We start from the raw sequence: 42,065 nt of genomic DNA, 5'->3' as shown, positions 1-42,065 counted from the left end.
GGCGGACCACCTGGTCGGCGAAATGCAGATGCCACTCCGCGGACCCGGTCGAGATCCGCATCACCCCCGCCACCTCACCCGCAACCACCGAATCGAACAGATCCAGCTCGTCATACCCCTCCGGCGGCCGGGCAGCGGCAAGCTCCGCCTGAACCCGGATCACCGCCGCCTGCGCCGCAGCGACCCCCGCCACCGCCACCCCCAACCGATCCAACCGATCGCTCAACCACCCCTCGAACACCCGATGCTCGACCGGAACCCCCTCCTGCCCGCCGTCCAGAGCGGGCACGCAGGACAGATTGGTCGGGTTGGTCGGGCTGGTGACGGTGCTGGGAGTCATGGCACTTCACCTCCGGACTGGAAGCACACACCACGCGATCGAACGGGCGTTCGATCGCAAGGGCGATGCTAAACCGAAAAACGACCGGCAAGACCGGGCCGGAGAACGGAGGACACAACGAGTTCACCCACCACCCAGACCGCCTTGACAACCTGCCACCCAGGCAGGCAACCTCGAATTCTCAGAGAGAGCAGCCAGAAGAGCGACCCTCACCCCCACACGGCCCATACTGCGTGCCCTTGTGGTCGCCATAACCACATCGCAATCTCCCTGCCGCGCACAGGGCACGAACTATCGACCAGGTCGATTTAGTCAGCATAAAAGGTCGCAAAACCGCCGCACCTCACCGTAGCGACAATGTCGAACCCGGCCATCAGAGGCGAGCCCGACAGCCGGAGAGGGCTGCGATTAGTAGCAAAGCGAAAGGCGGGCGATGTCCATAGAGGCCCGCACCGAAATCTGACGCGACAGGTCGGGTGCCGAAAACCCAGGTCGAGTCAGATCATTCACCCGATCAGCAGGCAGGAGCCATGGCCGCGCGGAATCGAAACACCCAGAGGAGGCCCACGCCTCCACCGGGTGGCTACTCCACCACCGGTCGACTATTCCTTTACCCGGTGAAGACGAGCCGAGAGATGGGACTGGAGCGGCTTGCCGCTGGCCTCCATGTCGATCGCGTACGCCAGATCGCCACCCTCGACGAGGCCGTACAGCCGCACCGAGCGGGTGACCTCACGGGCGGTGGTGGTTCTGATCAGAACGTTCGAGTCGAGGTCCACCCTGGTTCCGGCGATGGTCCCGACGTAGATCTCGGCGATGCCGAACGGATGGGCCAGCATCACCTCGACGACCGGGTTGCGGTTCACCTTGCCGTCGGGGCCGGGCTCGGTGGCGGGTGGCTGCACCCGCCAGAATCCCGTCTCGGTGGCCAGGGGGCTGCCCGGCTCCCGGCCGTCCCGAGGCTCGTCGGCCCACCAGGTGTGCGACACATAGCCGAGCGCGGGGCGCCCGTCGGCGGCGAAGGTGATCTCCTGGCCGTAGTGGAAGGACTCCATGCCCTCATAGCCCCCGACGCCCTCGCCGCGCCAGGTGCCGACGAGGAACGCCAACGGCAGCAGACTCGGATGAAGTTCTGGCGAGGGCGAGGACGCCCCCTTGCCCGTCCGCACGTCGCCGGTCGTGTCGGTACCCATCGGCTTCCCGCTCCCCCCATGCCCTTCTGCCATCGGCGCGCTCACCTGCGCGTTCCTGCCCTGCCTGCGCGCCGGCCCGCTCAGCGCCGGCCCCCGTACAGCTTGTAGACGGCGTACCCGGAGAACCAGGCGATGAGCATCGCCATGGCCACCAGCAGACCGCTCGCGAAGTAGTGCAGCACGGAGCACAGCCTAGGCTTCCCTCCTGCACGCTCCGCAGCCGTGTGCCAGGCAGGGCACACTGGGCAGGTGACCCGCTCGCTTGTCATCAAGGTGACCGCCGGTGCCGACGCCCCGGAACGCTGTTCTCAGGCCTTCACCGTGGCCTCGGTGGCCGTGGCCTCCGGTGTGGATGTCTCGCTGTGGCTGACGGGCGAATCAGCCTGGTTCGCTCTTCCCGGGCGTGCCGCGGAGTTCAGCCTGCCGGAGTCTGCACCGCTCACCGACCTGATGGACGCGGTTCTGACCGGCGGCCGGGTCACCGTCTGTACCCAGTGTGCGGCACGGCGTTCCTTCGGGCCCGAGGACGTGATTCCAGGGATCCGCATCGCCGGCGCCGCGGTGTTCCTCAGCGAGGCCCTCGCCGAAGACGTCCAGGCCCTTGTGTACTAGCCGTGTGCTGGGCCAGATGCCTGCTGAGAGGCGCACACCGCCTCCCGCATGTGCTCGTCGCACGTGCGGGAGGCGGGCGACGTCCTTCTGCACGCGCAGCGCAGACCACTGATGGCACACGACACGTCACGTTCACCGCGCGATTGCAATGCGCTTTCATGATCGCATGATGCCGGAGTCCGAGATGCTCTTCGCCGTGGTGCAGTTCGAGGAGGCGAGCCGACATACGGTCCGTCGGGTGGTCGCACCGTTCCCGGATCGCAGCGCCGCGGCGACCTTCGCCACCGATAACGACCTGCGCCACTTCACCGTGGGCCCGATGGCCTTCGCGGTCCCCACCAGCATCCCGTTCGATGGTCCGCCGCGGACTACCGCGCACCCTCGCGACCTGCCCGCCCCTCGGGACGCGCCGACCTAGCCGACGCGCCGACCTAGCTGACACGCCGAGCCGGCCGACAACGCCGAGCCAGCCCCCGACAACGCCGAGCCGACTGACATGCCGAGCTGACCGGATATGCCGAGCTGACCGGACATGCCGAGCTGACCGGACATGCCGAGCTGACCGGACATGCCGAGCTGACCGGACATGCCGAGCTAGTCGATCGACGCGCCAGGCTCGGGCTAGTGGCCGGGCCGGGGCTTCGGGTCCGCGGCTGTCGGCGGGGGCGACGTCCGCAGGGAGTGGCCGTAACGGCCGAGGGCCAGAACCGGCCAGATCAGGCGATACCCGTTGTAGTTGAGGTAGAAGTCCCCCGGAAAGCCGGTTCCTGTGAACTGGTCCTCATCCCAGTTCCCGTCCGGACGCTGCTGGTCGGCAAGCCAGTCCGCGGCCCGTGCGAGCGCCACCGCCACGTCGGGCCCTTGCTCTCCCGCCAGCAGCCCGAGCATCCCCCAGGCCGTCTGCGACGCTGTGGACACGCCCCGGCCGATCCACCGCGGATCGCTGTAGGAACGCAGGTCCTCACCCCACCCACCGTCGGAGTTCTGGCGGGACAGCAGCCAGGCGACGCCACCGCCGATGGCCGGGTGGCTCGGCGCCAGCCCTGCGGCGGCCAGCGCAGGCAGGACGGATCCGGTGCCGTAGACATGGTTGACGCCCCATCGGCCGAACCACGAACCGTCCGACTCCTGATGGTCCAGCAGCCAGGACACCCCGCGCTGCGTCCGGGGATCCTCGGTCAGCCCGGCGTCGACGAGAGCCTCGACAACGTGGGCGGTGACGTCCGCAGACGGCGGATCGGTGAGGGCGCCGAAGTCACCGAACGGAATCTTGTAGACAAGCGTGCTGGTGTTGTCCGAATCGTAGGCGCCCCATCCACCGTCCCTGGACTGCAGGCCGAGCAGCCAGGTCACGGTCCGATCGGTCGCGGATTCGATCTTCTCCGGCGCGGGATGACGGACGTGCCGCAGAGCGAGGAGCACCTCGGCGGTGTCGTCGGTGTCGGGATAGGTGTCGTTCTCGAACTCGAACGCCCAGCCGCCGCCGGGCAGGCCCGGGTGGTTCACCTGCCAGTCGCCGCTGCGATCACGGATCTCCTGGCCGAGCAGCCAGTCGGCAGCCCGCAGCAGCGCCGGGTCGTCCGGCTCGATGCCGATGACGTCGCCCGCCTCGACGATCGCGTTCACCGCGAGCGCCGTGTCCCAGACGGGTGACTGCGAGGCCTCGATCATCCGCGCCCCGTCGGGGAGGGTCACCGAGTAGTCGTCGAGAGCTTCCAGCGCCGCCTTCAGCACCGGATGCGCAAGGTCGTAGCCGAGCAGCCGCAGCGCGATGATCGAGTACACGGCCGGCGGCTGGATCCCGCCGAAGCAGCCGTCGGCCTCCTGCCGCGCGATGATCCAGCGTTCCGCCGTACGCATCGCATGCCGCCGCAGCGGTCCGATCGGGTGATGGTGATAGCGGTGCAGCCCGGCATCGACCCATCGGAAGAACTGCTTCCACCCGAGCGGCACCCGGCCGCGCAGCCGAGCGATGCCCCCGGACGTCGTGGAACCGGCGTCATCCGGATCGTCGACCGACAGCTCGTCCAGGCCGAAAGGTGCCGGACGGACCGGACGGAGCGCGAAGACGATGGTGAGGGGAACAATGGTCTGCCGAGCCCAGGATCCGAACGAGTAGATGCTCAGCGGGGCCTGATCAGGCAGCAGCATGATCTCGGGTGGCAGAACGGGCAGATCCTCCCAGCGCCACCAGCCGAAAAGAGCCATCCAGATTCTGGTGAACACCCGGGTGGCGGGAACTCCGCCGTTCCGCCGGATCCAGGCCGCAGCACGTTCCATATGTGGGGCCGACAGTTCGTCACCGGCCAGCCGAAGCGCTATGTAGGACTCGACTGTGATGGACAGTTCACCAGGCCCACCGAAGTACTGCGGCCAGGAGCCGTCCGCCAGCTGACGGGAACGAATGAACTTGGCGGAGGCCGCGGTGACGGATTCGGTACGAATTCCGAGGAAATCGCGCAGCAGCAGGTCCTCGGCATCCATGGTGGTGTTGCTTTCCAGGTCGAACTTCCACCAACCGGTGCTGTCCTGCAGGGACAGCAGGTGCCGGGTGGCCCGGCGCAGCGTGCCGGCCAGCCGGTCCGCGCCGCCGCGAACATCGCGAACATCGCGTTCGGCCTGGTCACGCACCGCGGCGGAAGCATCGACAACCTGCTCGGGAATATGGTGCCCGATGGCCTCGGAAACCCGGGAGACAGACATGATTGATCCTTGCGTCTTCTGGATGAACGCAACCGCGTCGCCAGCACTGGTCCGACCTTGAAGTACTCGCTGGCGTGCCTGAATTTCGTGCTTCCACCGGCCTGCCGGGCCGGCGGATGGTTTTCTGGTGCTGGCCGGTCGCGGCCAGCACGGGCGGTTCAGGTTCTGAGGCAGATCCGATCGAGACACTTCTCCACCACGGCGAGAAGCTCCACCAGGTCAGTACTGCCCGATCGGCACCAGGCGCGGATTGCCACCTGAATGGCACCGAGAAAGCTGACGACAATCATCTGGGCGTCCAGTTCGGTGACCGTCGAAAGGCTCGCCTGGGTTGGCACCGTGCCGGCAACCGACCCGTCGAGGCCGGCGCCGCCCCCGGTTCCACCCTCGATCAGGAGCACCTCGTTGTCGACAAGTTCCATGGCGAGACGGTCACCGATGACGATCAGCCGGCTCAGCACCGCGCCGGCCAGTGGGGTGGTCTCGTCACTGGGCAGCAGCTGATCAGCGTAACGCCGCAACGAGCCTCCGTCCGGCGACATCAGCGCCCAGGCACTGAGGGCCGCGCATCGCAGGGCAGTCAGCGGCGGCTCGTCGGCGGGCCGGCGGCGCAGTGCCGCAACAGTCAGATCGCCCATCTCGTCCAACGGTGCGAGCGCGATCGCCTCTTTGCCGGTGAAGTACCGGAACAAGGTGCGCACCGACACGTCCGCGCCCGCGGCGATCTCCTCGAGTGTCGCGCTGTCGAAGCCCTTCTCCTGAAACAGCTCGTGCGCGACCTCGATGATCGTCTGACGGGTGCGCCGCTTCTTCCGTTCGCGCAGGCCCTCCGCCTCAGCCACCGCCCACCCCCCTTGCTACCGCCGCCCGATGCCGCACGCCCCATCCGCGACAACCTCGATCCCCCCCGGATCGTGGTGTCATGGACGAACATACGCCACTATCGGACAACTGTCAGCTCATGACACTTATATTTTTACCCCTGGCGACGGGACCACGGCAAGTCGACCCGGCCCGCGATCGCCCACTCAGGCACCCACGCCCACACGCACACACCCACGCACCCACGCACGCACGCACGAAAAAGCGGCCGGGCTTCCGGGGAGCGTGCTCCCGGAACCCGGCCGCTGCCGAATCTGCGATCTACCGGCCGCGCGGGCCGTGGCACCAAGCCACGACCGGCCTCAGACCACGACCAGCCTCAGACCGTGACGTCAACCTGGGTGTCGACCGGCTCACCCTGGCGGGCGACGACCTTGCGCTCGCCGGTCGCGCCCGGAACCAGGGCGCGGACCGTCCACTCGCCGGGACGCGCGAAGAAGCGAAACTGGCCGGTCGCCGAAAGTGGCACCTCGGCGGTGAAGTCGCCACCGGAGTCGAGCAGGCGGGCGTAACCAGTCGAAACCGGCTCACCGCCGGAGACCACGACTCCCTGGATCACGGTTTCCTTGGCCACGTCAATTCCTTCCACCGATGGTCCACCACTGGTCGCACCGCACATGATCAGGCGCCCTTCTCGATCGGCACGCCCACGAGCGAGCCGTACTCGGTCCACGAGCCGTCGTAGTTCTTCACGTTCGCGAGACCCAGCAGCTCGTGCAGGGCGAACCAGGTGTGCGCGGAACGCTCACCGATCCGGCAGTAGGCGATGGTGTCGTTGGTCAGGTCGACACCGGCCTCGGCGTAGAGCGCCGTCAGCTCGTCGTTCGACCGGAAGGTGCCGTCCTCGTTCGCGGTCCTCGCCCACGGGACGTTCTTGGCCGTCGGCACGTGCCCAGCCCGCTGCGACTGCTCCTGCGGCAGGTGCGCCGGAGCGAGCAGGCGGCCGGAGAACTCGTCGGGCGAGCGGACGTCCACCAGGTTCTTCGAGCCGATCGCGGAGATGACCTCGTCGCGGAAGGCCCGGATGTCGGTGCGCGCCTCGGAGGCGGTGTAGCTGGTGGCCGGACGCGGCGTGACCTCGGCGGTCAACTCGCGGCCGTCGAGCTCCCACTTCTTGCGGCCACCGTCGAGCAGACGCACGTCAGCGTGGCCGTACAGGACGAAGTACCAGTAGGCGTAGGCGGCGAACCAGTTGTTGTTGCCGCCGTACAGCACCACGGTGTCGTCGTTCGCGATGCCCTTCTCGGACAGGAGCTTCTCGAACTGCTCCTTGTTCACGAAGTCACGGATGATCGGGTCCTGCAGCTCGGACTTCCAGTCGAGCCGGACGGCGCCGCGAATGTGCCCCTTGTCGTAGGCCGAGACGTCCTCGTCGACCTCCACGAGCACGACCTTGGGGTCGCTGGCGTGCTCTTCTGCCCAGGTCGCGTTGACCAGCGCGTTCTCGCGGCTCATGCGCGCGTTCCTTTCGCGGTTGCGGAACAGGGGACGAGACAGGTATGCATCCGGGACGGTGCCCGGAGGTGGCGTTGCGGCATGCCGCGCCCGAGGCGAAGCAGGGGACGGAGACGGAGCGGAGCAGGCGGAGGTACGAGGTCGAGGCTCGCTCGGTATCCCCAAGGAACCCGGGCGCGGACTAGGTCAACGCGCTGTCAGGAACCGCAACACAAGCAGCTGCCCACGCGGCACAGGTCGACCGCGCGGCGCTTCACAAGCAGGACGCTGCACATGGTTCGTGTCACGGTAGCAGCGAATGTCACTTCTGTGTTAACCCTTACCCCAAAGATCTACCGGGGCACCATCTGAGCCCGGCTCCCGATCTCCGGGTGCGACCTCGACCAACGACGCCAGGGTCGCGATCACCGCCGCCTTCGTCGGCGGGGCACCGGTCACCCGACGCACCTCGGTGCCCGATCCGTCGAGGATCACCACCGTCGGGGTGCTGCGCACGCCCAGACGCCGCACCAGCTCCAGGTGGGACTCCGCGTCGATCTCCACATGCCGCACGCCGGGCACGAGCGCCGCGACGTCCGCCAGCTGGCGCCGAGCGGCCCGGCAGGGCGCGCAGAAGGCCGTCGAGAACTGCAGCAGCGTCGCGACCTCACCGGGCACCTGGCCGAGCGCGCCGAGCTCCGCGACCAGATCCACGGCGGGGTCCGGGTCGGGGTCCATGGCGCGGGCCCTCCGCCTCAGAGACCCGAGGAGCCGGCCGGCACCCCGGTCTGCGCCAGGTCGGCATCGAGCAGCACGTTCTCGCCGCCCGCTGTGAACGTGAGCCGATCGGCACCCACCACCACGGACCGCAGCCCCATGTTGAAGGGCAGCCCGGTGACCGGCACCTGAACGGTGAGTAGTTCCCGCAGCGGTTCCAGCAGCTGGGTCGGGATCACCGCACCGAGACCTGCCGTGAGGTCACGGGGAGTGAAGGTGACCGAGTCCGCAGCGACGCCGATGTCGGCGACGCCCGAGACCGGGTACTGCGAGCCCAGCACCTCGACCGTCCCGCTGATCTCGAGGCCCTGCCCGGCCGGGGCGACTCTGGCGGGCGGGTCCTGCGTCGCGAGGTAGGCGTTCAGGTCGTCGAAGGTGAGGTCGACCTGTGCCTTCACCTGGTCGACCGGTACCCGCTGGACATCCTTGTTCAGGACGTCCGAGAGCGGCAGGTGGACGCCGGCCAGTTCCGCGCGGAGCCGGTCGACCCGGACGCCGTCCCGCTCATAACCGCGGATCTCGATGTTCACGTGACGGTACTTGCCCGCGGTGACCTGGGTGAGGAACGGAAAGCCGCCGAGCGACACCGTCGGCCGCTCGGCGAGGTTCTGCGAGGTCTGCGCCCTGGTGGCGATCTGATCCGCGACGACCCGGGCCGCGACCCGGTCGAGCACGCCGAGAATGACCAGCGCCACGATGATCGTGACGCTGAAGGCGATCAGGCCTCGCCGCGCGGTGCGGCTCATCCGGGAAGCTGACGACCGAGGAGGTACACGACGGGTGCTGCCAACGCCAGCGGGAGCACCACGTCGAGCAGCATCCCGGCCGCGGGGCCGAGGCGGGGTGCGGAGAGCGCCCCGCCGAATCCGGCCGACGCGACACAGGCGGCGGCCACACCGCCGGCCGCGGCGAGGACGGTGGCGGTGGCGATGCCGAGGCCCGTGAACTCGCCGAAGATCACCCCCGCCACGGTGCCCGCGGCGGCCGCGGACACCGCCCCGACGACCGCGGACACCCGCGCCCGACCGAGGCCCGGAACGGCATCCGAATCCGGTACGGCATCCGGCGGCGGTACGGCATCCGGCGGCGGTACGGCATCCGGATCCGCGGCGGTGCCCAGGACGGCGCCCGCGCCGCGCGCGAAGGTGGCTGCGAGCAGTGCCGTCACCAGCCGGCCGACGAGCACCGCGGCACCGGCACCGAGCAGGCCCGCGATGACCATCTCGTCGGCGGGGTGCTCGGCACCCGCCTCGGCGCGCAACACCAGGAACCCTGTGAGGAAGGCGGCGATGCCGACCCCGCCGAGCGCGGCGGTCATGTCGCCGCTCACCCTGTCGGCAGCCCGCTGGGCACGATCAGCCGCGACGGCGCCGGCCGCTGCCGCACCGGTTGTCCCGGCCGCCGACACACCCGCCGCCGACACACCCGCCGCCGGCGTAGCGCCGCCGCGCAGGCGGCGGGCCAGCTGGTAGAGAACCGTGACACCGAGGGACACGCCCACGACGCCCGCGACCGTTCCGATGCCGTTGTCGTCGTAGCCGTGCGCATTGTCTCCACCGAGCGGCCAGAGCACAGCGAGATCGCAGGCGAGCGCGCTGCCCGCCACCAGCACCATCGTTCCCGCGGAGGCGCGCAGGGCCCCTGTCCAGGCCCAGGCCAGCGCTATCTGTGCCACGAGGAGCACACCCGCGAGCGCCCATGGGCCGGCGATCGCCGCGAACGCGGCGCCGGTGACCAGCACCGCGATGCCCGCGCCGACCGCGCCCGCACCCGCGAGAGCGGCGGCGAGCCCGGCCTCACCCGGCAACGCGGCCACGCCGGCTGGCCGGACCACGTCCGAAGATCCGGACAGTCCGGACGAGCCAGGCTCGGGAACAGGCACCGCACCATGCTGCCACGGGCGAGCGAACCGGAATCCACTGCCCTGGGTGGACGTACGTGTCCTTCCGTCGTGTTCACCCCCCGGCGAACGGGGGCAGCACCTCCACCACCGACCCTTCTCGCAGGTCGACCTCCTGCGGGTCGCGTCGACCGACCGGCACCTCGTCGAGCAGGAAGGCACAGCGGGCCAACACCGTGGCGAGGGCCGTACCGCGGAGGCGCGCGACGTCATCCAGCGCCACGGCGAGCGTCGGCGCGTCCACCTCGTCCTGCTCGACACCGGCCGCCTCCCGGGCCGCCGCCCAGTACCTGACCACGATGCGTGCCACTGCGCATCCCTCGCTTCGCCGTAATCGTCGCCGTGTCGTCGCCGTAGTCGCCCGGCTGGCCGACTGGCTGGTCGCCCGGGTAGCCGCCTGGGTGCTCACACCTGGCCGGCGGTCACCGGGTCGGCGCGGGACCGGTCTCCCGCGCCATCCGTCGCGCGCACTGCGCCCACTCCGGGCGACCTGCGAGCAGATCGGGCAGGTGTGCCCCGATCCGATCGACCAGCCCCGGGACGACGCCGGCCTCGGCGTGACCGAAACCGGGCACGAGCCACAGCTGCCCGGTGTCACCGGCGGCGGCCGCGAGCGCACGTGGATGTTCCACAGTGAAGTACGCATCGCGGTCACCGTGCACGATGAGGACAGGGGTTGGCGCGATCCGCCCGATCACCTCGACGGGCGAGGCGGGCACGGCCGGCCAGGGGTCCGTCGCGATCCGCACTCCGAGCCCGACCCGGGCGGCGATCCGCCCGGGCACCGTCTCGGCGAACCAGTGGACGCGCCTCATGGGCGCCGTGTCGCGGACGAACCACCGGCTCGCCGCACTGACCGAGACGACTGCATCAGGCCGGTGCCGAAGCCGGTGCCCGTGTGTGACCTCCCCGGAGATCGCGAGGCCGGCGTGCCGCAGAACGGCGGCGCCACCCATGGACCACCCCATCGTGACCACCTTCTGGTAGCCCATGCGACGTGCCTCACCCACGGCCGCGTCGACATCCAGGACCTCGCGGTCCCCGAAGGTGCAGGTGCCCGTCGACCTGCCGTGACCTCGAAGGTCCATGGACAGCACACTCACGTGCCGGCGCAGTTCCTCTGTTACAGCACGCAGCGCGGGCCGCCCGATCGATCCGGAGAAGCCATGGGCGACGACCACGCAGACGGCGTCATGCCCTGTCACCGCAGGGTCACGATGAAGCAGCTCCGTGGCCAGGATCTCAGCGTCTGCGGTGGGAAGAAGTCGATAGACCGTAGGAGCGGAGTAGGGCACTCCGCTATCCTCCCCTGCAGACCGGTACTCGTTTCATGCCCATGACGGTCGTGGAACGTAGGACACCGGAGACAAGGATCGCCTGGGTCGACGCTGCCCCAACACACATCGCACCTGGAGGAGCCGTCTTGAGCGTCGTCCTGTTGCTCACCAACGCCCCCGGTCCGTCGGCCGAGTCCTTCCCGTCCCTTGGCCTCCTCACCCACACCGTCCGTGTGGCGCCGTTGGAGGCAAGCGCACTGCTCGACGCACCTCCAGTCGATGTGATCGTCGTTGACGGCCGCCGCGAGCTCGTCATCGCGCGGGGCCTGTGCCGGCTGCTGCGCACGACCGGGCTCACCACTCCGCTGCTGGCGCTGGTCACCGAGGGTGGCCTCGCTGCGGTCTCGGCGGACTGGGGCGTCGACGATGTGGTGCTCGACACGGCCGGGCCGGCCGAGGTGGAGGCTCGTCTGCGGCTTGCCATCGGGCGGGTCGCGGCCGCGGGCGGCACGGCAGAGGCCGGAGTGATCCGGTCCGGTGACCTCTCCGTCGACGAGACCACCTACTCCGCCAAGCTGCGGGGCCGTCCGCTCGAGCTCACGTTCAAGGAGTTCGAGCTGCTGAAGTACCTCGCGCAGCACCCGGGGCGGGTCTTCACCCGCGCACAGCTCCTGCAGGAGGTCTGGGGCTACGACTACTACGGCGGCACCCGGACGGTGGACGTGCACGTCCGCCGGCTGCGCGCGAAGCTCGGCCCCGAGCACGAGGCGATGATCGGCACCGTGCGTCACGTCGGGTACAAGTTCGTCGCCCCGCCGATCTCGCCGCTGCCCGACACCGCCAACCGCCTGGATCGGGACGACATCCGCACTCCCGAGCGCGTCTGACCGCTCCGCCACCTCGACGCACCACCAGTACCACCGCACCGCTGGCGCCCGCTCAACCACCGGTGCCGGCGCAGCATCACCAGCTCCACCGCACAGGCAGCGAACCGCGCTGAGAACCGCGCGCACCGGGAAGGGCCCGGTGGCCGTCCAGAGAACGGCTACCGGGCCCTTCCGGCGTGTTCGGGGTCCGAGGCCTTTACCCGGCAGCCCTTCGCCCGGCCACGACGCTCCCCGGCGCCCGACCTCCTGCTCCGGCCGTACACGCGCTCCGGCTGTGCACGCGCCGGCTGATCGGCGGGCCCCACCCGCCGCGCTGGCGACATGCATCAGGACGACCCAGGTAACCTGCCGGTTACCTGATGACATCGACGCCTTCGCGCCCCGGCGGCTCCGCTCGCGCGCCCCAGCCGGCCCCCACCGACACTGCTCACTTTGACAGTGCATATTTCGACAGCTCACTTTGACAGTGCATGTTTCGACAGCGCACTGGCTAGCGTTGAAACATGACCTCGCTGAGCTGGCTCGACCCCCTCGACGCGACTGACGTGGCGGCCATCACCGAACTGCTGACGAGCGCGGAGCAGGTCGACGGCAACGGCGGGATCTCCGAAGATGTGCGCCTCACGCTGCGGCCGGGCGGGAGCCCCGGTGGTGTGGCCCACCTGGTCGCGCGGGACGGATCGACGCTCGTGGGCTTCGCCGCGATGGGCGGGGACCCCGCGGAGCGGCAGGCCGAGCTGGTCGTCCACCCCGATCATCGCCGCGCCGGCGTCGGCAGCGCGCTGGTGCGGGAACTGTCCGCGGCGGTAGCCGGGTCGTCGCAGCTCAACATCTGGGCCCACGGCGACGCACCGGCAGCCGCGGCGCTGGCAGGCAGTGCCGGCTTCGAACGGGCGCGGGTACTTCTCCAACTGCGCCGGCCCCTGATCGCGGCCGACAGCGCGACGACCGGCAGCGCAGCGGCCGCGGCGGACGACGACCTGCCGAGCCCGACCGTCCCCCCGGGTTTCACCCTCCGGACCTTCGAGGTGGGCAGGGACGAGGAGGCCTGGCTCGCGATCAACGCGGCGGCGTTCGCCACGCACCCCGAGCAGGGCCGCTGGACGATGGACGACCTGCGCGCCCGCGAGGCGGAACCATGGTTCGACCCGGCCGGCTTCTTCCTCGTCGAACGGAACGGACAGCTGGTGGGCTTCCACTGGACGAAGGTTCACCCCATCGACCCGATGCCCGCCGGTGACCCGCAGGCGGCGCCCGGACCGATCGGTGAGGTCTACGTGGTGGGCGTCGCGCCCGAGGCGGGCGGCGCGGGCCTAGGCCGGATTCTCACCATCGCCGGCCTGCGACATCTGCGGGATCTCGGCCTCGCCACGGTGATGCTCTATGTGGACGAGGACAACGATCGCGCTGTCCGGCTCTACACCCGCCTCGGTTTCCATCGCCATACCGCCGACGTCTCCTACCAGCGGGTCGCCCCGGGGCGTGATCGAGGCTGACCGGCGAGAGTCGGCTGCCCGGTGCGAGCCGGCTGACCCTGGGCCGGCGCCACCGGCGAGTGGGCCGACGCCACCTGCGAGCCGTGGTCTACATCGATCACGGTGGTCAGATTCGTCACGGAGAGCAGCCGGTAGGCGTTCTCGTTGAGATTGCGCAGAATCAGGCGCCCACCGGCCGACCTCTGCCGCTGGTGGGCGTAAAGGATCACGGCCAGCCCCTGCGAGTCCAGGAACGTGACCTCACGAAGATCGACGACAATCTCGCGGACACCGGCGATCCGCGCGTCTAGCAGTGCCTGCCGTAGCGGTTCCAGCGACGAGTAGTCGATCTCGCCTTCCGGGTGCACCACGACGGCATCTCGGCCGGTCACTTCCACACGCACGCTGGGGACCATGGCTCCGGTCGGCCGGACGATGGTGCGAGGCGGGAAGCCCGGCCGAGCTGGCCTCCCGCGGCGCGACGCGCTCCGGACAAGCGCGATCGCCCAGCACCTACCCCGGGGGTATCGGCCTCACACCAGGTTCAGGGGTGGGTTTTCCCGGCATCTGCTCTTTACGTATCACCGACCCGGGTTCACCAGCTCTGTTCGCCGCCCGTTCGCGCCGCCGGCCGTTCCCTGTTCGCCTGCTGTTCCCTGTTCGCCTGCTGTTCGCCGTTCGCCTACTGTTCGCCGTTCAACGACCGGTGGCCCTTCGTGTTCGCCGGCCGGCGCGGTGGACACCTGATGCGGAAGGTAACCGTTCCAGCTGGTCGCGGCGCAATGGCACCGTTGCTTCACCTGACGCGGTCCGGCTTACCCGACCCGCTCGTCCGACGCGGACGAACAGCGAAGCCCACCGCACCGACGCGCCTTCACCGCGTGCTTTCACCCTGTCCGCTCGCCCTACCCACAGGTCGCCCGACGAGCCCCGGACCCGAAACCTGCGATATCTACCTCATCGACACATTGGCACCATCAGGCTGGCCAGAAACTCCCCGTCTCGCGGGGTGTTATGACCAGAAACACCGTGAGAGCGTCCTCGGTGAACGGCTATTCCGCGAATTCCTGCGACGCGAGGAGAAGGCGCGATGTCACGACCAGGGACACCAGCACAACCAGGCTCACCCGGTACGTCACGGGATGTCGGCAGCGATCTCGGCGGGCGAGATCTGACGACCGAACCGCGCGAGATCACGGTCTTCGTCGGCCGCGTGGACGGTGCCGCGATCACCGTGGCCGCGACGGCCCGCTCGCCCGATCAGGACCCGGCCCAGGTCCAGGCCGCAGAGGAGCATGGGGCGCGACCGGCCGAGGAGGAGAACCAGCTGCTGGTCCGGCTCCGCATCGCCGCGGCCGACCCCGGCCCCACGACGTCCGCCGATCTCGAGTCGGACGAGGTCCGCCGCATCGTCGACCATCTGCTGGCGCTCGACTCCGCATGGAAACCGATGGCCGGTGAGAGCAACACAACCGGACCCGCCGAGCCGGCGCGTTCGCCTCTGCCTGTCAGCGGGAGCGCCGAGGGCTTCGAAGGCGGCACACGGATCACCATCGTGGCCGCCGAGGGCACGACGGCAGGTGGTCTGCGCCATGCGCTGGCCAGCGTGCCTGCCAGCGCGCGGCTGCGGGACTTCAGCACCGACGCCGAAGTCGTTCTCGTCTTCGACGACGCCCCCCGTCAAGGCGTCGACCCCGCAGCGACACCGGCCATCACCGGCCCGGCCTAGGCAAGCCCGCACGGCAGGCCTGGCACGGCGACTGGTCCGGCCACCCTGGCCGTGGTCCTGCCACCCAGCCCGCCCCGCCCCGGCTGCCGGGCGGCGGCGAGGCAGGCTGGCTGGCCGGCCGGCCGGCCGGCCGCGCAAGTATCGGTGCCGGTGCCGGTGCCGGTGCGGATCAGCCTCTGGCAACGCTGGCGCGCCGCGCCTCCAGCTCGGCGCGGTCGGCGACCCAGTATGGGCCCTCGTCCTCCACCATGTCCGCCATGATCACATGATGGTGGCCTTGATGACCGGAGGGCAGCAGACAGGTCATCCCGTCGACTCGGCAACCGGGGGCGGTGATCGTTCTGGGGGCGGACCAGGACAGCCAGACCTCCTCACTTCCCCACCCCTGCAAAACGGCCATGTGGTTGTCAGGGTGGCCCTCCTGCAGCGCGCAGGTCACCTCACTGGGCACCTCGTAGGCCGCTCCCGGCACATCATCAAGCCGTACGACTATGTCCTCGGGCACACGCTGCCAGGCTCCGCAGCCACCCTCCTCTGTGATCATTTCCTCGTCGTCCCCTCCGCTCTCCATCGGCAATACCCGGCGCCACACGCTAAATCAGACACCTAAGACACACTTCGTGTCCACATAGCCACAAGCGCGCTCGACGCACCGATATAAGCACGCACCGTCGGGAGGCCTCCCAGCAGGGCTAATTCGCCCTTTTTCTGTACTGTCGCGCCATTGAGCCGCTCCAAATTCTGCCCCCCGCCACCCAACGCCAACCCACCGACACCAGTGCTCGCGAGCCCCACCAACTTTTCGGGCCTTAAGGATCACCAGGAAACGTTCAGACCACGGATATTCCGAGTGCAGCAGCCATCGGCCCGGTAAGGGTCAGCAGGCTGTCGGCGTCCACCTCCGCGTTGGTGAGGCCGGCCACGCCTGCGGCACCGTCGAAGCGACAGCCGCGGAAGGACGCCGCCCTGATCGTGACATCGGTGAAGACGGCCTCCGTGAGGTCGCACTCCTCGAACCGCACATGATCAAGCCGGGATCCGGTCAGATCCAGACGCGACAGGTCGCACCGGCTGAAGCGGGCCCGGCCCAGGGTGCACGACCGGAGCGTGACGTCGTCCGCCCGCACACCGTCCAGGACGACGTCGTGGAACTCGCCGCGGATCCACACCGCCCCGGAGATCCTGCCGCCGGTGATCTCGACCCTCGTGCCGCCGCCCCCGTCGATCACGATACCGGCGAGAACCGCCTGGTCGACCAGGATGTCGCGCAGGTGCAGGCCAGCCAGCTCGCCCCCGAGAACACGGGTGGACGCCAGCACCGCGGACTCGATCCGGACGCCGCCCAGAACGTCGGCCTCCGGGTCGTCGGCGACCGCCGCCCCCAGGTTCTCGATGGTTCCACGGATTACCCGCGGCTGCCCCGGGCCGCGGGTCGACCCGGCGGCCGGCAGGGGCACTCCGGCCACGGATGGCCGCACGGGTTGCCAGGGATCGGACCTGCCTCGTCCCGCCCGGGTTCGCTGAGTCATGGCCCGATTCTGATGGTGGCCCCGATGCCGGCTCCGCAGGGTGTGAAGCCGGCGCGGATGTTGGGCGCCGGCCGGCTCTGCCGGCCTTGGATCACGTCGTCAGCCTCGGATCGCGTCGATCAGCGAGATCACCGCCAGCACGGCGAAGGCGGTGGCAGCCACCCGGGTGATCAGACGCACCGACAGGACACGGAGAAGGCTACGGCCGCCCGCGATGGCCAGGGCTGCCACCGTCCACAACGCGAGGACCGCGCCGATCCACACGGCCACCGGCGCGGAGTAGCGGGCGGCGAGGTTCGCGGTCGAGAACTGGGTGAGATCGCCGAGCTCCGCGACGAACACGACCACAAAGGACGTCGCCGCGACCCGCAGGAAACCGGACTTGCCGGCGGTGTCGGCTTCGGCGACGGCTTCGGCGGCGGCGACGTCACCGGCCGGTCCGCCTTCGGCCTCGTCGTCGGGGCCCTCCCGCCCCTCCCTGAGGACGAGCACCGCGCCCAGGGCGAACAGCAGCGCCGCCACGATGTCGACCGCGCGGCCTGGCAGCAACGAGATCGCGCTGCCGGCGGCGACGGCCAGCGTGACCTGCACGACGAAGGCCGCGGCGACTCCGACCCAGACGTACAGGGGACGGAAGCGGCTCCCCAGGACGAGGCTCGCCACCATCGTCTTGTCCGGAAGTTCGGCCAGAAAGATCACGCCGAAGGTCACGAACGCGGCGGTGAGATTCACGGGCCCGGTGGTCCTCTCCTCGAGGCCGGGCCGGGACGGGAGCCGCCTTCGACCCGGCATGACAGCCAGATCGAAGGTCTCGCCCACCTGACGAAGATCAGGCCCGGCGGCCGGGCTCGGAAACCGAGCCAGTATGTCGACACGCCGGACCGTGCTCAACCCAGGGCGCCGACGTCAGCACGGCCGGCGACCAGCCGCCAGACGGCGGCGCGGGCCGGACCGGGGCTGGAAGTCGGGCTACCAGGTCACCACGGCGGGGCTACTCCCCTTCGGGAGGAGACATTACCGCCTGATGAGCCGTGGTGAAGGTTTGAACCAGGTCAGACGAGACGACAGCAAGGCCACACGTAGGCGGTCCTCTGCGGAGTGCCGCCCATTCTTCACAGATCCGCCCCCTTAGCATCACTCAAGGTGATCGTCGAATCTGGTCGACCGTCCGTCGAGCCGACACGCTTCCTCACCATGCCCACCAGGCCGGGTGCCAGCGACGGTCACCCGATCGGCGCGAGCCAGGGTGCCGGCCACGCAGCCAGCCAGCCGACAGGCCACTCCCCCGGGCAGCCAGCCGGCCACACGTCCAGCCAGCCGATCGGCTATCTGGACGACGCCGAGCCGAGACCGGCGGTGGTGGCCCCAGCCCGGCTGCCCGGGCACCTCCGCCCGGTGATCAACGCCACCGGCATCCTGCTGCACGACGGACTCGGCCGGGCGCCACTCTCCCCCGAGGCCCGCACCGCGATCGACGCCGCCGCCGCGACCTGCGACGTCGAGCTCGATCTCGCGTCCGGGCGGCGTGGCCGGCGCGGCAACGCCGCGCTGACCGCCCTGGCGGCCGCCGTCCCGGCGGCCCGCGCCGTGCATGTGGTCAACAACAACGCCGGCGCCGTCATGCTCGCCGCCATGGCGTTGGCGCCGGACCGGGAGATCGTCATCAGCCGCGGCGAGCTGGTCGAGACCGCGGACGGTTTCCGGCTACCGGAACTGCTGGCCGCGACCGGTGCCCGGCTACGGGAAGTGGGCACGACGAACCGAACCACCCTGGGTGACTATGCCGACGCCATCGGCCCGCGAACCGGCTTCGTGCTCCGGATGCACCCGCCCAGCTTCCGCGTGGTCGGGCTGACGGCGAGACCGGCGCTTGGTGATCTCGCGGAGCTGTGCGCCCGACGCGGAGTCCCGCTGGTCGGCGATCCCGGATCCGGTCTGTTGACACCCGACGAGATGCTGCCCGACGAACCCGACGCATCCACCTGGCTACGCTGCGGCGCCAGTCTGGTCATCACCTGCGGCGACAAGCTCCTCGGTGGTCCACAGTGCGGCCTCGTTCTCGGCCGCGGCGATCTGGTCGACCGGATGCGCCGGCATCCGCTCGCCCGCGCGCTGCGGGTCGGCAAACTGACGCTGGCCGCACTCGAAGCCACCCTGCGGGGCGAGGACAACCCCGTCCGCCGCTCGCTGCGCGCGGATCCAGCCGAGCTCCGGACCCGCGCCGAGCGCCTGGCCGCGTGGCTGCGCAGGTCCGGCGTCCCGGCGTCCGCGGTGAGCAGCCGGGCGGTGGTCAGCTCGGATGGAATCGACGAGACAGGCGGACCTGGCCCGTCACCGCGGCGGGGCGGGGCCGGCACGAAGGACATCCGGGATACGGACGTGGATCCCGGTGGACCAGCACCGATCGGCACCGGCACGCCAGGCGGCTCCGGCGGCCACCATGGCCACGGCGGCGGCCACAGCGGCCACAGCGGCCACAGCGGGCATCTTGGGCACGGCAGCCACGACACGCACAACGGCCACGACACGCAGGGCGGCCACGGCGGTTCGCCGGAATACGGGGCGGACGGGTGGAAGGACGGGTTGCCGAGCGCCGCCGTCGCCCTCGACGCGAGCCTCGCCGCGCTGCTGCGCCAGGGTCGGCCGGCCGTCCTCGGGCGGGTGGAGCAGGGCTGCTGCCTGCTCGATCTACGGTCGGTGCCGGCGGATCTGGATCCGGTCCTGGCCGCGACGGTCCTCGCCGCGGCCACCGGATCCGGGCCGGGAGCGGGGATCAACGAGGCCCCGACCTCGCCGCCGGGCCGCTCCGGCTCCGTGGTGACGGCCCCGCACGCCCGGATTCGTGCCGGCGCCGGCGCCGGCATCGACACCGGCGGATGGGCACGGGTGCCGGACTGGGCGCGACGCACAGAACGTTCGCCCGGTGCGAGCTGGCTACCCCTGGTGGACGCCGGACCGGACACCGACGACGAGGTGACCCTCCATTGACGTCCTCCTCCGCGTGAACGCGGAGGATTCCAACTACACGAAAACTGCTTCGCGTTGTTGAGGTTCGCGGTTCACCGGCACCGGCAACCCGACCCCTCCCCGCGCAGTCACCGCGCGCCCCGCGGCGATGTTCACAGCAGCGTTCACGTCCGCGTTGCCCCGATGCCCGCAGGCCACACACCGGAACCGCGCTTGGCTCTCACGCGACCCCGACGCCACCTGTTCCACACAAAACGGGCATACCCGCAGTGCTCGTCCAGCGCGACCGCCTGCTCGGCAGCCGGATAAAGCCGGAAACGGGACACACACAAACCCTACGAAGGGATGTCCACATGGCTGCCAGGAAACCGGTGTCTTCCCGTGTCCAGACAGTTCCGCCACCGGGTACGCCGTCCGCAACGCCGATCCCGCCGAATCGGCGGTCCCCGCCCCGCTGGGCGGGAAACCGGATTCCTCCCGGGCCTGAAGGCCGAGGCATCCTCCGGGGACTTCGGTGAGCCGGGGGCTGCGTTGGGCGGCCGGGTTCGTCCTCATGACGCACGGTCTGGTGCATCTGCTGGTCTGGCCGGGCGCCCCGCTCGGGGCACCCGGCAGCGACGCCCGGCTTCGCTGGAACGGCACATCGTGGTCCTGGGAGCCGAGCTGGCTTCCTCCCGTGGCGATCGCGACCGTCGGTGGGGTGCTGCTCGCGGCAGCGGTCCTCGGCTTCCTGACTGCCGGGCTGGCTCTGCTCGGTCTGCCCGGGGCACGCCGGTTCCCGCTGCTGACCAGCGGGACCGGCGCGGTCTGTTCCCTGCTGATGTTCGGGCTGAGCTGGCCGGGCCTCGAACCGGACCCGTCCGAGTTCACCATCGGACCGTGCCTGAGCACGGCGGCACTGGGCGGCGTCGGCCTCGCCCTCCTGCTCAGGAAATGGCCAGGCCTTTGGCCAGGCCCGCTGCGCGGCTGGCCCCGCCGGCCGGCGGCGGGGAACCTTCCCGGCGCCCCGCCACCGACCAACCGCACCGCCTGACAGCGCAACCACACCGCCTGACAGGCCGGCCGCACCGCCTGACAGCGCAACCACACCGCCTGACAGGCCGGCCGCACCGCCTGACAGCGCAACCACACCGCCTGACAGGCCGGCCGCACCGCCTGACAGCGCAACCACACCGCCTGACGGACAACCGCTCCGCCCGCCGAGACAGCCGTCGGGTGCGCGCGGCTCAGCCGCGGGCCACGTACTCGCCGGTCGGCTCGCCGACTGGCGGCTCCCCGCCGGCAGGCGCACCGCCGTCGGCAGCGGACAGGGCGTCGGGGTGGACCACCGCCGCGCCTCGGACAAGAAGGTCGTAGTCGGCGACGCTGGCTCCTCCACGTGTCTGGGTGGGGCCCGCCGGGCCCGCGTTACGAGGGAAAGCTCTTAAATGTTCCTATAGATGGAACGATGTTTCACGCTTTCCATCTAGGGGTGGATCCTTCCCCCTCCCGCACCGCCAGGCCAGCCCCGGTCCGCGTGACTGTCGCTACCCCGGCCAGGCCCCACCTCCCGTGAGAGCATGACTTCGGAACAGCGTCACACAGAGCGGAACATTTCCGTATGTCGATCAGAAGCTGGCTGTACGTACCGGGCAGCGATGCGACGAAGCTGGCGAAGGCGCTCGACCGCGGCGCCGACGCGCTCATCGTCGATCTTGAGGACGCCGTCCCGCCCAGTGGCAAGGACGCCGCCCGCACGCTCGTCCGCGACTGGCTGCATACCCTGCCGGACCCGCCCGCCGGCGCCACGGCAGCCGGCACCACAGCAGCCGGCACCACAGCTCCCGGCGGCACGGCGGCGGCAGCAGCCCGGCGGCCCGACCGCCCGCGGATCTGGGTGCGGGTGAACCCCGGCAGCCTGCGCGCCCGCGATGTCGCCGCGCTCGCCGACGCCCCGAACCTCGACGGGCTCTGCCTCGCCAAGACCGACCACGCCGAAGAGGTCGCGGCCGTCGATGCCGAGCTCACCCGGGCCGGTTCCACGGCGGCGGTCGCGCCGCTGCTGGAGACACCGGCCGCGATCACCCGCGCGGCGCAGATCGCGGCGGCGCCCCGGGTGCGCCACCTGCAGATCGGCGAGGCCGACCTGCGCGCCTGCCTCGGCGTCGAGCTCGGCCCGGACGAGTCGGAGCTGCTCGGGGTGCGCAGTCAGATCGTCCTCGCGAGCGCCGTGGCGGGAATCATGCCGCCCGTCGCGCCGGTCTCGGTCGTCTACAACGACCCCGACGGCCTGCGGACGTCCACCGACCGGCTGCGCCGGCTCGGATTCCTGGGGCGGGCCTGCATTCATCCGGCCCAGATCCCGGTCGTGAACGAGGTCTTCACGCCGGGCGCCGAGCAGGTGCGGCGCGCGCGTGTGCTCATCGAACGGTTCGAGGCGGCCGGCGGTGCGGCGGCGGCCGGCGACGGCAGCATGGTCGACGAGGCGGTCATCCGCGGCGCGCGCCGCGTCCTCGCCACCCACCTCGCCCTGACCGACCCCGGCAGCCGCCCCGGCATGGAACAGTCCTGACCGACGCGACGCCGTTCGGGCGAATTGTTCCCGCCGAAAGAGCCGGCCCCCCGACAGGCGCGAAAGCCTCCCACGGGCGCGAAGATCTGAGGATTCTGGTCGTTCCAACAACCACGATCCTCAGATCTTGCCCGGCAGCAGCGGCAAGCCGGAGCCGGAGCTTCAGATCTTGCCCGGCAGCAGCCGGCCGACCTTCGGGGTCGCCGGCAGGGCACGCACCGCCGCGGTCACCGCGAGCGCCCGCCGCCGCCGACCAGCGCCGCGGCGACGGTGTAGGGCCGGAGAACTTCGCGTGGTGGGCGGAGCGGGGCGCGCCTTCTCCTCGCGGGGCTCGCCGATGGTGCGCAGCGGCGCCGCGGCCACCCCGAGCTCGGCGGATTCGACGTCCTCGGCACGCAGTCCCTGCTGGCGCAACGCCAGCGCGCAGTCGATGCCCGGGTGGGTGAAATGGTTGGACGGAGCGGCAGAGGGCGCCGGGAGCGGGGCGTCCCCGGTCAGCACGCTCGCCTCGCCGTGCCCGCCCCAGCGGGCGGCGAGCCGGGCGACCGCCGCGTACGGCTCGCCCGGGCCGGTGTTCTCCTGCGCGGCGAGCGCGTTGCCGACGACGTCGAGGATGCGGCCGACCGCGTCCCGCTCGACCTCCGCGGGCAGCGCACCCGCCGCCGGCTGGCCAGTCGCCTGCTGGCCGCCGCGCATGCCGGCGACGAACTCGGCGAGCTGGTACGCGTGGGTCGTCGAGGTCATCAGGGTTGTCACGGCAGCAGCGCCAGCGGACGGACCGGGGAGCCGGTGGCGCCCATGATCGGCAGCGGGTTGAGGATCAGCCCGAACTCGGTGATGCCGCGGTCGAGCAGTTCGACCAGCCGCATCGTCTCGATGATGTTGATGCCGTTGTCGACCAGCATGGTGCGGTGGACCGGCAGGGTGGCGTGCCCCTTGCCTGCGGGAATGTACTCGAAGGCGATCGTCTCGGCGCCGACGGCGCGCGGCCGCAACGCCGCCAGCCACTCCCCGGCCACCCGCCCGGGCCCGGGCACACCGTCGCGCAGCCCGATGAACTCCTCGCGTTCGGACCACCGCCGCGACCAGCCGGTCCCGACCAGCAGGACGTCGCCAGGCCGCGGTGTCGCACCGCCTGCGGCCAGGGCGCTCTCCAGGTCCTCGACGGTGATCTCGTAGCCGGCGGGAAGCACGTCCACGCCGTGCACGCGGGTGACGTCCAGCAGCAGGCCCCGGCCGACGAAGGGCTCGAACGTGTCGATACCCAGCGTCGAGAAGCCCTGGTCGGACTGCAGGGAGGCCGCCTCGAGGCCGCCGTACACCTGCCCGTCCTGGGAGACGTGGGCGAGCGCGTCGACATGGGTGCCGACATGGCCGCCGGTGACGATGATCTCGTTGGCGGCGGACCCGCCGTCGGCGCGGATCCGGTCGCCGTGGCGGCGCTCCAGGTTCATCCGGAACGGCGGATGGTTCGGCGACTGCGGCATCCCCGTCCGCATCGGCTGGGCCAGGTCGATGACCGTCGCCGAGGCGAGATCGACCACGCTCACAGAACACCCTCTTCCCGCAGTTTGGCGATCTCGTCGGCGGACATGCCCAGCCGTTCGGCCAGCACGTCCGCGGTGTCGGCTCCGACCGCCCGGCCGGTCCAGCGGATCTCGCCGGGGGTGCTGGAGAGCCGGAACAACAGGTTCTGCATCTTCAGCGGACCGAGATCCGGGTCGTCGACCGTCGTGATGGTGTCGAGTGCCTGGTACTGCGGGTCCGCGAGCACGTCGGTGACGTCGTAGATCGGGGCGACGGCTGCCTGCGCCTCGGCGAAGGCAGCGCTCACCTCGTCGAGGCTGCGCTGGGCGATCCAGCCGCCGACGGCCGCGTCGAGCTCCTCGGCGTGCTGCGCCCGCCCCGCCCCGGTCGCGAACCAGGGCTCGTCGATCACCTCGGGGCACCCGACCAGCCGCATCACCCGCTCGGCGATGGTCTGCGCCGAGGTCGACACGGCCACCCAGCGGCCGTCGGCGGTGCGGTAGGTGTTGCGCGGCGCGTTGTTGACGGACCGGTTGCCGGTCCGCTCGTGGATCAGGCCAAGCTGGTCGTAGACGGTCGGCTGCGGGCCGAGCAGGGTGACCAGCGGCTCGATGATCGCGAGGTCGATGACCTGGCCGACGCCGGTGGCCGCCCGGCTGTGCAACGCGGTGAGGATCGCGCCGTAGCAGGTCAGGGCGGCGATCCCGTCGGCGAGGCCGAAGGGGGGCAGGGTGGGCGGCCCGTCCGGCTCACCTGTCATCGCGGCGAAGCCGCTCATCGACTCGGCGAGCGTGCCGAAGCCGGGCCGGCGGGAGTACGGGCCGAACTGGCCGAAGCCGGTGACCCGGGCGATCACGAGCCGCGGGTTGATCTCGTGCAGAACGTCCGGCCCCAGCCCCCAGCGTTCCAGGGTGCCGGGACGGAAGTTCTCGATCAGCACGTCGGCGGTGGCCACCAGGCCGCGGAGGATCTCCGCGCCTTCAGGGCGGCCCAGGTTCAGCGTGACCGCGCGCTTGTTGCGCCCGAGCATCTTCCACCACAGGCCCACACCGTTCTTCGAGTGCCCGTGGGTACGGCTCGGGTCACCCTTCTCGGGATGCTCGATCTTGATGACCTCGGCGCCGAAGTCGCCAAGCACCGTCGCCGCGAGCGGACCGGCGAACAGTGTCGAGCAGTCCAGAACGGTCAGGTCCGAGAGCGGCCCCATTGCGACTCCGTTCCATCAGTCGAAATTGCGTTCCAAACATGTAACAGCCGGATTCGTCGCCGGAAAGGCGCCGGACAGCAGCACCCGATGTGTCAGTGCCCACGCCCGAAGCGCGCGACAACACCCCCGCGGCAACAGCAGCGACTCCTGCGGCGACACCGCCGCGGCACGACCACGGGCAGGCGGAAATCCCGGTTCGGGCCACCCCGAACCGGATCGAGCTCCGGTCAGATCAGTGCCCGGGGAGATACCCCATCCGGTAGGACATGCGGCCCGTCGCGGCGAGCAGGGCCGCCCGGCACCGGTCGGCCTCCGCCTCGAACCGGTCCGCCGGGCCGCAGACGCTCACCACCGCCACCGCCTGCCCCAGATGGTTGAACACCGGCGCCGCCACCGACGCCGCACCCGACTGGCGCTCCCCGGCGGACTGTGCCCAGCCCTGCTCGCGGATCGCGTGCAGCTCACGGCGAAGGCGATCGGTGTCGGTGACGGTCACGCTGGTCAGAGCCGGCAGCGACCGGGCCAGATAGCGCTCGATGGCGGCCTCGCCGGCGAAGGCGAGGAAGACCTTCGACGAGCTTCCGGCGTGCAGCGGGCAGGGCACGCCGACGGCCACCGACATGATGACCTCGCGCGGTGGCGTCACCTGGTCGATGTAGACGCGCTGGTCACCGGCGAGGACGGACAGCGTCGCGGTCTCCCCGGTCTCCTCGGACAGCTGCGCGAGCTCCGCGCTCGCGATCTCGCGGACGTCCAGCCGGCCCAGGCAGGTCAGACCGAGTACCAGGGCCATCGGCCCGAGCGAGTAGCGGCGGGCCTTCTCGTCGAACGCGATGAGATCCCGGGAGCGCAGCGACGCGAGCACCCGGTGCACCGCCGCCTTGGACAGCCCCATCTCGGAGGCGATGTCGGTGATGCCCAGGCTCGCGGACCGGGCCCTGGTGAAGTGCAGCAGGATGTCGGCGGCCCGCTCGACCGCCGCCACGGTCTGGCTGCCCTTCGCCTCGGGCACGCCGTCGGAGATCCCGTCGGACGCCCGGTCGGACGGGACGGACAGCTCGTCGGGCGCGACCGGCTCGACGGACCCAAGCCCGTTCCGGACAGCCATCTGTGTACTCCTCATATCCGCATATCCGCGCGCTGCGATGTCGGTGGCCCCGTGGCCCCGTGGCCGGGCACCGGCATGTCCCACGTCAGGGCAATTGTCTCTTCCCGCGACCACGGCACGCGCGAAGCCCGGCACCGCCACGGCTTCTGCAGGACGTAGTCCGTCTGGGTCTCGATCGGGGATCCGTACCAGTAGTACGGGTTGACCCGGTCGGCCTGCGCGAGCCCGCTCGGCTCGCCCAGGTGCACCGGACTGAGGTAGTCGCCCACCCAGTCGACCGGGATCTCGCCGCTCGACGTCATCGAGGCCGACAACCTCCGCCACGCCATCCCGCTCATGACCACGGACGTCCTGGCCGAGGCGGAGGCCATCCAGAGCCGGATGCGCCGCGCCCGCCCGGAGCGGGCGGATCCTGCTCAACCGGGACTTCCACCTGGTGCTGGGGCCCCGTCGCGGCGTCCGCGCGCGCTGACGATGCCGCACAGCCTGCTCAACCTCTCCGCGCTGCGCATCCGGGGCGAGATCGAGCACATGGCGGGACGTCGGCAGGAGGCCCTCGACGAGCACGCGGAACTGCTCGCGGCCTGCCGGGCGCGGGACGCCGACCGCGGCTGCGGCCGCGGCCGCGGCGATCGTGCGCCGTCACACCGCCGCGCCGCTGGCAAGCCTGCGCGACACTGTGCGCTCGTAGCCGCAACCACCACCGCTCGCGGTCACCCGGCGATCACGCCCACCGGCGCCCAGCGCCCAATGCCCGGCGCCTCAGGTAAGGGACAGCGCCGAAAGCTCACGGTTGAGATTGGCCCGGGCGGCCGGTTCCCAGTGCCGGCGGGCCCAGGCCGTCGCGTAGATCGGCCCGTCCAGCAGGTGCCGCAGCACGGCGCCACGGCCGGCGGACCAGGCGTCGCCGCCGGCCCAGGAGTACTCCAGCCGCACCCGGCGGACATAGTGGTCGTAGGACTGCGCGGGGCGGGCCAGCACCCGCAGGTCGGCGTCGTTCACGAACGCCTCGTCGACCGAACGCGAACCGTGGCCCGCAGTGGCCTCCACCAGCCGTCGCACGTCGGCGATCACCCCGGCCGGGCAGCCGAGGTCACCGAGGACCTCAGCGGCCAGATCGGCTGACAGCCGCTCGTTGTCCCGGGCGCGCGAGTCGTACACGGCATCGTGGAAGTGCACCGCGAGCAGGCAGACCGCCGGATCGACCCCGGTGGCCTCCGCGCGATCGGCGGCGATCAGCAGGTGGAAGGCCGCGGTGGTCTCCGCCACGTGACGCAGCGTGTGGTAGTGGCGGCCGGGTTCCCGGTAGCGCCGGACGAGATCGACGAAGGCCGCCACCCGCTCTCCCGCCTCGGCACTGGCCCCGACGGTCAGTAACGCTCCGTCGAAGGCTCTCGCCAGGGGCGAGCGCGGAGCGCGGCCTGGTTCGCCCGGATCAGCCCACCCGGCCATCGCCGTGCCGACACCGAACTCGGCTTCCATCCGTGCCTCCCGGTGCCTGGTGTCCCGGTCGGGCCACTGCCTTTCCCATCTCGATCGTGAACGCCGAGTGCCGATTTCGCAGCCGATTGCGTGGATCCGCCGATCACACCTTTGGCTCATCGTTTGCTTCATGACACGTTGCCGTAGTCGAACGCGTGTGCGAAGGTGGGCGCGTGGCAGTTCAGATAACGATTGACGACCAGACCTACACTCTGCGTGACGAGGTCGACCCCGAGGAACTCCGGCGGCGCGTCGCGCAGGCCGTGTTCCGCTGCGAAGTCGAGCAGCTACACCTCGTCGGCGGGCAGCGGGTGCTCGTCAACTGGCGCTCCGTCCGCTTCGTCCAGGTCAGTGTCGTCACTTCCGGTGACGACATGGCCGCCACCGCCACAGGCACCGCCGCCGTCGTCGGTATCACCAGCGACACCACCGGCAGCACCGTCACCTGACGACGGCGGGCCCCATCCACCGCCACCAGGAGTACGGAGAGTGACCACCGCGCCAGCTGGAAGCTGCCGGCTCGCCTTGGGCGGGAGCGAAACCCCGTCGACGTCGTTGTGGCCGACCGCGCCCGGTTCCCCGCCGGCGATCCCACCCGGCGCATGCCGCCGTCGATCACTCAGCACCGACAGCGTCGCCGGCTCCAGGACCCGCACCGAGCGCACGAGCCCCGCACCCCCGGCGTGCCTGCCACGCCCACCGGTTCCGTCGGCCAGCTCGTAACGCTCCACCCGTAGCGGGTACTCCAGTTCGAGCGCCTCGATCGGAGTGTTAAGGGTGTTCGTCATCCCCACGTGCACTCCGGACGGCCCCGGCCCCCGGGCGGACGCACCCTGGCCGCCACCCAGGGTCTCGTAGTAGGTCCAGGTGGCTCCGCCGATCACCAGGTTGTTCATCGTCCCCTGCCCGGGGGCCGGCAGCACGGCGGCCTTGGAGATCTCGACGGTCTCGGCGGGCAGTGCCTCCGACACCCCGGCCGCCTCCGACGCCCCGGCCGAACCTGCGTCCGCGCCTGTCGCCAGTCGCAGGGCCGCGAGTACGGTGTCGGCAATGCGCTGCGACGTCTCGACGTTGCCGGCGACGACGGCGGACGGCCGCCGCGCGTCCACCAGCGAGCCGGGCTCGGTCACCACGGTCAGCGGGGCGTAGGTGCCGTCGCCGGTCGGGACGTCCTCGGGCAGCAGCACGCGCAGCGCGAAGCAGCAGGCCGAGCGGGTGACGGCACGCGGGCAGTTGACGTTGCCGCGAACCGCCGGGGAGGTCCCGCCGAAGTCCACCGTCATGCTGTCGCCCGCGATGACGACCGCGACCCGCAGCGCGATGTCCCGGTCGTCGACTCCGTCGCCCTCCAGCTCGCTCTCCACCCGGTACACGCCGTCGGGCAGACTCGCGATCACCGCCCGGCTGCGCCGCTCGCCGTAGCGGAGCACCTCGGCGAACGACTCCAGCACCACCGACCCGCCGTGCCGGTGAGCGAGCTCGGTGAGCCGGGTCTGCGCCAGGCCGGCCGCCGCCGCCTGCGCGCGCAGGTCACCGCGCCGCAGATCGGGCGTCCGTGAGTTGGCGCAGATGAGATCGAGCACGTCCGCCTGCCACTGACCGGCTCGGACGAGACGGATCGGCGGGATGATCAGGCCTTCCGCGAAGATCTCGGTCGAGTCGGCAGGCATGGAGCCCGGGCGCATCCCGCCCATGTCCGAGTGGTGGGCGCGGGTGGCGGCGTAGCCGACGACCTCGTCACCGAGCAACAACGGGGCCACCAGAGTCACATCCGGCAGATGGTTGCCGCCGGAGAACGGGTCGTTGAGCACCCACACATCACCGGGCTCCGGCCCACGCTCGGTGACCACCCGCACGGACTCGTACATCGCGCCGAGATGGACGGGCACGTGAGCGGCCTGCGCGATCATCCGCCCGCGGGCGTCGAAGAGCGCCGCCGAGCAGTCCCGCCGCTCCTTGATGTTGGACGAGTAGGCACTGCGGACCAGCAGCGTCCCCATCTCCTGCGCGATGCCGCCCACCGCACTCGACAACACCGCCAGGGTCACCGGATCCATGCCCCCCAGCTTCCCACCCCGCACCGCGGCTGAGCCGAGCCCACCGAGGAAGTCAACATCCGTGACACAAGACCAGGTGACAGGATCCAGACCAACAAAGCACCCCAATAAGACCATACGGACAGATCCGGCCAAACACCTAAGTTATATCAATCCCTGCCAAACACCACAATGCACTGTCCACTTCGTATTGATTTCTCATTTATCTAGACCAACGGACGGATAAGTGGTTCAGTACGCGATTAGGACGAGGCCTGAGGGTCTCGGGCGCCCACGGGCGCGACAAGATCCGTAAATCGTCTCCGGATAGCTGCGTCCAGGGAGCAACGCAATGAGTGAGTACGACTATTCGGTCGCCATTCTCGGCAGCGGCATCGCCGGCTCAACACTGGCCAACATCCTCGCCCGCCATGGTCACAGCGTGGTACTCATCGACAGCGGCACCCACCCGAGATTCGCGCTGGGGGAATCGACGATCGGAGAGACGACCTATCTGCTGAAACTCCTGGCCAAACGGTTCGACGTCCCGGAACTCGGCCACGTCAGCAGCTTCGAGGGAGTCCGTCGGCATGTCTCCTCCGCCTGCGGAGTGAAACGAAACTTCGGCTTCGTCTACCACCGGGAGGGGGAGATCCAGAACCCGGAGGAGGTGACGCAGTGTAGCGTTTCGGAGTTCCCGAACGGCCCCGAGATGCACATGCACCGCCAGGACATCGACTCCTACCTCTTCTACTCCGCGGTGCGGCATGGTGCGCATCCTCGGCAGCGGACCTTCGTCGACCGCGTGGAGATCACCGACAGCGCGGCGACCCTGCACACCAGGGCCGGGGAACAGCTGCGGGTCCGCTACGTCGTCGACGCGTCCGGGCGCAACTCCGTGCTCGCGAACCAGTACGGCCTGCGCGAGGATCCCTGCCGCTTCCGGAGCCACTCACGGACGCTGTTCACCCACATGGTCGGCGTCACCCCGTTCGATCACGTCACCCGGCCGAGCGGTCAGCCGACGCCCTGGTATCAGGGCACGCTGCACCACCTGTTCGACGGTGGCTGGCTGTGGGTGATCCCGTTCGACAACCACGAAGGCGCCACCAACCCGTTGTGCAGCGTCGGGCTCAACCTCGACACACGCCGGTTCCCGAAGCAGCCCGGAGTCGGCGCGACCGAGGAGTGGCAGGCCTTCCTCGACCGCTTCCCCAGCGTCGCCCGCCAGTTCGAGCACGCGCGGCCGACCTGGGAGTGGGTCTCCACCGGGCGCACCCAGTACTCCAGCACCCGCACCGTCGGCGATCGCTGGGCCATGATGAGCCACGCCGCCGGTGCCATCGACGCCCTGTTCTCCCGCGGTATGGCGAACACGATGCAGGTGATCTACTCGTTCGCGCCGCTGCTCATGGAGGCCCTCGCCGACGACGACCTCTCGGCCGAGCGCTTCGCCTCCGTCGACCAGCTCAACCAGACCATCCTCGACGTGAACGACCAGCTGGTAGCCGGCTCCTACACCTCCTTCCGCGACTTCGATCTGTGGCGGGCCTGGTCGAAGGTCTGGTTCATGGGCTGGAACCTCGGGATCGCCCGCATCGTCGGCACCTACTTCGCCTACGAGGAGAGCGGCGACCCGGCGCTGTTCGACCGGCTGTTCGACGCACCCTTCCCCGGCACCTTCTGCCCCGATCTGCCGGAGTTCCAGGACCTGTTCCGCCGGCTCGGCCTGGTCATGGAGGACGTCGAGCAGAACCGGGCGACACCGGGAGCGGCGGTGGAGCAGCTCGCCACGCTGCTCGGCTCCGCGGACTTCCTGCCTAGTCCGCTGCGGCTCGGGGACGTCCTGCGCCGGTGGCATGACGGCTCGTTCGAAGCACAGCGCCGGATGTACGAGTGGGGCCGGACGACCTCACCGGAGCCGATGCGCCGGTGGTACGGCTACGACCTCGAGGCGTTGCTGGCCCGCAGCGGTGGTGCTCCGGCGCCGGCGGCGCTCTGAGGACTGCTACTGACGGCGACCAGATCTGGCCCAGGTGCGGCCGGCGCCAAGCGCCGCTCCCGCCCTGGGCCCGTCCGGCACGCTGCCGGACAGCGCCCTTCGCCGCTCCTGCCCACCGCTTGGGCAGGAGCTTTTCTCTGTTGGCCGGGAACCAGTCCCCCGCTGCCGCACCGGGCCGACTGCGCCAGCGTGAACAGTGGGCGCATTCCGCACCATTCCGTGCCGCCGCGCTCCGACAGGAGCGTCGGATCGACACCTTTTCTGTGCCAGAGCACACGATTCGAAGCGCGGGCCGCCGGCGTTTCCCGCCCGCACCGGTGACTCCGATCCCGGGAAACAGGCGGGCGCGGCACCCATGAATCCACCCACAGCACTCGGAAGATCTGACACAGCTCCGCTGAATCCGGTAGATCGGCTCCGAGATCTATTCCAGGCCGCTGGGAGTTCCGCTCTGAATTATCCCAGGCGCACCGCACCGCACGGGCCGGGCCGGATTGGTTCGGGGCTATTGCCGCGCCGACCGGGCCTTTGGTCCCACAACATGAGCACAATGGCAGACCCTGGCGGGCATCGCGGCCCGACACACCGGGAGAATGCCAGCGGCACAGCTTCCCGCCACCACCAGGAGTGCGGGATCAAGGGGCGCCGACGACATCAGCTTTACGTCACCAGCGTGGTGGCATAATTCGACGGTCACCTACGACGGGCACCGGCGCTCGGGCCGCCTCGTCACGGCTACCACGTCCGAACGCAACCGAAGGAGCCAGATGGTCGAGCTTGCGGGTGGATCCCGCGGCTCCCCTGCGGCCCGCCCAGGGCGCGGGCCCGAACGTTGCGCGGCTCCCACACCCCCTGCAGGTCCCACACCCCCTGCAGGTCCCACACCCCCTGCAGGTCCCACACTCCCCGTACGTCCACCATGCCCGGGCTCCGGGCGGCCGAAGCGTTGTCGCCTCACCCATCGGGCCCCCGCCACCCGCCGGCCCGCCGGCGGTCCCCCAGGCGGGTCCGACGATGGCACGAGCAGACTCGGCCACAAGGAAAGGGTGATCTCCCGATGGCAACTCCCGCGGTCGGCCAACCGGTTCCCGACTTCACTCTCCCCGGCCTGACGCTCAACGACGGAGAGGCGCTCCGGTCGGACTTCACCCTCTCCCAGGAGAAGGGCCATCCGGTCGTCCTCGCGTTCTACCCCGGCGACAACACCCCGGTCTGCACGAAGCAGCTGTGCTCCTATACTGCGGGCATCGAGGTGTTCCGCGGTCTCGGGGCCCCGGTCTGGGGAATCAGCCCGCAGGGGCTCGACAGCCACGAGGAGTTCGCCCGGTCGCACTCGCTGGGGTTCCCGCTCCTGGCCGACACCGAGCGCACGGTCGTCAAACAGTACGGCATCGCCCTGCCCGGGCTGGGCCTGCGGCGTTCGGTGTTCGTTGTCGACGGGGACGGCGTGCTGCGTTGGAAAGAGGTCGGATTGATCGGCATAACCTATTCAAACGTCGACACGATCGCTGCCGCGCTCGCCAAGCTCTGACCAGCCCGGACTGCACGCCCGATGTTCCCGCGGACAGCCACCATCTGACCGGGCGGCTGTGATGTCTGGCAGTTCTGGTGCCGGCGGTCCGGTGTCTCGATGTCATCTCCGTCCGGCTCTGGTCGGCCTCCGGGCCTGTCACCGCGACAGGCTCGGCTCCGGACGGCCGGCACCACTTCAACCACCCAGCACCACCCCTGACCTGCGGTTATGGAATTGAAGGCAGCAAACCTACAGCGCTCTCAATTTGAAGGCTCGTGATACTCACCTACCTGGTCGACCAACCAGTGTGCAATGCACGCCATAACTGCACGGGCCGGATGCACCTGAATTCTGGTGGAATGGTGTCGGCAGGTACCTGCGAGTTGACATTGCCGGGAGAGAGGGCGTCTACGGCATGGCGCTCGAAGACCCGGAGAGTGCTCCCATTTTCAAGTGGGGCGAAATGCGAAGAAGGCTCGGGACCTGGTGGTTCGCACGAGAGGACCGGCTCGCCGAAGACGACCATCCCGGAGACGACGGAGGCAGTGACGAACCTGCCGAGGACGAGACAGAAGATCAAGTGGGAGGCGACATGAACAGCGTGGACATCGCGCTGAAGGAATGCCTGGAGATCGAGGGTGCTACCGGAGTCGCGCTCGTCGACTTCACCAGCGGAATGACCCTCGGCAAGCTCAGCAACATCCACAACTTCGACCTGGAGATTGCGGCCGCGGGCAACACCGAGGTCATCCGCTCGAAGATCCGCACGATGGAGAATCTCGGCCTGCAGGACACCATTGAGGACATCCTCATCACCCTCGGCAGGCAGTACCACCTGATCAGGCTGCTCAGCAGCCACACCGGGCGTGGGCTGTTCATCTATCTGGTGCTCGACAAGAGCCGGGCCAACCTTGCGATGGCTCGCCACCGCCTACGCTCCATCGAGTCGCGTCTCGACATGTGACGTCGTCCCACTCGACGACCGGCTGCCGCCGAGGCCACCCCACCGAGGGCATGGCCTCGGCGGCAGCCGGCTTTTCGGGGGCCGCACAACGCGACCACCTTCTCGGACCACGCGCGAGACCACTCCCGTAGTCCGTCACGGTCGGCCTACCGTGGCCCGGCCACAGCCGGGGCCGGGGAGGCACGGACCCAGAGCCGGGACAGGGGCCGGGGCCGGACAGGGGCCGGGGCCGGGCGGGGGCCACAACGGCACCACAGCCCCACGGCACCGCCCTTGCCGGCTGCATACACGCCGGCGGCCAGCTGCCGCCCGCCGGACCGGCCCCGACGGGCACCCCCGTCCGGTCATCGGCGCCGAAGCGCCTGGCTAGCTGGACAACGGGGCTCCGCCGTCGAGCATGACCGCGGCACGTCCGACCCACGCCCCTCCTGACCGGGCACTTCAGACCGGTGGTGCCGACTGCCGGCACGCCCGGCGCTCGTTACCGGATGGCACGGTGGCCCCACCACCCGATGGCCCGGCACCATTGGGCGCGACGAGATTCCGTCGATCTTGTTACGGTCGTTCCAGTCGACGTGCCTCGCGGGGACCCCATACCGACCGGACGGACCGCCGCTTTCCACCGGTCCACGCGCAGGCAGGTCGAAGTCCAGGTATCACGACCGGCCGCACGACGGCCCTGGCCGCAGCCCGATGGGCCCAGGGCCCTGGCTGGAATACGAACGTGACACCTGCTCCGGTGGCCGGATGTCACGTCTCACCCCGGCAGGCGGCAGTTGCTGGACAACAGAACCGACGAAAGACGATCTCGCACCAGCCGGTTAAGTAGATCTCAATGAAGAATTTTCCTGGGAACAGATTAGGTGCCTACCTAGACTGACAGGAGCGGTAGGGCATCGCCACCGAGCCTCTTCCATCTCGCATCTGTCGGGCGCTGTCGCGGCAGGTGTGTGTCGACTATGGAAAAGGCTCACTCCACCCACCAGGCGAACATAGATCACCACCGGAAGGGTGAAAATGAGCATTCCGCGGCGTCAGGCGATCAAGATCGGTGCCTATCTGCTGAAGCAGAAGATCGCACGTCGGGACAAGTTCCCGATCACTTTGGAGCTGGAGCCGCTTTTCGCGTGCAACCTCTCCTGCGAGGGCTGCGGAAAGATCCAGCACCCGGCGGACGTCCTCCGGCAGCGGATGCCGGTGGACCAGGCGCTGGCCGCCGCCGACGAGTGCGGCGCGCCCGTCGTCTGCCTGGCGGGCGGTGAGCCACTCATGCACCCACAGATCGAGCAGATCGTGGAAGGCCTGGTCAAGCGCAAGAAGTTCATCTACCTCTGCACGAATGCGCTGCTGCTACCCCGCAAGATCGACAAGCTGAAGCCGTCGCCGTACCTGTCTCTTGCGGTGCACATCGACGGGCTTGAGGAGCGCCACGACGAGTCTGTCGCGAAGCAGGGCGTGTTCGCACAGGCCGTGGACGCCATCAAGGAGGCGCAGCGCCGCGGCTTCCGGGTGACGACCAACACGACGTTCTTCAACACGGACACCCCGCAGACCGTTATCGAGGTCCTGGACTTCCTGAACAACGACCTCAATGTCGACGGGATGATGCTCTCGCCCGCGTACGCGTACGAGAAGGCCCCCGAGCAGGACAAGTTCCTCGGAATCAAGGAGACCCAGGAGCTCTTCCGCAAGGCCTTCGCCGAGGGCCGGCGCAACCGCTGGCGGATCAACCACTCGCCGATGTTCCTGGACTTCCTCGAAGGCAAGGTGGACTTCCCCTGCACCGCCTGGGGAATTCCGTCCTACTCGCTGTATGGCTGGCAGAAGCCCTGCTATCTGATGGGCGACGGCTACGCCAAGACCTACCAGGAGCTGCTGGACACCACCGACTGGGAGTCGTATGGCCGCGGCCGCGACCCGCGTTGCGCGAACTGCATGGCGCACTGCGGTTACGAGCCGACGGCGATCGCGGCGACGCTGAGCTCGTTGCGGGAGTCGATTCGCGCGACCCGCTGAGCCACCCGCCCGGCAGGGGTGGCGGTCGACCTCGGTGACGGCGGCCCGGCTCCCTGCTCAGTGGCCGACGACCGCCTCACCGTGGTCCCGCCTGCCGGGCTGCCACGGCGTCTCACACCCCGCGCGGGTGCTGCTTCTTCAGCCGCTCGATCAGCGCGATCGTGACCTGCTCTGACCGCGCCATCGCTCCCCAGCCCTCGATGAAGAGGCCGTCGTAGCTGAGCCCCACCCAGCGGCCGGTCAGTCGGTCTCCGTGCGGATGCAGCGACATGAACAGCGTCCCCTTCGACCGCACCGGACCGTCCATCGCCATGTACCAGCCCATGACGATCTCGTTGTCGAAGACGCGGAGCTCCCCCGACCACAGGTAGCCGCCCTCCTCCAGCGCCAGGCCGCGCGAGATCGCCGCGATGGTGAGGTGGTCCCCGGCCTGGTCGACGTTGACCTCCTGCGAGGAGTGGATCTCCTCACCGTCCCGGAAGGTCTGCCAGGACGTCCACCAACGGCCGGCGAGGTCGTTGCGGACCTGGCCCGGTATGCCGGCCAGCGCGGCCCGCGACGCGGCGGGCACCGGCGCGTTCTCCATCGTCGTCGACGCGACGGCCGCCGACCCGACGGTTACGGGCGCGACCATCGTGGGCGCGACCGCCGCCGCGCCGCCTCCGACGATGAGCTGTCGACGATTCGTGATGTCCACCTCCTGCGGAACCTCCCTCCATGTGACGCCAGCCTGGCCTCCCTTGTCTTCGAGCCACGCGTGGCGCCGTAGCTCGACGAGCGTGCCGCCGGCCTTCAGCTCCGCGTCGATAGCGGTGATGAGCGACTGTGACGGAACACCCAACAGGCCACGTTCGGCCTTCGAGAGATAGCTCGGTTGGTACCGCACCCGGTTGGCGAGCTGGGCCTGGCTGAGCCCGGCGGCCTTCCTGTACTGGACGATGGCGCCCAGCAGACTGGCGAGACAGGGTTGCATGTCCCGCACATCGTCCACCCGGGGCCCCCGGTTCTGGCCCGTGGTCGGCCGTGTCCAACCGGTCTGACTGTTTTCACACCCCTGCATTCGAAACACCACTCCCCCGGTCCACGGACGTTCGTGCGCTGATCTCCCATTCTGATCGTGCCATGCGACCCGGTTCTGCCCGATGACCCTTATTCGGCGTGCCGGTGGCTCTGTGTAGCTTCATCCTCATGACTGCAGTATGACGACTCTCACACCCTCCCCTTGTGGTCCGTCTTCGGGGACCGTCACTGCAAGCGGAAGGAGGATGCGATCCAGCAGTCACCGCACCTTGACCGGAGCATCGACATGGCGAAGAGCAACCGGCACGCCGACGACATCACCGGAAACCTCCCATATTCCTCTAGCGAAATTAGATCTTTCCCTGGCGTGGCGAGGCGAACATGACCACGCCGAGCCCACTTCACCCACCGTCGGAGGAAAGCTGGCGGCACGCCCAGGCGGTTATGGGAAGGAAGTGGTTGGCGCCGACCGCCTACGCCGTCGTGTTCATGGACACCTCAGGCTCTCCGACGTCGGTCGTGGGCACCTTTCCCGGGCCGATGTCGGCGGAGATGTACGGGCGAATCGTGGGAGTCGACTTCCGGGTCGTCCGGGTGCATCCCTCAAGCCCGTCCCCGTGAGCCTGCGGGGCATGCGGCGCAGCCGCGGCGCAGGGAGCCCGGGTGGCACCCGGCCGGTGCCGAACCATCGGCGCCAGCCGGGTCCGGGGCACCCCGCCGAATCCGGGGCCACCCCGCCGAGCCCGGGGGGCGAAGCCGAGCCCACGACCGAAGGCGGGCCCGGGACCCAGCCTCAGGGGTACCGGCCGGGTAGCGGAAACGTCAGGCGAACCTAGGTAGAACCTCGTGCTCGAAGAGCCGCAGGCTCGACCAGGCGACCTCCGGCGGCATCCCACCGCACATCGGGTGGAACTGAACAAACGGAAACGGCGCATCTTTCTGCTCGGCGACAAGTTGATCCGGGGTCAGCACCCGGTACTGCCCCTCAACCCGCAGCTGCTCCACGCCCGATTTCGTGTGAAAGGGCGACGCGATGCCCTGCTGCGCCTGCCAGGCACCGTAGGAGTTCGTCTCGTGCAGGAAGAACGGCGCCATCCGCCGCCAGCCGTCCTCGGCGTCCGCTGCGAGCGCCACCACCTTGTTCGCGCTGATCGGGCACGGTCCTGGATCCGGCCGCCCGAGCTTCTGCACCTCGTCGCGGTAGAACTCCCAGACCTCCGGAACCGCCGGAATGAATCCGTCGGCAATGCGCGCCGCCCGCCGCGCCGCCGCCTCGCTGTTCCCACCGAGTATCAGCCCCGGGCCACCCGGCCGATGCGGCGCGGGAGTGATATGAACGGTGCGGCCACGGTATTCGAAGGGCTCTCCGCTGAAAGCCGCCTTCAACGTCCGCACCGTCTCGGTCACACGCTTTCCGCGCTCGTTCATCGGGACGTCGTACATCTCGAATTCCTCGCGGACGTACCCGGCCCCGACCACCAGGTCCACGCGACCTCTGCTGATGTTGTCGAGAACAATCATGTCCTCAGCCAGCCGCAGTGGGTCATAGAACGGGGCCACCAGGGCCGCGATCATGAAGCGAACATTCTTCGTCCGGGCCGCCATCGCCGCCAGCATCGGGATCGGGCTGGGCAGATAGCCATCGGACGAGCCGTGGTGTTCCGAGACCGCGATCGTCACGCAACCGAGCTGATCAGCCCACTCGGCCATGTCGAGGGCCGCCGCGTAGCGGTCGGCCATGGATGTCCCGGCTAGCTCCGGATTACGGAAGTCGAATCGTAAGGCGAACAGCACGGCCGGAGACTAGCAGGAATCAGGTGACCGAATCAGGAGAAATCGCGACGCCTGCTCTCGACCAACCCGATCTGCCCTGCTCAGCGGCACCGCACGCGCCTCAGCGAGCCACCCGAATGTGCTGCTCGTGGTGGATCGGCCCGCTCAACGCACGCAGCTGGCCTCCCGTTCCGCCCTGGCGGGTGGCGATGATCTCCGCGGCTATGGAGATCGCGGTCTCCTCCGGAGTACGGCCACCGATATCGAGGCCGATCGGCGCGTGCAGCCGGCGGAGATCCGCGTCGGAGAAACCGATCTCCCGCAGTCGTCGAACCCGGTCCTCGTGGGTCCGCCGGGATCCCATCACCCCGAGGTAGGCGAGCGGCTTGTTGAGCGCCACCTCCAGCAGCGGTACGTCGAACTTCGGATCATGCGTGAGAACGCACACCACCGTGCGCGCGTCCGCCGGGGTCGCCGCGAGATACCGGTGCGGCCAGTCGACGACCACCTCGTCGGCGTCGGGAAAACGCTTGTTCGTCGCGAAGGTCGCGCGCGCATCACAGACGGTCACCCGGAAACCGAGGAAGGCCCCGATCCGGGTCAGCGCCGCGGCGAAATCGATCGCACCGAACACGATCATTCGCGGTTTCGGCGCGAACGACGACACGAACACGGCGGCGTCATCGCCGCGCCGCTCCCCGTGCGGTCCGTACCGCAGGACGCCCGTACCACCCTGATCCAACAGGCCCCGGGCGTCGTCCCGCACCGCCTCGTCGAACCGCTCGCCACCGAGCGTGCCCTCGACCGATTCCGGCCGCACGATCAGATGCGCGCCGACCGGAGCACCAGGCGGCCCGCTCACCAGCGTCGCGACCGCCACCGGACGACCCGCCCGCACGTCGGCGAGCACATCACCCAGCTCGGGAAACGATCGCCGGTTCACCGGCTCCACGAAGACGTCGATGATCCCACCGCAGGTGAGGCCGACCGAGAAGGCATCGTCGTCACTGACCCCGTAGCGCTGCAGAACGGGCACGGACGTCGCACGACACTGCTCGGCAAGCTCGTACACGGCGCCTTCGACACATCCACCGGACACGCTGCCGACCGCGGCACCGTCCGGGCCCACCGCCATCGTCGCGCCCGGCTGGCGAGGCGCGGACCGCCAGGTGCCGACAACGGTCGCGAGCCCGGACGTCTCCCCCGCCTCCCACCAGGTCCGGAGGTCAGTGAGCACGTCGCGCATCGAGATCGCCTCAGCTCGTCGTCGTGGAGTCCCAGGGACCAGACCCGCCACCCATAGGTGTGCCCGGCTCATCGACCGTATGCCGCACCGCGACAAGATGCCCGAATTCGCGCGAGACATCCCGCGGCAATCACGCAACGTGACGGTCCGAGCCCAGGTGCGGGCCCAGGCAGGCGCCGGAGGATGCGGCGAGCGTGGCCGGCCAGGGCACACTAGTCTGCCGATATGGCTGATCATGATGCCGCCCTCCCGGCTCAGCCGAGAACCACCCATCTGGTCGCGGCCGTGCTCGCGGCGGGTAGCGGCAGTCGGATGGGCACGCCGAAGGCCACAATCACAGTCGGCGGCGTTCGCCTCCTGGACCGGGCGATCAACGCCGCAGGCGAGGCGGGGTGCGACCGAATCATCGCGGTGGTCCGCTCCGGAACCACCGCACCGAACGCCGAACTGGTCGTGAATCCGGCCCCCGAGCAGGGTCTTCGCAGCTCACTCGCGTTAGCGCTGGAGCAGGCGGACGCCCCCGGCCACCCTCCCGCGGACGCGGTCGCCGTGCTCCTCGTCGACACCCCGGGCATCGGTGGTCGCGCAGTCCGCGCGGCCCTCGCCGCCTGGAAACCCGGGCGGGTCACCATCGCCAGGTACGGGCAGCGCCGCGGCCACCCGATCGTCATGGCACCCGACCTGTGGCGCGCCGCCATCGCCCTCGCCGGCCCGGACGAGGGCGCCCGCCGATTCCTCGCGGCCCACCCCGAACTCCTGGACGAGGTGCCGGCCCCCGGCGATCCAGCCGACCTCGACACCCCCGACGACCTACGACGCTGGACGTCATCCTGAACCCGGCCCGTCTGCCAGGCTGGCAGGCTGGCAGGCTGGCAGGCTGGCAGGCTGGCAGGCGTTGTTACGGCCGCTCACGCTCGGCGGCGAGGCGGGCAAGCACATCGGCGTGGCACGGTTCGTCCAGCGGGCACCAGCAGGCCAGCGGGTGGCCGGCGAGTGCCGGGAGGTGCTCCAGCACCCACGTCCGAGAGACCATCCCGACCCGCTTTCCGGCGGGCATTTCGTCCGGCCCTTCTCCGCCGATCCACGCGGTGTACCGGCGGATGGCATCTGCCCTGCCGCGCAGACGATGATCGAACGGATTGCCCCACCGGGTGGTCCGGTCAACCTTCACCGCGTTGTCGGGCATGCGCCATCCCGGTGCGCGGGAGAGCCGGACCCGCGCCGGCACAGTGCTCGTGGGTGTACTGGCCATGCCGCCTCCTGGTCATCCGCTCGGCACCAGGCCCCCGCGCCCTGCGCGGCATGCACGTTCTACCCGAACTGCGCCCGCGGAAGCACACCACACCACACAGTGCGATGTCAGAGGGTGAAGGAGTAGTACCTGGTCAGAAGCCCGTCCGCAACGGACGGGCCCGACCCGCGAGAGCGGAGGCTCGGGGATTTGAACCCCGGATGGGCTGTAGACCCAAACCGCATTAGCAGTTCGATTGGGTTCGTAAGGTCCAGCCTGGCCCAGACGGCCACAGTTTGCCTACCTGGGGTTTCGCTCAACTCTTGTCCGGTCCCGACAGGTGTCGTTTGGTCATGGCTGGCGCCCTTTGTGCAATCCGCGTGCTATCCATCTCCGCCGGCCGCCAGCGAAAAGACCGGCCGTGGCTGAGCGCGAGATCCCCGTCCGCGCGGACCAGATCCGCCCCGGCGACCGCATCAACTACGCCGGCGACTGGCGCCCAGTGCGCAGCGCCCAGACGGTCACCATCGTGTACGCAGGCGGGATTCGGCTGGAGTACGAGGCCGACATGGAGCTGACCGTCCGCCGCACCACGGCCGTCCTCGACCTGCTCCCGCCGACGCCGACCTCGTACACGCCTGGGAGGACCTGCCGGAGCCGGTCGCCAGCTACCGGATCACCCTC

Annotated in this window: 41 protein-coding genes and 3 pseudogenes; 15 read left to right on the top strand and 29 right to left on the bottom strand. The window is 69.8% G+C overall.

All coding sequences use genetic code 11. The annotated features are described in order from the left end of the window. Together FREUN1FDRAFT_RS22025 and FREUN1FDRAFT_RS22020 are read right to left on the bottom strand one after the other, a co-directional pair. Positions 1–340, bottom strand: a 340-nt coding sequence (locus FREUN1FDRAFT_RS22025) for a hypothetical protein (protein ID WP_006542405.1), incomplete at its 3' end; no start/stop codon positions are given. A gap of 602 nt (positions 341–942) precedes the next feature. Beyond that, positions 943–1,533 carry an FABP family protein gene (locus FREUN1FDRAFT_RS22020; RefSeq protein ID WP_006542404.1) on the bottom strand — a complete coding sequence of 197 codons (591 nt, stop codon included), beginning with the start codon at positions 1,531–1,533 and terminating at the stop codon, positions 943–945. A gap of 249 nt (positions 1,534–1,782) precedes the next feature. Here FREUN1FDRAFT_RS22020 and FREUN1FDRAFT_RS22015 point away from each other — a divergent pair, with 249 nt between their 5' ends. Together FREUN1FDRAFT_RS22015 and FREUN1FDRAFT_RS22010 are read left to right on the top strand one after the other, a co-directional pair. Then, positions 1,783–2,145, top strand: coding sequence for a DsrE family protein (locus FREUN1FDRAFT_RS22015; RefSeq protein WP_006542402.1), 363 nt, complete (start codon positions 1,783–1,785; stop codon positions 2,143–2,145). 166 nt (positions 2,146–2,311) lie between these two features. Continuing rightward, positions 2,312–2,563 (top strand): hypothetical protein, encoded by a 252-nt coding sequence (locus tag FREUN1FDRAFT_RS22010; RefSeq protein WP_035952936.1) that lies wholly within the window; start codon positions 2,312–2,314, stop codon positions 2,561–2,563. Positions 2,564–2,766: 203 nt separating this feature from the next. Here FREUN1FDRAFT_RS22010 and shc read toward each other — a convergent pair whose 3' ends face one another. The 10 genes from shc to FREUN1FDRAFT_RS21965 all read right to left on the bottom strand — a co-directional run bounded on the left by shc (position 2,767) and on the right by FREUN1FDRAFT_RS21965 (position 11,136). Beyond that, on the bottom strand, positions 2,767–4,848 hold the full coding sequence (shc, locus tag FREUN1FDRAFT_RS22005; protein WP_006542400.1) for a squalene--hopene cyclase: 2,082 nt from the start codon (positions 4,846–4,848) through the stop codon (positions 2,767–2,769). Positions 4,849–5,006: 158 nt separating this feature from the next. Continuing rightward, positions 5,007–5,690 (bottom strand): TetR/AcrR family transcriptional regulator, encoded by a 684-nt coding sequence (locus FREUN1FDRAFT_RS22000; RefSeq protein ID WP_006542399.1) that lies wholly within the window; start codon positions 5,688–5,690, stop codon positions 5,007–5,009. A 359-nt stretch (positions 5,691–6,049) separates the two neighbouring features. After that, positions 6,050–6,349 (bottom strand): DUF1416 domain-containing protein, encoded by a 300-nt coding sequence (locus FREUN1FDRAFT_RS21995; protein WP_006542398.1) that lies wholly within the window; start codon positions 6,347–6,349, stop codon positions 6,050–6,052. A gap of 2 nt (positions 6,350–6,351) precedes the next feature. After that, positions 6,352–7,185 carry a sulfurtransferase gene (locus tag FREUN1FDRAFT_RS21990; protein WP_006542397.1) on the bottom strand — a complete coding sequence of 278 codons (834 nt, stop codon included), beginning with the start codon at positions 7,183–7,185 and terminating at the stop codon, positions 6,352–6,354. A gap of 197 nt (positions 7,186–7,382) precedes the next feature. Next, the gene (locus FREUN1FDRAFT_RS48145) at positions 7,383–7,460 is read right to left on the bottom strand and encodes a putative leader peptide (protein WP_369809810.1); all 78 of its coding nucleotides are present in this window, start codon (positions 7,458–7,460) and stop codon (positions 7,383–7,385) included. Positions 7,461–7,497: 37 nt separating this feature from the next. Continuing rightward, the gene (locus FREUN1FDRAFT_RS21985) at positions 7,498–7,902 is read right to left on the bottom strand and encodes a thioredoxin family protein (protein ID WP_006542396.1); all 405 of its coding nucleotides are present in this window, start codon (positions 7,900–7,902) and stop codon (positions 7,498–7,500) included. Between the two features lie 17 nt (positions 7,903–7,919). Next, a complete protein-coding gene (locus FREUN1FDRAFT_RS21980) occupies positions 7,920–8,687 on the bottom strand; it encodes a DUF2993 domain-containing protein (RefSeq protein WP_006542395.1) in 768 nt (255 codons plus the stop codon). After that, positions 8,684–9,823: a hypothetical protein gene (locus FREUN1FDRAFT_RS21975; RefSeq protein WP_050795970.1), complete on the bottom strand. Its 1,140-nt coding sequence runs from the start codon at positions 9,821–9,823 to the stop codon at positions 8,684–8,686. The genes FREUN1FDRAFT_RS21980 and FREUN1FDRAFT_RS21975 overlap by 4 nt, the downstream gene beginning before the upstream one ends. 73 nt (positions 9,824–9,896) lie before the next feature. Further along, complete coding sequence (locus FREUN1FDRAFT_RS21970; RefSeq protein WP_006542393.1) at positions 9,897–10,151, bottom strand: MoaD/ThiS family protein; 255 nt, start codon at positions 10,149–10,151, stop codon at positions 9,897–9,899. A 112-nt stretch (positions 10,152–10,263) separates the two neighbouring features. Beyond that, a complete protein-coding gene (locus FREUN1FDRAFT_RS21965; protein ID WP_006542392.1) occupies positions 10,264–11,136 on the bottom strand; it encodes an alpha/beta hydrolase in 873 nt (290 codons plus the stop codon). Between the two features lie 128 nt (positions 11,137–11,264). Here FREUN1FDRAFT_RS21965 and FREUN1FDRAFT_RS21960 point away from each other — a divergent pair, with 128 nt between their 5' ends. Both FREUN1FDRAFT_RS21960 and mshD read left to right on the top strand, forming a co-directional pair. Next, entirely contained in the window at positions 11,265–12,005 is a 741-nt protein-coding gene (locus tag FREUN1FDRAFT_RS21960; protein ID WP_006542391.1) for a response regulator transcription factor, read from the top strand. 503 nt (positions 12,006–12,508) lie between these two features. After that, positions 12,509–13,501 (top strand): mycothiol synthase, encoded by a 993-nt coding sequence (gene mshD, locus FREUN1FDRAFT_RS21955; RefSeq protein ID WP_006542390.1) that lies wholly within the window; start codon positions 12,509–12,511, stop codon positions 13,499–13,501. Here the strand turns inward: mshD and FREUN1FDRAFT_RS21950 are convergent. After that, positions 13,465–13,896: an STAS domain-containing protein gene (locus FREUN1FDRAFT_RS21950; RefSeq protein WP_006542389.1), complete on the bottom strand. Its 432-nt coding sequence runs from the start codon at positions 13,894–13,896 to the stop codon at positions 13,465–13,467. The genes mshD and FREUN1FDRAFT_RS21950 overlap by 37 nt on opposite strands. A gap of 674 nt (positions 13,897–14,570) precedes the next feature. Here FREUN1FDRAFT_RS21950 and FREUN1FDRAFT_RS46620 point away from each other — a divergent pair. After that, positions 14,571–15,209 carry a hypothetical protein gene (locus FREUN1FDRAFT_RS46620; protein ID WP_006542388.1) on the top strand — a complete coding sequence of 213 codons (639 nt, stop codon included), beginning with the start codon at positions 14,571–14,573 and terminating at the stop codon, positions 15,207–15,209. Positions 15,210–15,378: 169 nt separating this feature from the next. Here the strand turns inward: FREUN1FDRAFT_RS46620 and FREUN1FDRAFT_RS21940 are convergent, their stop codons facing one another. The 3 genes from FREUN1FDRAFT_RS21940 to FREUN1FDRAFT_RS21930 all read right to left on the bottom strand — a co-directional run bounded on the left by FREUN1FDRAFT_RS21940 (position 15,379) and on the right by FREUN1FDRAFT_RS21930 (position 17,470). Then, entirely contained in the window at positions 15,379–15,780 is a 402-nt protein-coding gene (locus FREUN1FDRAFT_RS21940) for a hypothetical protein (RefSeq protein ID WP_006542387.1), read from the bottom strand. Positions 15,781–16,039: 259 nt separating this feature from the next. Then, positions 16,040–16,675: a pentapeptide repeat-containing protein gene (locus tag FREUN1FDRAFT_RS21935; protein ID WP_232295331.1), complete on the bottom strand. Its 636-nt coding sequence runs from the start codon at positions 16,673–16,675 to the stop codon at positions 16,040–16,042. A gap of 162 nt (positions 16,676–16,837) precedes the next feature. Next, on the bottom strand, positions 16,838–17,470 hold the full coding sequence (locus tag FREUN1FDRAFT_RS21930) for a TMEM165/GDT1 family protein (protein WP_006542384.1): 633 nt from the start codon (positions 17,468–17,470) through the stop codon (positions 16,838–16,840). Positions 17,471–17,932: 462 nt separating this feature from the next. Here FREUN1FDRAFT_RS21930 and selA point away from each other — a divergent pair, with 462 nt between their 5' ends. Continuing rightward, positions 17,933–19,726 carry an L-seryl-tRNA(Sec) selenium transferase gene (gene selA, locus FREUN1FDRAFT_RS40005; protein ID WP_006542383.1) on the top strand — a complete coding sequence of 598 codons (1,794 nt, stop codon included), beginning with the start codon at positions 17,933–17,935 and terminating at the stop codon, positions 19,724–19,726. Positions 19,727–19,759: 33 nt separating this feature from the next. Here selA and FREUN1FDRAFT_RS48140 read toward each other — a convergent pair. After that, positions 19,760–19,966, bottom strand: a pseudogene (locus FREUN1FDRAFT_RS48140) (zinc ribbon domain-containing protein); the annotation flags it as partial. A 14-nt stretch (positions 19,967–19,980) separates the two neighbouring features. Continuing rightward, positions 19,981–20,031 (bottom strand): annotated as a pseudogene (locus tag FREUN1FDRAFT_RS48135) (hypothetical protein); the annotation flags it as partial. Between the two features lie 227 nt (positions 20,032–20,258). Between FREUN1FDRAFT_RS48135 and FREUN1FDRAFT_RS21920 the strand changes: the two are divergent. Both FREUN1FDRAFT_RS21920 and FREUN1FDRAFT_RS21915 read left to right on the top strand, forming a co-directional pair. Beyond that, positions 20,259–20,738, top strand: a complete 480-nt coding sequence (locus FREUN1FDRAFT_RS21920; protein ID WP_198144443.1) for a hypothetical protein — start codon at positions 20,259–20,261, stop codon at positions 20,736–20,738. A gap of 567 nt (positions 20,739–21,305) precedes the next feature. Continuing rightward, positions 21,306–22,256 carry a CoA ester lyase gene (locus FREUN1FDRAFT_RS21915; RefSeq protein ID WP_006542380.1) on the top strand — a complete coding sequence of 317 codons (951 nt, stop codon included), beginning with the start codon at positions 21,306–21,308 and terminating at the stop codon, positions 22,254–22,256. Between the two features lie 239 nt (positions 22,257–22,495). On the opposite strand, the pseudogene FREUN1FDRAFT_RS48130 reads toward FREUN1FDRAFT_RS21915, so the two are convergent. The 7 genes and pseudogenes from FREUN1FDRAFT_RS48130 to FREUN1FDRAFT_RS21880 form a co-directional block, all read right to left on the bottom strand. Then, positions 22,496–22,715, bottom strand: a pseudogene (locus FREUN1FDRAFT_RS48130) (MmgE/PrpD family protein); the annotation flags it as partial. Between the two features lie 293 nt (positions 22,716–23,008). Then, entirely contained in the window at positions 23,009–23,806 is a 798-nt protein-coding gene (locus FREUN1FDRAFT_RS21905) for a cyclase family protein (protein ID WP_006542378.1), read from the bottom strand. Then, positions 23,803–24,990: a CaiB/BaiF CoA-transferase family protein gene (locus FREUN1FDRAFT_RS21900; protein WP_006542377.1), complete on the bottom strand. Its 1,188-nt coding sequence runs from the start codon at positions 24,988–24,990 to the stop codon at positions 23,803–23,805. The genes FREUN1FDRAFT_RS21905 and FREUN1FDRAFT_RS21900 overlap by 4 nt, the downstream gene beginning before the upstream one ends. Before the next feature lie 232 nt (positions 24,991–25,222). Further along, positions 25,223–26,098 (bottom strand): IclR family transcriptional regulator, encoded by an 876-nt coding sequence (locus FREUN1FDRAFT_RS21895; RefSeq protein ID WP_006542376.1) that lies wholly within the window; start codon positions 26,096–26,098, stop codon positions 25,223–25,225. 11 nt (positions 26,099–26,109) lie between these two features. Further along, positions 26,110–26,400: a hypothetical protein gene (locus FREUN1FDRAFT_RS21890; RefSeq protein WP_006542375.1), complete on the bottom strand. Its 291-nt coding sequence runs from the start codon at positions 26,398–26,400 to the stop codon at positions 26,110–26,112. A 460-nt stretch (positions 26,401–26,860) separates the two neighbouring features. Continuing rightward, entirely contained in the window at positions 26,861–27,580 is a 720-nt protein-coding gene (locus FREUN1FDRAFT_RS21885; protein WP_006542374.1) for a hypothetical protein, read from the bottom strand. Positions 27,581–27,867: 287 nt separating this feature from the next. Continuing rightward, positions 27,868–29,637, bottom strand: a complete 1,770-nt coding sequence (locus FREUN1FDRAFT_RS21880; RefSeq protein WP_035952925.1) for a hydantoinase B/oxoprolinase family protein — start codon at positions 29,635–29,637, stop codon at positions 27,868–27,870. Between the two features lie 331 nt (positions 29,638–29,968). On the opposite strand from FREUN1FDRAFT_RS21880, the gene FREUN1FDRAFT_RS21875 reads away from it, so the two are divergent. The 4 genes from FREUN1FDRAFT_RS21875 to hpnH all read left to right on the top strand — a co-directional run bounded on the left by FREUN1FDRAFT_RS21875 (position 29,969) and on the right by hpnH (position 36,111). Next, positions 29,969–31,618, top strand: coding sequence for an NAD(P)/FAD-dependent oxidoreductase (locus tag FREUN1FDRAFT_RS21875; protein WP_006542372.1), 1,650 nt, complete (start codon positions 29,969–29,971; stop codon positions 31,616–31,618). Positions 31,619–32,675: 1,057 nt separating this feature from the next. Beyond that, positions 32,676–33,149 carry a peroxiredoxin gene (locus tag FREUN1FDRAFT_RS21870; protein ID WP_006542370.1) on the top strand — a complete coding sequence of 158 codons (474 nt, stop codon included), beginning with the start codon at positions 32,676–32,678 and terminating at the stop codon, positions 33,147–33,149. A gap of 574 nt (positions 33,150–33,723) precedes the next feature. Then, entirely contained in the window at positions 33,724–34,095 is a 372-nt protein-coding gene (locus FREUN1FDRAFT_RS21865) for a hypothetical protein (RefSeq protein ID WP_006542369.1), read from the top strand. A 1,017-nt stretch (positions 34,096–35,112) separates the two neighbouring features. Further along, positions 35,113–36,111 (top strand): adenosyl-hopene transferase HpnH, encoded by a 999-nt coding sequence (gene hpnH / locus FREUN1FDRAFT_RS21860; protein ID WP_006542368.1) that lies wholly within the window; start codon positions 35,113–35,115, stop codon positions 36,109–36,111. A gap of 112 nt (positions 36,112–36,223) precedes the next feature. On the opposite strand, the gene FREUN1FDRAFT_RS21855 is transcribed toward hpnH, so the two are convergent. Then, the gene (locus FREUN1FDRAFT_RS21855; protein WP_035952940.1) at positions 36,224–37,084 is read right to left on the bottom strand and encodes a helix-turn-helix transcriptional regulator; all 861 of its coding nucleotides are present in this window, start codon (positions 37,082–37,084) and stop codon (positions 36,224–36,226) included. 428 nt (positions 37,085–37,512) lie between these two features. On the opposite strand from FREUN1FDRAFT_RS21855, the gene FREUN1FDRAFT_RS21850 reads away from it, so the two are divergent. After that, positions 37,513–37,752, top strand: a complete 240-nt coding sequence (locus FREUN1FDRAFT_RS21850) for a hypothetical protein (RefSeq protein ID WP_006542366.1) — start codon at positions 37,513–37,515, stop codon at positions 37,750–37,752. Between the two features lie 201 nt (positions 37,753–37,953). On the opposite strand, the gene FREUN1FDRAFT_RS21845 is transcribed toward FREUN1FDRAFT_RS21850, so the two are convergent. Together FREUN1FDRAFT_RS21845 and FREUN1FDRAFT_RS21840 are read right to left on the bottom strand one after the other, a co-directional pair. After that, on the bottom strand, positions 37,954–38,925 hold the full coding sequence (locus FREUN1FDRAFT_RS21845; protein WP_006542365.1) for an LLM class flavin-dependent oxidoreductase: 972 nt from the start codon (positions 38,923–38,925) through the stop codon (positions 37,954–37,956). A gap of 100 nt (positions 38,926–39,025) precedes the next feature. Then, positions 39,026–40,150: an XdhC/CoxI family protein gene (locus tag FREUN1FDRAFT_RS21840; protein WP_006542364.1), complete on the bottom strand. Its 1,125-nt coding sequence runs from the start codon at positions 40,148–40,150 to the stop codon at positions 39,026–39,028. A gap of 225 nt (positions 40,151–40,375) precedes the next feature. Between FREUN1FDRAFT_RS21840 and FREUN1FDRAFT_RS21835 the strand changes: the two genes are divergently transcribed. Next, positions 40,376–40,984, top strand: a complete 609-nt coding sequence (locus tag FREUN1FDRAFT_RS21835) for an NTP transferase domain-containing protein (RefSeq protein ID WP_006542363.1) — start codon at positions 40,376–40,378, stop codon at positions 40,982–40,984. 64 nt (positions 40,985–41,048) lie between these two features. On the opposite strand, the gene FREUN1FDRAFT_RS21830 is transcribed toward FREUN1FDRAFT_RS21835, so the two are convergent. Then, positions 41,049–41,402: a DUF4326 domain-containing protein gene (locus FREUN1FDRAFT_RS21830; protein WP_006542362.1), complete on the bottom strand. Its 354-nt coding sequence runs from the start codon at positions 41,400–41,402 to the stop codon at positions 41,049–41,051. A gap of 400 nt (positions 41,403–41,802) precedes the next feature. Here FREUN1FDRAFT_RS21830 and FREUN1FDRAFT_RS21825 point away from each other — a divergent pair. Continuing rightward, positions 41,803–42,065, top strand: a 263-nt coding sequence (locus FREUN1FDRAFT_RS21825; RefSeq protein ID WP_006542361.1) for a hypothetical protein, incomplete at its 3' end; no start/stop codon positions are given.

Source organism: Parafrankia sp. EUN1f, from assembly GCF_000177675.1.
Taxonomy (GTDB): domain Bacteria; phylum Actinomycetota; class Actinomycetes; order Frankiales; family Frankiaceae; genus Parafrankia.
Note: the sequence above shows the minus strand (reverse complement) of the source record. Positions and strands in the feature narration are given on the sequence as shown.

Bases quoted from the DNA above. Each gene is read 5' to 3' on its own strand.
- FREUN1FDRAFT_RS22020 (WP_006542404.1), bottom strand. From the start codon at position 1,533: ATGGGTACCGACACGACCGGCGACGTGCGGACGGGCAAGGGGGCGTCC.
- FREUN1FDRAFT_RS22010 (WP_035952936.1), top strand. From the start codon at position 2,312: ATGATGCCGGAGTCCGAGATGCTCTTCGCCGTGGTGCAGTTCGAGGAG.
- shc (WP_006542400.1), bottom strand. From the start codon at position 4,848: ATGTCTGTCTCCCGGGTTTCCGAGGCCATCGGGCACCATATTCCCGAG.
- FREUN1FDRAFT_RS21995 (WP_006542398.1), bottom strand. From the start codon at position 6,349: ATGTGCGGTGCGACCAGTGGTGGACCATCGGTGGAAGGAATTGACGTG.
- FREUN1FDRAFT_RS21990 (WP_006542397.1), bottom strand. From the start codon at position 7,185: ATGAGCCGCGAGAACGCGCTGGTCAACGCGACCTGGGCAGAAGAGCAC.
- FREUN1FDRAFT_RS48145 (WP_369809810.1), bottom strand. From the start codon at position 7,460: ATGTGCAGCGTCCTGCTTGTGAAGCGCCGCGCGGTCGACCTGTGCCGC.
- FREUN1FDRAFT_RS21985 (WP_006542396.1), bottom strand. From the start codon at position 7,902: ATGGACCCCGACCCGGACCCCGCCGTGGATCTGGTCGCGGAGCTCGGC.
- FREUN1FDRAFT_RS21980 (WP_006542395.1), bottom strand. From the start codon at position 8,687: ATGAGCCGCACCGCGCGGCGAGGCCTGATCGCCTTCAGCGTCACGATC.
- mshD (WP_006542390.1), top strand. From the start codon at position 12,509: ATGACCTCGCTGAGCTGGCTCGACCCCCTCGACGCGACTGACGTGGCG.
- FREUN1FDRAFT_RS21950 (WP_006542389.1), bottom strand. From the start codon at position 13,896: ATGGTCCCCAGCGTGCGTGTGGAAGTGACCGGCCGAGATGCCGTCGTG.
- FREUN1FDRAFT_RS46620 (WP_006542388.1), top strand. From the start codon at position 14,571: ATGTCACGACCAGGGACACCAGCACAACCAGGCTCACCCGGTACGTCA.
- FREUN1FDRAFT_RS21940 (WP_006542387.1), bottom strand. From the start codon at position 15,780: ATGGAGAGCGGAGGGGACGACGAGGAAATGATCACAGAGGAGGGTGGC.
- selA (WP_006542383.1), top strand. From the start codon at position 17,933: ATGCCCACCAGGCCGGGTGCCAGCGACGGTCACCCGATCGGCGCGAGC.
- FREUN1FDRAFT_RS21920 (WP_198144443.1), top strand. From the start codon at position 20,259: ATGACGCACGGTCTGGTGCATCTGCTGGTCTGGCCGGGCGCCCCGCTC.
- FREUN1FDRAFT_RS21915 (WP_006542380.1), top strand. From the start codon at position 21,306: ATGTCGATCAGAAGCTGGCTGTACGTACCGGGCAGCGATGCGACGAAG.
- FREUN1FDRAFT_RS21900 (WP_006542377.1), bottom strand. From the start codon at position 24,990: ATGGGGCCGCTCTCGGACCTGACCGTTCTGGACTGCTCGACACTGTTC.
- FREUN1FDRAFT_RS21895 (WP_006542376.1), bottom strand. From the start codon at position 26,098: ATGGCTGTCCGGAACGGGCTTGGGTCCGTCGAGCCGGTCGCGCCCGAC.
- FREUN1FDRAFT_RS21890 (WP_006542375.1), bottom strand. From the start codon at position 26,400: ATGACGTCGAGCGGCGAGATCCCGGTCGACTGGGTGGGCGACTACCTC.
- FREUN1FDRAFT_RS21885 (WP_006542374.1), bottom strand. From the start codon at position 27,580: ATGGAAGCCGAGTTCGGTGTCGGCACGGCGATGGCCGGGTGGGCTGAT.
- FREUN1FDRAFT_RS21880 (WP_035952925.1), bottom strand. From the start codon at position 29,637: ATGGATCCGGTGACCCTGGCGGTGTTGTCGAGTGCGGTGGGCGGCATC.
- FREUN1FDRAFT_RS21875 (WP_006542372.1), top strand. From the start codon at position 29,969: ATGAGTGAGTACGACTATTCGGTCGCCATTCTCGGCAGCGGCATCGCC.
- FREUN1FDRAFT_RS21870 (WP_006542370.1), top strand. From the start codon at position 32,676: ATGGCAACTCCCGCGGTCGGCCAACCGGTTCCCGACTTCACTCTCCCC.
- FREUN1FDRAFT_RS21865 (WP_006542369.1), top strand. From the start codon at position 33,724: ATGAACAGCGTGGACATCGCGCTGAAGGAATGCCTGGAGATCGAGGGT.
- hpnH (WP_006542368.1), top strand. From the start codon at position 35,113: ATGAGCATTCCGCGGCGTCAGGCGATCAAGATCGGTGCCTATCTGCTG.
- FREUN1FDRAFT_RS21855 (WP_035952940.1), bottom strand. From the start codon at position 37,084: ATGCAACCCTGTCTCGCCAGTCTGCTGGGCGCCATCGTCCAGTACAGG.
- FREUN1FDRAFT_RS21850 (WP_006542366.1), top strand. From the start codon at position 37,513: ATGACCACGCCGAGCCCACTTCACCCACCGTCGGAGGAAAGCTGGCGG.
- FREUN1FDRAFT_RS21840 (WP_006542364.1), bottom strand. From the start codon at position 40,150: ATGCGCGACGTGCTCACTGACCTCCGGACCTGGTGGGAGGCGGGGGAG.
- FREUN1FDRAFT_RS21835 (WP_006542363.1), top strand. From the start codon at position 40,376: ATGGCTGATCATGATGCCGCCCTCCCGGCTCAGCCGAGAACCACCCAT.
- FREUN1FDRAFT_RS21830 (WP_006542362.1), bottom strand. From the start codon at position 41,402: ATGGCCAGTACACCCACGAGCACTGTGCCGGCGCGGGTCCGGCTCTCC.